The 57671-nt window shown below is 69.9% G+C and carries 47 protein-coding genes (1 of these 47 running past the window's edge); 24 read left to right on the top strand and 23 right to left on the bottom strand.

Features of this window, described 5'->3' with window-relative positions; all coding sequences use genetic code 11:
* The 4 genes from ABZ406_RS22440 to ABZ406_RS22425 form a co-directional block, all read right to left on the bottom strand.
* Window positions 1-65, bottom strand: the 5' end (the start) of a protein-coding gene (locus tag ABZ406_RS22440) for an AEC family transporter (RefSeq protein ID WP_357764798.1). Its footprint begins 859 nt before the window's first position; 65 of the gene's 924 nt are visible here — the first part of the coding sequence; it begins with the start codon at window positions 63-65; its stop codon lies off the left edge, out of view.
* Window positions 62-187 carry a hypothetical protein gene (locus tag ABZ406_RS22435; RefSeq protein WP_357764796.1) on the bottom strand — a complete coding sequence of 42 codons (126 nt, stop codon included), beginning with the start codon at window positions 185-187 and terminating at the stop codon, window positions 62-64. Before ABZ406_RS22435 ends, ABZ406_RS22440 begins: the two co-directional genes overlap by 4 nt.
* Before the next feature lie 11 nt (window positions 188-198).
* Window positions 199-1785, bottom strand: coding sequence for a hypothetical protein (locus ABZ406_RS22430; RefSeq protein ID WP_357764794.1), 1587 nt, complete (start codon window positions 1783-1785; stop codon window positions 199-201).
* A 91-nt stretch (window positions 1786-1876) separates the two neighbouring features.
* Complete coding sequence (locus tag ABZ406_RS22425) at window positions 1877-2872, bottom strand: DUF418 domain-containing protein (RefSeq protein ID WP_357764792.1); 996 nt, start codon at window positions 2870-2872, stop codon at window positions 1877-1879.
* A 146-nt stretch (window positions 2873-3018) separates the two neighbouring features.
* Between ABZ406_RS22425 and ABZ406_RS22420 the strand changes: the two genes are divergently transcribed.
* The 3 genes from ABZ406_RS22420 (at window position 3019) to ABZ406_RS22410 (ending at window position 6380) form a co-directional block, all read left to right on the top strand.
* Entirely contained in the window at window positions 3019-4164 is a 1146-nt protein-coding gene (locus tag ABZ406_RS22420) for a histidine kinase (RefSeq protein ID WP_357764790.1), read from the top strand.
* Window positions 4161-4799, top strand: a complete 639-nt coding sequence (locus ABZ406_RS22415) for a response regulator transcription factor (protein WP_357764788.1) — start codon at window positions 4161-4163, stop codon at window positions 4797-4799. Before ABZ406_RS22420 ends, ABZ406_RS22415 begins: the two co-directional genes overlap by 4 nt.
* A 552-nt stretch (window positions 4800-5351) precedes the next feature.
* Window positions 5352-6380 (top strand): FUSC family protein, encoded by a 1029-nt coding sequence (locus tag ABZ406_RS22410; RefSeq protein WP_357764785.1) that lies wholly within the window; start codon window positions 5352-5354, stop codon window positions 6378-6380.
* 102 nt (window positions 6381-6482) lie between these two features.
* On the opposite strand, the gene ABZ406_RS22405 is transcribed toward ABZ406_RS22410, so the two are convergent.
* From ABZ406_RS22405 to ABZ406_RS22390, 4 genes are all read right to left on the bottom strand, one after another.
* Window positions 6483-7313: a hypothetical protein gene (locus ABZ406_RS22405; RefSeq protein WP_357764783.1), complete on the bottom strand. Its 831-nt coding sequence runs from the start codon at window positions 7311-7313 to the stop codon at window positions 6483-6485.
* Between the two features lie 169 nt (window positions 7314-7482).
* A complete protein-coding gene (locus ABZ406_RS22400; RefSeq protein WP_357764780.1) occupies window positions 7483-8112 on the bottom strand; it encodes a TMEM175 family protein in 630 nt (209 codons plus the stop codon).
* Between the two features lie 195 nt (window positions 8113-8307).
* Window positions 8308-9483, bottom strand: a complete 1176-nt coding sequence (locus ABZ406_RS22395; protein WP_357764777.1) for a zinc-dependent alcohol dehydrogenase — start codon at window positions 9481-9483, stop codon at window positions 8308-8310.
* Window positions 9480-10430, bottom strand: a complete 951-nt coding sequence (locus tag ABZ406_RS22390; protein WP_357764774.1) for an SRPBCC family protein — start codon at window positions 10428-10430, stop codon at window positions 9480-9482. Before ABZ406_RS22390 ends, ABZ406_RS22395 begins: the two co-directional genes overlap by 4 nt.
* 375 nt (window positions 10431-10805) lie before the next feature.
* On the opposite strand from ABZ406_RS22390, the gene ABZ406_RS22385 reads away from it, so the two are divergent.
* On the top strand, window positions 10806-11651 hold the full coding sequence (locus ABZ406_RS22385; protein WP_357764771.1) for an aldo/keto reductase: 846 nt from the start codon (window positions 10806-10808) through the stop codon (window positions 11649-11651).
* A gap of 46 nt (window positions 11652-11697) precedes the next feature.
* On the opposite strand, the gene ABZ406_RS22380 is transcribed toward ABZ406_RS22385, so the two are convergent.
* Entirely contained in the window at window positions 11698-12657 is a 960-nt protein-coding gene (locus ABZ406_RS22380) for a hypothetical protein (protein ID WP_357764768.1), read from the bottom strand.
* 882 nt (window positions 12658-13539) lie between these two features.
* Here ABZ406_RS22380 and ABZ406_RS22375 point away from each other — a divergent pair.
* Window positions 13540-14673, top strand: coding sequence for an acyltransferase (locus ABZ406_RS22375; RefSeq protein WP_357764765.1), 1134 nt, complete (start codon window positions 13540-13542; stop codon window positions 14671-14673).
* Between the two features lie 65 nt (window positions 14674-14738).
* Here ABZ406_RS22375 and ABZ406_RS22370 read toward each other — a convergent pair whose 3' ends face one another.
* From ABZ406_RS22370 to galE, 3 genes are all read right to left on the bottom strand, one after another.
* On the bottom strand, window positions 14739-15311 hold the full coding sequence (locus ABZ406_RS22370) for a hypothetical protein (protein ID WP_357764762.1): 573 nt from the start codon (window positions 15309-15311) through the stop codon (window positions 14739-14741).
* Between the two features lie 184 nt (window positions 15312-15495).
* On the bottom strand, window positions 15496-16116 hold the full coding sequence (locus ABZ406_RS22365; RefSeq protein WP_357764759.1) for a hypothetical protein: 621 nt from the start codon (window positions 16114-16116) through the stop codon (window positions 15496-15498).
* 215 nt (window positions 16117-16331) lie between these two features.
* Complete coding sequence (galE, locus tag ABZ406_RS22360; protein WP_357764756.1) at window positions 16332-17360, bottom strand: UDP-glucose 4-epimerase GalE; 1029 nt, start codon at window positions 17358-17360, stop codon at window positions 16332-16334.
* A gap of 195 nt (window positions 17361-17555) precedes the next feature.
* On the opposite strand from galE, the gene ABZ406_RS22355 reads away from it, so the two are divergent.
* Genes ABZ406_RS22355 through ABZ406_RS22315 form a run of 9 tightly spaced genes read left to right on the top strand, consistent with a single transcriptional unit; the run spans window position 17556 to window position 27097 of the window.
* Complete coding sequence (locus tag ABZ406_RS22355; RefSeq protein WP_357764753.1) at window positions 17556-18734, top strand: inositol-3-phosphate synthase; 1179 nt, start codon at window positions 17556-17558, stop codon at window positions 18732-18734.
* A complete protein-coding gene (locus tag ABZ406_RS22350; protein ID WP_357764751.1) occupies window positions 18731-19657 on the top strand; it encodes an HD domain-containing protein in 927 nt (308 codons plus the stop codon). Before ABZ406_RS22355 ends, ABZ406_RS22350 begins: the two co-directional genes overlap by 4 nt.
* Complete coding sequence (locus tag ABZ406_RS22345; RefSeq protein ID WP_357764748.1) at window positions 19654-20802, top strand: methyltransferase domain-containing protein; 1149 nt, start codon at window positions 19654-19656, stop codon at window positions 20800-20802. Before ABZ406_RS22350 ends, ABZ406_RS22345 begins: the two co-directional genes overlap by 4 nt.
* A 3-nt stretch (window positions 20803-20805) precedes the next feature.
* The gene (locus tag ABZ406_RS22340; protein ID WP_357764746.1) at window positions 20806-21792 is read left to right on the top strand and encodes a Gfo/Idh/MocA family oxidoreductase; all 987 of its coding nucleotides are present in this window, start codon (window positions 20806-20808) and stop codon (window positions 21790-21792) included.
* A gap of 2 nt (window positions 21793-21794) precedes the next feature.
* Complete coding sequence (locus ABZ406_RS22335) at window positions 21795-22622, top strand: MBL fold metallo-hydrolase (protein WP_357764743.1); 828 nt, start codon at window positions 21795-21797, stop codon at window positions 22620-22622.
* Window positions 22619-24103, top strand: a complete 1485-nt coding sequence (locus tag ABZ406_RS22330; RefSeq protein WP_357764740.1) for a YcaO-like family protein — start codon at window positions 22619-22621, stop codon at window positions 24101-24103. Before ABZ406_RS22335 ends, ABZ406_RS22330 begins: the two co-directional genes overlap by 4 nt.
* Window positions 24100-24969: a sugar phosphate isomerase/epimerase family protein gene (locus ABZ406_RS22325; protein WP_357764737.1), complete on the top strand. Its 870-nt coding sequence runs from the start codon at window positions 24100-24102 to the stop codon at window positions 24967-24969. The genes ABZ406_RS22330 and ABZ406_RS22325 overlap by 4 nt, the downstream gene beginning before the upstream one ends.
* On the top strand, window positions 24966-26207 hold the full coding sequence (locus tag ABZ406_RS22320) for a glycosyltransferase family 4 protein (RefSeq protein ID WP_357764734.1): 1242 nt from the start codon (window positions 24966-24968) through the stop codon (window positions 26205-26207). Before ABZ406_RS22325 ends, ABZ406_RS22320 begins: the two co-directional genes overlap by 4 nt.
* Before the next feature lie 44 nt (window positions 26208-26251).
* On the top strand, window positions 26252-27097 hold the full coding sequence (locus ABZ406_RS22315) for a PIG-L family deacetylase (protein ID WP_357764731.1): 846 nt from the start codon (window positions 26252-26254) through the stop codon (window positions 27095-27097).
* A gap of 167 nt (window positions 27098-27264) precedes the next feature.
* Here ABZ406_RS22315 and ABZ406_RS22310 read toward each other — a convergent pair whose 3' ends face one another.
* Entirely contained in the window at window positions 27265-27468 is a 204-nt protein-coding gene (locus tag ABZ406_RS22310; protein ID WP_043326981.1) for a cold-shock protein, read from the bottom strand.
* Between the two features lie 370 nt (window positions 27469-27838).
* Window positions 27839-28357 (bottom strand): GNAT family N-acetyltransferase, encoded by a 519-nt coding sequence (locus ABZ406_RS22305; RefSeq protein ID WP_357764727.1) that lies wholly within the window; start codon window positions 28355-28357, stop codon window positions 27839-27841.
* Between the two features lie 448 nt (window positions 28358-28805).
* Between ABZ406_RS22305 and ABZ406_RS22300 the strand changes: the two genes are divergently transcribed.
* Window positions 28806-34733 (top strand): tetratricopeptide repeat protein, encoded by a 5928-nt coding sequence (locus ABZ406_RS22300; RefSeq protein WP_357764723.1) that lies wholly within the window; start codon window positions 28806-28808, stop codon window positions 34731-34733.
* 454 nt (window positions 34734-35187) lie between these two features.
* The gene (locus tag ABZ406_RS22295; RefSeq protein ID WP_357764720.1) at window positions 35188-36138 is read left to right on the top strand and encodes an SdrD B-like domain-containing protein; all 951 of its coding nucleotides are present in this window, start codon (window positions 35188-35190) and stop codon (window positions 36136-36138) included.
* A 265-nt stretch (window positions 36139-36403) separates the two neighbouring features.
* Here ABZ406_RS22295 and ABZ406_RS22290 read toward each other — a convergent pair whose 3' ends face one another.
* Together ABZ406_RS22290 and ABZ406_RS22285 are read right to left on the bottom strand one after the other, a co-directional pair.
* On the bottom strand, window positions 36404-38614 hold the full coding sequence (locus ABZ406_RS22290) for a hypothetical protein (protein WP_357764717.1): 2211 nt from the start codon (window positions 38612-38614) through the stop codon (window positions 36404-36406).
* Window positions 38615-38777: 163 nt separating this feature from the next.
* Window positions 38778-39608 carry a tautomerase family protein gene (locus ABZ406_RS22285; RefSeq protein ID WP_357764716.1) on the bottom strand — a complete coding sequence of 277 codons (831 nt, stop codon included), beginning with the start codon at window positions 39606-39608 and terminating at the stop codon, window positions 38778-38780.
* Window positions 39609-39736: 128 nt separating this feature from the next.
* Here ABZ406_RS22285 and ABZ406_RS22280 point away from each other — a divergent pair, with 128 nt between their 5' ends.
* Window positions 39737-40288, top strand: coding sequence for a hypothetical protein (locus ABZ406_RS22280; protein ID WP_357764713.1), 552 nt, complete (start codon window positions 39737-39739; stop codon window positions 40286-40288).
* 235 nt (window positions 40289-40523) lie between these two features.
* On the opposite strand, the gene ABZ406_RS22275 is transcribed toward ABZ406_RS22280, so the two are convergent.
* The 3 genes from ABZ406_RS22275 to ABZ406_RS22265 form a co-directional block, all read right to left on the bottom strand.
* On the bottom strand, window positions 40524-40685 hold the full coding sequence (locus ABZ406_RS22275; protein WP_357764710.1) for a hypothetical protein: 162 nt from the start codon (window positions 40683-40685) through the stop codon (window positions 40524-40526).
* 455 nt (window positions 40686-41140) lie between these two features.
* Window positions 41141-41998, bottom strand: a complete 858-nt coding sequence (locus tag ABZ406_RS22270) for a hypothetical protein (protein ID WP_357764707.1) — start codon at window positions 41996-41998, stop codon at window positions 41141-41143.
* Window positions 41995-42495 (bottom strand): SigE family RNA polymerase sigma factor, encoded by a 501-nt coding sequence (locus ABZ406_RS22265; protein WP_357764704.1) that lies wholly within the window; start codon window positions 42493-42495, stop codon window positions 41995-41997. Before ABZ406_RS22265 ends, ABZ406_RS22270 begins: the two co-directional genes overlap by 4 nt.
* A gap of 330 nt (window positions 42496-42825) precedes the next feature.
* On the opposite strand from ABZ406_RS22265, the gene ABZ406_RS22260 reads away from it, so the two are divergent.
* Window positions 42826-43386: a transglutaminase family protein gene (locus ABZ406_RS22260; RefSeq protein ID WP_357764701.1), complete on the top strand. Its 561-nt coding sequence runs from the start codon at window positions 42826-42828 to the stop codon at window positions 43384-43386.
* 46 nt (window positions 43387-43432) lie between these two features.
* On the opposite strand, the gene ABZ406_RS22255 is transcribed toward ABZ406_RS22260, so the two are convergent.
* Together ABZ406_RS22255 and ABZ406_RS22250 are read right to left on the bottom strand one after the other, a co-directional pair.
* On the bottom strand, window positions 43433-44188 hold the full coding sequence (locus tag ABZ406_RS22255; protein ID WP_357764698.1) for an SUMF1/EgtB/PvdO family nonheme iron enzyme: 756 nt from the start codon (window positions 44186-44188) through the stop codon (window positions 43433-43435).
* A gap of 47 nt (window positions 44189-44235) precedes the next feature.
* Window positions 44236-45354, bottom strand: a complete 1119-nt coding sequence (locus ABZ406_RS22250; protein ID WP_357764695.1) for a DUF4185 domain-containing protein — start codon at window positions 45352-45354, stop codon at window positions 44236-44238.
* Between the two features lie 224 nt (window positions 45355-45578).
* Between ABZ406_RS22250 and ABZ406_RS22245 the strand changes: the two genes are divergently transcribed.
* The 3 genes from ABZ406_RS22245 to ABZ406_RS22235 all read left to right on the top strand — a co-directional run bounded on the left by ABZ406_RS22245 (window position 45579) and on the right by ABZ406_RS22235 (window position 49918).
* Complete coding sequence (locus tag ABZ406_RS22245) at window positions 45579-47021, top strand: VCBS repeat-containing protein (RefSeq protein ID WP_357764693.1); 1443 nt, start codon at window positions 45579-45581, stop codon at window positions 47019-47021.
* A gap of 20 nt (window positions 47022-47041) precedes the next feature.
* Window positions 47042-49093 carry an N-acetylmuramoyl-L-alanine amidase gene (locus ABZ406_RS22240; RefSeq protein ID WP_357764690.1) on the top strand — a complete coding sequence of 684 codons (2052 nt, stop codon included), beginning with the start codon at window positions 47042-47044 and terminating at the stop codon, window positions 49091-49093.
* 156 nt (window positions 49094-49249) lie between these two features.
* Window positions 49250-49918, top strand: a complete 669-nt coding sequence (locus tag ABZ406_RS22235; RefSeq protein WP_357764687.1) for an HNH endonuclease family protein — start codon at window positions 49250-49252, stop codon at window positions 49916-49918.
* Between the two features lie 117 nt (window positions 49919-50035).
* Here ABZ406_RS22235 and ABZ406_RS22230 read toward each other — a convergent pair whose 3' ends face one another.
* Window positions 50036-50533: a hypothetical protein gene (locus ABZ406_RS22230; RefSeq protein ID WP_357764685.1), complete on the bottom strand. Its 498-nt coding sequence runs from the start codon at window positions 50531-50533 to the stop codon at window positions 50036-50038.
* A 257-nt stretch (window positions 50534-50790) separates the two neighbouring features.
* On the opposite strand from ABZ406_RS22230, the gene ABZ406_RS22225 reads away from it, so the two are divergent.
* Window positions 50791-51684: a hypothetical protein gene (locus ABZ406_RS22225; protein WP_357764682.1), complete on the top strand. Its 894-nt coding sequence runs from the start codon at window positions 50791-50793 to the stop codon at window positions 51682-51684.
* A 66-nt stretch (window positions 51685-51750) separates the two neighbouring features.
* On the opposite strand, the gene ABZ406_RS22220 is transcribed toward ABZ406_RS22225, so the two are convergent.
* Window positions 51751-54909, bottom strand: coding sequence for a BTAD domain-containing putative transcriptional regulator (locus ABZ406_RS22220; RefSeq protein WP_357764679.1), 3159 nt, complete (start codon window positions 54907-54909; stop codon window positions 51751-51753).
* Between the two features lie 731 nt (window positions 54910-55640).
* On the opposite strand from ABZ406_RS22220, the gene ABZ406_RS22215 reads away from it, so the two are divergent.
* Complete coding sequence (locus ABZ406_RS22215; RefSeq protein ID WP_357764678.1) at window positions 55641-56399, top strand: hypothetical protein; 759 nt, start codon at window positions 55641-55643, stop codon at window positions 56397-56399.
* 555 nt (window positions 56400-56954) lie between these two features.
* Window positions 56955-57671: M23 family metallopeptidase (locus tag ABZ406_RS22210; protein WP_357764675.1), on the top strand; the 717-nt coding region annotated here is incomplete at its 3' end.

Raw genomic sequence — 57671 nt, 5'->3', positions numbered from 1 at the left:
CGGCAGGCCGCATAGCCGATCGCGGTAAGGGCCCAGATTGGTACGAACGCCGACACCAGGCTCATACGGGCGTCGACGGCGGGTGGGCGTCGCGCCGATGCAGGGACCGGCGGGCGTCCGGTGTGTACGAGGCGGGAAGCTCGGCGACAGTCTCCACGGGGGCGAGGGTGTCATCGAACTGAGGCATGTCGCCGCCGGTCACTGCACGGTTTGGTGGGGCAGGCCGGCGTGGAACCGCAGCAGCCGGACCTTGTCGTCGTCCAGGACCGGGCGAGCATGCTCGATCAGTTCGTCGAGATCGGCGGCTTGCTTGCGGGACGGGCCGTGATAGGTCGTGGCCGCCTGCCGGTTGAGCCATGCGGTGAGATCCGACCGCACATTTCCCCGCAACCGGTCGTCGGGATCATCGATCAGCCGCAGATTGGTGATCAGCCGCTGCCAAGCGTTGCCCGCAGTCAGTAGCCGGTAGCCCGCGAACCGGACATGGGGCGCGTTGCTCAGACTGAGCAGGCCCTCCAGCATCCCCGGGGCAAGGGCGCCGAGGTCGTGGCGCAGGGCCACCACCACCTGGCGGGTCACCGCACCAGACTCGTCGCGGAGCAGCGGCAGCAGTTCGGCAGACCGGGTCACGCCGAGACGACGCAACGCCCGGACGGCTTCGACCCGACCACGGGATCGTGGATGCGCCAACCAGGGCCGGACCAGGCGGGCATCCGCGGCGTCACCGGTCTCGCCCAGCCCGGCGACCGCCCCCGGCACCGGGGGCTCCGAACCGCCACAAAGGAGACGGTAGGACAGTGCCGGATCGGCGCCGCTACGGCGGAGCGCGGCCTGAGCTATCGCCCGCACCAGCGGATGCCGATCGGACAACGCAGACTCAGCGGCAGCCAGCTCACCGACCGCGGTCACGGCCTGCAACGCCTCGGCCCGTACCAGAGCGGTTCTGCTGGCCAGCAAGGTCCGCACCTGAGCCGGGTCGCTCGTGGCCGCAACGGCAGCTTGGGCGCACATGGTCCGAATCGGTAGGTCGTCGTCTTTCATCGCGGCCGTCGTCAATCGGTGCACGCTCAACAGGCCCCCGGTCGTCGCGGCGCGGTACGCCGCTCGACGGGTCCGTCGATCCCGGGCCGTCAGCAGCGGCTCCAAGCCGTCCAACGGCAGGTCGCGCAGGGCAGCCTCGACGCGCTCGGCCAACCAGGCGCCCTCATTCCGGCCGCGCAGGGCGAACGCCATCTCGGCGAGCTGGGTCATCGACCCCCGCGACGGCGACCACGAATCCTCGATCGCCTCTCTCGCGCGCTGGCGCACCTGCGCCACCCAGTCGACGGTGCGAAGCGCGAGTACGGCAAGCGCCGCCGGGTGCCGGTGGTCGGCCAGGTGAGCCACCGCCGCCTCACGGATCCGCCCGTCATGGTGGCAGCCGGCTACGACCAGATGCAACAGCTCCACCTCACCGCCGGTCAGGTCCGTTGCGAGGAGCCGTGACCAGCGCGGCGCTGACCACCACTGGTCCCGCAGCGCCGCATCCACCGCCAACCACCACCGCGCCTCGGCGGAACCGAGCGCATCCACTGCCGCGGCGCGGGCAGCCGGCCCACCTTCGCGGGCGACCGCCATCAACCCCACAGCGAACTGCGTCGGACTGACGCTCCGATCGAGCCCGCCAGCCGCGGCCCGCACCCAATCGACGGCTGGCAGCTCAGGCAGATAGTCACGTTCCGGCACCTCGGCCGAGCCGGCAAGCAGCTTCGCAGCCAAGGCCGCGACACCCTTCCGCAGAGACATAGCGCCCACCGTCATCTCCGTCCCCACCGCCGGTCACCATGGTCGCAGCCATCCTGTCGCCAGCGAGCCGACGGAGCGAGCGCATTTCCGGTCAGGCGCGGCGGATCGGTACCCGCTGCCACCAGGTGAGGCATCTCCAGAGCCATTCGAGCGGGCCGTACCGAAAGGCGCGCAGCCAGAGCACGCTGAAGATCGCCTGCACGACCCCGATGGCCAGGCCCAGACCGACGACGGCGCCGTAGGGGGTCCGGGAGCTGATGTCGAGCAGCGCGTCACCGGCCACGATCAGGAACGACGCGGCGACGTAGTTGGTGAGCGCCACCCGACCGAGGGGCGAGAGCAGCGCGCCGAGCGGCCGTCGCAGGGCGGTTCGCATCAGCAGCAGGAACCCGACGGTGAAAAGGAAGGCGAAGGCGAGCCCGGCCGGCAGGACGCGGTAGTTGGCGGTGGGGCCGACTCCCGCCCGGAACTGCAACCAGCCCATCACCGCGGCGACCGGCACCGCGACGGCGAGGGCGACGGCCAGTTGACGGCCCCGCGACGGCAGCGTGTCCGGGATGCCGTACTCCGCGATCGCCAGGCCGAGCAGGAAGAGGCCCGGGATGATGAAGAGACCGTTGAAGGTCAGTGCGGCGGCGAGAGTCAACACGATGCCCAGCCCCAGCGCCCAGCGGCGGGACAGGTACGACGCCGGTAGGAGCACGAGCAGACCGAACGCGGCGTAGAACTTCAGCACCTCACCGGGCTGGATCAGGGTGTGCAGTGCGCCGAAGAGACCCAGCCAGAGCAGTCGGCGCAGCAGCACCAGCCGGGGGCGGTCGGTGCGCCGGGCCGCGGTGCGCAGGAAGAGCGAGAAGCTGATCCCGAAGAGCAGTGAGAAGATCGGAAACGGTCGCTGGACGAAGAGCAGTTCCCAGATGTACGCGCCGACGTGCTCGTCGGCCGGTCCGGAGACCCGGGGCAGGTGGGTCATCTGGACGATGTTGAACATGACGATGCCGAGGAGCGCGAGCCCGCGCAGCGCGTCAAGTTCGTCGATGCGGCGGGGCGCAGGCGGTTGCGTCACCGGGTCGGTCGAGTGTGCCATCGGGCAATGCCACCGCAGTCGTACCCGGTGGGGGCAGGCCCGGAGGTCGCTTTAGCCACCTACCTTCGTCGCGTCTCCCGGTCCCTTCGTCGGTACTCGTGTTGCTCGCCGCGCCGATGCGGGCCGGCCCGGCTAACCTGCAACGCATGAGCGCGGTGGACCGCCGGAAGGTGCCGCCGCTCGCCGTCGACGTGCTGCTGGTCGTCGTGGCGGCGGCGGCCGGTGTGGCCCGTGAGGTCGCTTTCCCGAGTGCCGGTTCGAGGCATCTTCCGGCCCCTGTCTGGGTCTACGCGGCGGTGCAGGTCGGTGCGTCGGCCGCCCTGCTGCTGCGTCGGCGCCGGCCGTACCCGATGGCACTGGTCCTCGCCGGCGTCAGCCTGCTGGTGCCGGCGTCGGCGGTGTTCTTCGCGCCGTACGCGGTGATCGTCTACGGTCGTGACCGCCGGCGGTCCTGGGCGGTGATCGCGGTGCTCGGGGTGTGCTGGCTGCTCGGTGCACGGCTCTGGACGGTCGACGACCCGTTCAGCGGGCCGGGCACGCTGGCGATCTCGGCCCTGCTCGGCCTGTATGTGAGTGCCCGCCGTCGGCTCGTCGCGGAGCTGCTCGACCGCGCCGAACGCGCTGAGCAGGAGCGGTTGCTCCTTGCCGAGCAGGCCCGCAGCGACGAGCGGCTCCGGATCGCCGGCGAGATGCACGACGTGGTGACCCACCGGATCAACCTGATGGTGCTGCACGCCGGGGCGCTGGGTGCCAGCACCACGGATCCGGCCGTTCGTAGCGCCGCCGAGGAGCTGCGGACGACGGGCTGCCAGGCGCTGGCCGAGCTGCGTGACCTGGTCGGCGTGCTGCGGCGCGGCGACGTACCGACGACCCGCGTCGTGGTGGCGGACCCGGCTGCGGAGGGCGACCTGATTGATCTGGTGACCGATTCGCGGGCGGTGGGTCTGCCGGTCCGTCTGGACGAGGAGGGGGACCCGTCGTTCCTGGCGCCGGCCATGCGGCGCACCCTCTTCCGGGTGGTGCAGGAGTCACTGACGAATGTGCACAAGCACGCGCCTGGATCGCAGGTGACCGTGTCGATCCGCTACCAGCCGGATCTGGTCCGCGCGACGGTGACCAACGCCCGGCCCGACCGTGTCCCCGACCCGGATCTCGCCGCCGCCGGCGGGGGGTCCGGTCTGGCCGGCCTGCGGAGTCGGGTCGACGTGCTGGGCGGCACCCTGGTCGCGGCGGCGACCCCGGAGGGCGGCTTCGCGGTGCGGGCCACCCTACCCGGATACGTGCCGCGATGATCCGCGTCGTGCTCGTCGACGACGAACGGATGGTCTGCGCCTACCTGCGGACGATTCTCGAAGCGGCCCCGGACATCGAGGTCGTCGGCGAGGCGTACGACGGCGCGGAGGCGGTGGAGGCGGTGACCCGGTACCGGCCGGACCTGGTTCTGATGGACCTGCGAATGCCGGGCGTCGACGGGCTCACTGCCATCGAGCACCTCGCGCGGTCCTCGGCGCCGCCGATGATCGTGGCGCTGACCACGTTCGACCTCGACGAGTACGTGCTGCGGGCCATGCGCGCGGGTGCCGTCGGGTTCCTGCTCAAGTCGACGGCGCCGGAGGATCTCGTCGCCCTGGTGCGGGTCGCCGCCGCCGGGCACACTGTGTTGTCCCCGACCGCGACCCAGCGGCTGGTGGCGAGCCGGCACGACGGAGAACGGGTCCGGGAACTGGTCGCCACGCTCACCGCCCGGGAGGTCGAGGTCCTCGGCTGTCTCGGTGCCGGCCGCTCCAACCAGCAGATCGCCCGACGACTGCGCCTCTCCGAAGCGACGGTCAAGGGGTACGTCTCCCGACTGTTGGAGAAGCTCGGCTGTGACAACCGCACCCAGGCCGGCTTGCTGGCGCACCGGGCCGGCATCCCGGCGAACTGAGCGCACCGGGCTCAGCCGGGCAGCGTGAACCGCGTAGGCAAGGAGTACGTCAGTAGGTGGTCTTACAGGCGCGGGCGACTGGGGTCGCACGGGGTTTACCACCACGGTGAGGTCGTCCGCACCGAAACTGGCCTCCACCGGCTTCCTGGGGCCAACCGTCGTCAAGACATGGAACGGCACCGTCTGAACCACCAACTTCGACAACGGCACGTTCTGGAGCGTCGCGGTGCGGCACGGTTGGGCAGGTCCGATCGAGGTCCGAGCGATCGATCTGGACGAACTCGCGTCGGACCGCAACGGCGCGTAGGACCACCTGATGCGTTTTGCTACCAACCGAAGATGTTGGACCAGTTTTGCTTGACGCTTACTTGTTGGGCCGTGCTTGGGGTAGTCACCTGAATGAGTGCTGCCCGGGAGTCCGCGCCCGATCCGCCCTCCGAGGTTGACGCCCTGACCGGACGGGTGCGGCGGACGGCAGGGCGCGTTCGCCAGCGTGGTCTTCGGGCGTGGCGGGTACGGCTGCGCCTGACGGACGTCATCCTGGTGATCACGGTGCAGGCGGCGCTGGCCGCAGCGTTGTCCTGGTTCATCGGACACAACCTGTTGGGCATCCCTGCGCCGGTCTTCGCTCCGTCCGCGGCGGTCGGAACGATCGTCGCCGCGATCGGCCAGCGGGTCCGACGAACCACCCAGACACTGATCGGCGTGGTGATCGGAATCCTCGTCGGGGACGGTCTGCTCTATATCGTAGGTCCGGGACCGGTGCAGGTCGGCCTGGCGGTGGGAATCGCGATCGCGTTCGCGTTGATCCTTTCCGGTGGCAGCGGCGCGACCGTGGCCCACGCGGGTGCCTCGGCTGTGGTGATCGCGACCCTGTCGCCGGCGGATCCCAACCTCGAGTGGCCCAGGATCCTGGATGCCCTCATCGGTGGGGCGGTGGGGTTGCTGGTGGTCACACTCCTGTTTCCGGTCAACCCGATGCGCATCCTCAACCGGGCGGCCACGCCGATCGTCCAGCTGGCCAGCGCAGAACTACGCACCATCGCTACCGCTCTGAACGAGCGTGACGCTGAGAAGGCGATCGCGTCCCTGCAGCGCCTGCGGAGCTCGGGACCTGATCTCGCGCGATTGTCGCAGGCACTCGACGGCGCGAAGGAGGTGGTGAGCCTGGCACCGGCGAGGTGGCAACGGCGAGATGACGTGGAACAGTTCGCCCACTTCGCCCAGCTTGGCGAGCGGCTGATCAGCGACGCGCAGGATCTGGCGCGTACCTCGGCGACCGCGTTGCAGTACGACGAGGTGGTTCCGCAGGAGCTGACCACCACTCTCCGGCAACTCGCCGACGCCACGGAGAGCCTTCGGGCCGAACGCGTCTCGGGACGCGATCCGCAGAGGGCGCGGGCGATAGCCCTTGAGGCCATGCGAGGCGCCCGCAAGGCCGGCGACGGTGCCACCGGCCGGTTCAGTCAGGCACTGGTCACCCAGACGCGCGTCGCGGCGAGTGACCTGCTCCGCGCCAGCGGTCTCGATCCGGAGACGGCCAACCGGTTGACACGGGAACATTACGGCGAAAGCGCCTGAGAGGGCAGTGGTGACACGACCGGTACTTCGCACTGCTTCCCGGAAGTCGCTGCGGGTATACCCCGAGATGATTCGTTCGATTGGAACACTGCGGACGTCGAGTCAGCTCTGCGGCTGTTGCCCCTGCGGTCCGGCCAACCATGTGGTGACCTGCCTCAGTGGCTGGCTGCTGTTGACGAACTCCCTCATCCGTTGCCACGCGGCTTGGGCCGGCGACGCGCCCAGCAAACCGCCGAGACCCGTGGTGGTGGCGCCGCCAGCCACTGTCCCGCTGTTCTGAGCCAGTTGCTGGGTGCTCTGTCCGAGCTGTTGACCGAGCTGCTGGGTGGTCTGCTGCAGCGTCTGCGACAGCGGCCCATTGGGCCCCAGTGTCTCCTGCGCCGTCTGCCCGACCTGATCCACGGCCGTGTCCACCGTCTTCACCAACGACTCGAGGATCTGAGGATTGCGCTCGATTGTGCGGAGGGCGCAGTCGAGAATGCCCCGTAGCTCCTCGAGCCGGACCTCGAGCATCGCCTCTGCCTCGACGCCCCTGATGTCGACCTTCACCGTGCCGAGATGCGCCTGGACGCCGACGTCGAGCTGGAGCAGGCTGCCCAGCCGTGCTCGCAGCGAGACGGAGGCGTCCAGATCGTCGACCTCGACGTAGATCTGCTCCACCTTGACGTGCGGGATCTGGAGGACGACGTCCGGGTCCGACATCGTTTTGCTGCTGCGCCCACCGGCCGGCTGAGGAAGGTCGTGCCCACCGCTGTGTGGAACGAGGGGGCGTTCACCGGGTACGGTGCCCGTTGGCTCGGCAGCGGCACAGGGGTTCTGGCTCCGCCCGGCGGATTGCGCGCCTTCCTCGTCGTCGCGTTGCCCATCGACGCGCTCACGCGGTTGCGCGGGTGACTTCCGTGCGCCCGTGTCCTGGCTCTCCGCTTCGCTCATCCCGCACTCCTCGGGCTTCGCCCAACGTCCGGACCTGGGGTGCACCATCGGTAGAGGGCTCCGGGCCTCGGCCCATCCCCTCGGACCCGGTCGCGGTCTACCCGCGCGTCGAGGCGTAAAACGGCTCTCGGTTGCGCGCCGCCCGGCAAGGGGGTAACCGCGCCCGCCCTCAGGTTGGTGGTGGAGAACGGTGGGTGATACCTCGGGTTACGCGCGAGTGGTACAGGCCGGCGCTGGTGATGGCGTAGAAGACGGGCAGAAGGACAAAGATGGCCAGGCCGATCAAGGGAGCAGCCAGGTAGCCGACCAATCCGGCGAGGACGTACAGCACGACGCCCGTGAGGGCACGGACTCGTTCGGCGCGGAAGAAGCTGTCCCTGACCTGTTCCTTCAGCAGGTCGGGGTTGTGGGCGAGGTAGTGGTAGAACGCCAGCCACGTCGCGCACAGCAACGCGCCGATCAACGCGTAGAAGGCGACGGCGACCCGCTGGTCCGTGTTGTTGTGCTCTTGCAGCGCATCCGACACGACGATGGTCGGGAACGGCAGCAGCGCCGTGCTGAACAGCACGAACAGGTTCATCCAGTGCAGGCCGCGGTCGACCTGCTTGATGCGGTTGAACGCCGCCTTGTGGTTGAGCCAGACGACGGCCACGTACGAGTAGGACGCGAGATACGCGACGTACGAGGGCCACTGTTGGAGGAGGCCTGACAGGAGGCGGCCAGGGGGAACGTCCGGTACGCGGAGGTCCAGGACCAGCAACGTGATGATGATGGCGAAGATGGCGTCGCTGAACGCCACCGCGCGGCTGGTGTCCGACCGGGTACCTAGGTCTGCCTCTGGCCCGCTCACCGGCTGCGCCTACCCGGGGTCGTGTGTGGCAAACGGTCGTACGACCTGGTGGGGGATGCTTGGCGTTCCGCAGCCTAGGCGCACCGGGACTGGACGTCGCATCCGGCCACCGGGGGCGTCGCGGTGGCCGGATGCGGGTGGTGGTCAGGGTTTGAGGACGACCTTCTCGCAGTTGTCCTGCTTGTTCTTGAAGATCTCGAAGCCGCGTTCTGCCTGGTCGAGCGGCAGGGTGTGGGTGATGACGCGGGTCGGGTCGATCTCCCCACGTTCGATGCGCTGCAGCAGCGGTTTCATGTAGCGCTGCACGTGGCATTGACCGGTACGCAGGGTCAGCGCCCGATTCATCCACGCTCCGGCCGGGAACTTGTCGAGGAAGCCGCCGTACACGCCGATCACCGACACGATGCCGCCGCTGCGGCACGACAGGATCGCCTGCCGCAGCGCGTGTGGGCGTTCGGTCTCTGAGCGGACCGCCTGCTTGATCCGGTCGTAGGCGTGCACGTGCGCGGCACCGTGGGTGGCCTCCATGCCAACCGCGTCGATGCACTTGTCCGGTCCCCGTCCACCGGTCAGTTCCAGCAGCCTGGACCGCACGTCCACATCTTCGAAGTTGATCGGCGTGTGGCCTGCCCGTTCGGCCATCTGCAGGCGGTACGGCTCCTTGTCGATGGCGATGACCTTCGCGGCGCCGAGTGCCCGGGCGCTGTCCATCGCGAACTGGCCGACTGGGCCGGCTCCCCACACCGCCACCACGTCGGTGCGCTGGATGTCGCACATCTCGGCACCCATGTAGCCGGTCGGCAGGATGTCGGAGAGGAACAGCACCTGCTCGTCGCTCAGGTCGGACTCGAACTTCAGGGGACCGACGTCGGCGAACGGCACCCGCGCGTACTGCGCCTGACCGCCGGCGAAGCCGCCGGTCAAATGCGAGTAGCCGAAGATCCCGGCGACCGGGTGGCCGAACATCTTTTCTGCGATCCCGGCGTTGGGGTTGGAGTTCTCGCAGCAGGAGTACAGCCCGGCGGCGCAGGCACCGCACGCCCCGCACGCGATTGGGAACGGCACGACGACCCGGTCCCCGACGCGCAGCCGACCCGGGTCGACGCCCCGGCCGACCTCGATGACCTCGCCCATGAACTCGTGGCCCATGACGTCGCCGTCCTGCATGGTGGGTATGTACCCGTCGACGAGGTGCAGGTCCGAGCCGCAGATCGCGGTGGAGGTGATCCGTACGATGGCATCGCGGTCGTTGAGGATCTTCGGGTCCGGTACGTCACGGACCTTGACCTTGTTGCGGCCCGCCCAGGTGTTCGCCCTCACGCGTCCGCCCCCTTCGCGAGCTCGGAATCCGACAGCGGTTGCGCCGGACGCTGCGGGAACTCCTTGCGGGCCCGCTTGCCCCACGGGGCACCCTCGGATCGGACCACCTGGCCGGTTTCCAGCACCTGCTTGAGCCGGCGCAGGTCGTCGTCGAGCTGCTGGTGCGGTTCCTCGCCGAAGTACTTGGCGACGGCCTTGCCGACCGCGCCGCCCGGAATGTCGTACGACATGACGACGTGCACCTCGGTGCTGACACCGTCCGGGGCGGGAACGAACCGGACCGTACCGGCGTTCGGCACGTCGGCGCTCCCGGTGGACCGCCAGGCGATCCTCTCGCCGGGCGTCTCGTCGACAATTTCGGCATCCCACTCGACGTTTGTGCCGAACGGAGCGCTGGCGGACCAGTGGCTCGTACGGTCGCCGGTGGTCCGGATCTGCTCAAGGTGAGCCATGAATGTGGGGAGATTGTCCAGGTCACGCCAGAACGCGTAGACCTTGGGCGGGGGTTTGCGGATGGTTGTCGTGGCTGTCAGCTCCATGGGTCCTCCGTCGTGTAAGCCTCGTACCGTTGGCGCTGAACTGATCCTCTGCAGGCGGGTGGCCTGCACGGCGGTCAGCAGGTCCACCACCGTGATCCCGACGATGGCGCCAGTGACACCGACGAGGCGACGCCGGCGGTGTCCGCCACGGTGGGCGATGGCCACGCCGAGTGAGGCGAGGTCCATCGCGTCGCCCACGACCCGGGTCCACGCCCAGATGCCCTTGCGTCGGCTCGTCAGGAGCCCGGCCGCGTGCACCAACTCCCGCGCCCCCACCAGCGGCACCATCGCCCGGGAGGTCGAGGAGTCGTCCACTCCGCTGATCCGGCGCACCGTGTCCGGTGCCGCCAGCTGTGCCACGCCCAGGCCGAGGCTCATCCAGCCGAGCCGGCGTCCTCGCCGTTGCACGCGGTCCTGTCTGGCCTTCACTGCCTCTCGGGTTGCCAGTTGAGTCACGGGGGTACCTCCGTATTCGGTCGCGCCGGCCGCGGATGGGATCACGACGGTCCTGACGCGACCCGTAGGCGCCCGGATACCCCTCGGAAATCACCTCAACCCGCACAGCGGCCGCAGAATGGGAGCGATCCCTGTTCCGGCGCTCAGAACGAGGTGGAAGTCCGGCCGTTGACCGTGTCCGTCTCGACCAGTCGCCGAACGCCGCTCAAGGGCGGACTGATCGGCGCGCTTGCCGATCAGGCAGGCAGGAAGGTCGCCCTACGAGACTGCTTCCGGTCGAAGCGGGTAACGCACTCACCCACCGCGCCGAGCCCCGGAAAGGCCGACATGACCTCCTCCTCCACCGCTTCGATAGAACTGCCGTCCGGTGAGAACATGCCCGTGCTCGGGCAGGGCACGTGGTACCTGGGCGAGCGTCCCGCGAGGCGACGGGATGAGCTGGCCGCCCTGCACGCTGGCCTGGACCTGGGTATGACCTTGATCGACACTGCGGAGATGTACGGCGATGGCGCCTCCGAGGAACTCGTCGGCGAGGCGATCAGCGGACGACGGGCCGACGTCTTTCTGGTCGACAAGGTGCTGCCGTCCAACGCCAGCCGGCAGGGAACCATGCAGGCCTGCCGCCGCAGCCTGCAACGACTCGGCGTCGACCTCATCGACCTCTACCTGCTGCACTGGCGCGGCCAACATCCACTCGCGGAGACGATCGAGGCGTTCGCCGAACTCGTCGACGCCGGTGACATCGGGCAGTGGGGCGTGAGCAACTTCGACCTCTCCGACATGAGCGAGCTACTCGACGCGGGCGGGGACGACTGCGCGACCAACCAGATCCTGTACAACCTCACCCGCCGTGGTCCCGAGTACGACCTGCTGCCGTGGCTACGCGAACACCGGATCCCGGTGATGGCGTACTCGCCGATTGAGCAGGGGCGACTGCTCGGCCACCACCAGGTCGCGGAGATCGCGGCCCGGCACGGGGTGACGCCCGCTCAGGTCGCGCTGGCCTGGGTGCTGAGGCAGGACATGGTTGCGGCCATTCCCCGATCGTCCAATGCGGAACACACCCGGGACAACGCCGAGGCGCGCGACCTGCAGCTGACCGAGGAGGACGTCGCGGCACTCGACACGGCCTTCCCGTCACCTACCGGCCCGCAACCGTTGGACATGCTGTAGGGGTGCCGACCCTTCGCGGTCGCGACCCCGTCCGTGTGGCGTCCGCTCAGCTCCCGTCGGAGGACCGCCCACTGCCCGTGTCGTCGCGCCAGCCGCTGGGTTGGGGATGGTAGCCGTAAGCGGCGGCCCGGACTGTTTCCTCGTTCTCCAGCCCCGAGCCGATCGCGCCGCCGACGGTGGCCAGTGAGCTGGTGATCCAGGCGAGCGCCAGATAGTCGCCGACTTTTACCGGCCGTTGCAGAACCTGTTCCAGCACGGATGTGTCGATCAGCAGCGCCGCGACGAGCGCTGTGCCCACGATCAGCACCACGTAGGACACCGCCGTGGCCAGCGTGAGAGTGAGTACCGTGCCGAGGTTGAACAGCCGCGCCAGCTCACTCGGTGTCTCGCGGTTCGGCTTCTCCCACAGGTCATGCGCAACGATGAGCCAGGCCACCAACGCGCTCAGCCCGAGCAGCATGATCACGGTGAGGCGGAGTCCGCCGAGGGCATCGCCCATTTGCCAGATGGTGTCCGTGGTGAGCGCAAACGCAGCCGTGCCGAACGCGCCGACCAGCAGCTTGGACAGGCCCAGGAGGGCGCGTCCGGGGCGGTTGGCTCGGACCATGCCGGTCAACAGGCGCGCGCGGCCGATCAGCCCCGAGGCGAGGTAACGCCGCTCAGCGGCGTCGGCGCCGCCGCTGACTCGACGGACGGCGGGCATCCGGCGGGCCGTCTCGGCTGGTGCCCGCCCGGCCGCCGGCACCCGTTGGTCGGAGGCGTCGGTCAGCAGCCGGCCCACGAGGTCCGGAACGGCTGCGCGGACCGAGCGCATCTGCTGCAGTCCCAGCGCGGGCAGGGAAATCATCCCGACGTGGCGCCGGCCGGAGGTCTGCGCCACCAGGGGCATCCGCTCGGCATGCAGCGGCAGGTCGGTCAGGCAGATTGCAACGTCCCACTGGTCGTCGGTGCGCCGCCGGGCGAGATCGTCGAGTAGTGCGTCCGCGCCACCGTCGCGGCGAGGCACCACCTCCCCCCAACCCTCCCGGATTGTCCACCGCACATCCGCGCTCACCTGCTCCGTGAGCCTCCCGGCCAGCTCGGCCGCGAGCCTCGCAGCCACCCGGGCCGGGTAGTCCGGTGGGGTTGCCACCAAGCCCACGACGATCTCCGGGCGATGCCGTTCGCTCTGGGTCATCGTCGCTCTCCTTACCGGTAGGCGGGCTGCGCCGCCGACGGCGAAACCAGGGGCGTCTCGCGTCGCGCAGCCCCGTGCGACGGACGTGGTGGCAGAGCCAGGCCGCGGGGAGAACGCGCCGACCAGTCCGTACAGCGCCACGCCGACGCCTGCGGCGAACCGGTCGGCCGGCCCACGCAGCCTAAGAGACCACTCCGGAGGGTGCAGCGGATTCGGTGGAAGGCGTCCCAGTGCCTCACAGACCTCAGCGAGGGGGCCAGGGCTCAGGCGGGTGCACGGCGCGGCGTCATTGACGGGTGGCGGATGCCTCCCAGTGAGGTGACTGGCGACATGCATGTGAAACGCTTTTGGAAGCAGTATGCGGGAAGTATGAAAGCGATGGAGTTGCGCTGCGAATCCGGTATAAGGGAATTGTCACATCATTTCGATTCGTTGCGGATACGCCGGATTCTTCGGGCCACCGCCTGCAGGTCGCGCCTCAGGGTCGCCACCTCGAGAGGGACGCATGTCGCGAGAAGTATTTGTTTCCGGGGTCACCGGGCAGAATGGCATCTGCCCGTCAGCGCCCCTGCTCGACTTCCATGCGCGACAGATGGGCATGAAAGTCAATGAATTGGACCTGACGCTCGTCGTCGAGCGCGTCCGGACGACGGTGATCGGTACGCGGCCCGGTCCACGTGGAGCGCTCACATGACGGTGGCTGCGAGGCCAATGCGAGTGCAGCGCCGCCTGTACGAGGTGGATCTGCTCCGGTTCGCCGCTGCGCTGATGATCGTCCTTCTGCACTACACCTTCAGCCGGGGTGAGACCGATTACGATTTCGCGCCGTCGCTCGGCGCGGTCACTCAGTACGGTTACCTTGGCGTCGAGTTGTTCTTCCTCATCAGCGGCATGGTCGTCCTCATGAGCGTGTGGGGACGCACCGCGCGCGAGTTCGTGGCGTCGCGGGTCTCCCGGCTGTATCCCGCCTTCTGGGTGGCCGTCACGCTCACGGCGGCGACGGTCGCCATTGCGGGGCCGCAGGGTCGGAACGACGTCACAGTGGCGCAGTACGTGGCGAACTTGTCGATGTTTCCTCAGCTCGCCGATATCGAGTACGTCGAGAGCGTGTACTGGACGTTGTGGTCCGAGTGGCGGTTCTACCTCATCCTGTTCGCCTTCTCGCTGGTGGGGATCACCGAGCGTCGTACCCACTGGCTGTTGTGGGGTTGGCTCGCCAGCAGCGTGGCCCTGGAGGCGTTTCCTGTTCCGCCGGGCGCCCATGCCGCGTTGGCGTTGATTGTGCAGCCCCAGTTCAGTCACTACTTCATCGCCGGCATGGCTCTGTACATGGTGCACCGTTTCGGCTTCACCGCGCGGCTGGGCCTCCTGCTGTCGGCGTGCTACGCGAACGCGGTGAGGGAGGCGGACAGTCGGGTCGACGAGTTGGTCGCCGACGGCATGACACCGACTCTTGTCGTTGCCGCCCTGGTCATTCTGGCGATCTTCGTCGTGATGACCCTCGCGGCGACAGGTGGGTTGCGGTGGATGCGGTGGCGGGGTCTGTCCCACCTCGGGGCCATGACGTATCCGCTCTATCTGATCCACTTCAGTCTTGGTGTGGTGGCCTTCAACGCCATGGTGCCGGCGGTTGATCCCTGGCTGGCGCTGCCGTTGGTGATCGCCGCGATGTGTGCTGCCTCCTGGCTGATCAGCGTGAAGGTGGAGGACAGGGTCCGTCCAACGCTTCACCTGGCGATCGGCCGGCTTCTGGGCGTACCGCCGGGCGTACCGTCGCATCGGATGGCGGAGCGGCCAGCCGGCCCTGCCCGCGCGTGGGATCAGGTGGGTGTCGGGCGCTTCTGACCGCCGACGCCGGGCAGGACGAGGACTCTGAGTCCCGGCACCGGGCCGGCGGCCGTTGATCGGCCTCAGGGGGACGCCGGGCACGAAGAGGCGTTCCTCGAACCGCAGTCACGAAACGCGGCTGGAGGAGCGGGCGAGTTCGTCCTCGACGAACGCGGGCTTGGCCAACGTGAACGCCGGGACGGCAACTCGGCGACCGGGGCTGCGGCCGCGGCGGGCAGGGCTGTGCTCACCCCCAGGATGCAGACGTAGACGGCGGTCAGCAGCGGTATCCGGTCAGGGAAGTAGCGCCGCACGATCGGCGGCAGCAGCACGTTGCCGATGCCCGTGCCGGTGAGCGCGACGACACTGCCGACGAGCAGCACGCCGTAGCCCGGGGCGGTTGCGCGTACGAGATGGCCGAGGGTCATGAGCAGCAGCGCGAGCACGATGCCGCCGTCGAGGCCGATGCCGCGGGCGACGCGCGGTGCGACGAACCCTGATACCGCCAGCAGGATCGGTGGCAACGTGCCGAGCAACCCGACGCCGATGGTCGATATCGGGATGTCCGCCCGGATGTCGCCGAGGATCGGCGACAGCACCGCGACCGTCTGGCGAAGGGTGAGCGCGACGAGCACGATTCCCAGCAGCGCGGCCACGCGTCCCGCCCACAAGGTAAGGGGTCTCTCCGCAGACATTGCCTTACCGTAGTGCTCCGGGCGGGGCCGTGATCATCACGGTCCGGCTGCTCACCCAGGCGCGGGTCGGAGTGCCAGTCGACGATCCACCGCCGAGGATCGGCAGCATCAGTACGCCGGCCCGCCCCTCGCCGGGTTTCCCGCGTCAGTAGGGCAGCTTGACCGCGTTCGATACCTCCTGGCCGGTCGCCTCGTCGAAGAAGTCGTCGACGCCGGTTGCGCCCTGCCGCTTCAGCAGGTCCTCAGCTTGGGAGTGCTGATCACCGTCCAGCGCATATACCCGGCCGTTGCGAACGTATCTGGTCTCTGCGTTCGTCGGGATCGTCAGGTCGAATGACGTCGACCGTCCGGTCATCTTCCGCCGGGGGTAGTAGTCGATATTTCCGTCGCCGTAGTTCACCTCGACGATGAACCAATACGTCAGCCCCGGCTCCGGCTCACCGGATGCGGTGGCCGTGACCGATACCGTGTGCGAGTTGCCGGGCGAGGCGCTGAGTTGATAGCGCAGATCCCCAGGTGTCGGGCTCGACGTGGTCGGTACGACGCTCGGAGGTGGTGCGGGGGCGGTCCTCTCGGCGTCGGGTTCTGCCGGTGCCGCGGCGAGGGCGACCTGGGCGACAGTGGCAAATCCGAAGAGGACCGTCGCCGCGAACGAGATGATCGTCCATTTGTTGCTGTGTTTGCGCACGTAGAAGAACGCGGCCACCAGGATCACGGTGATGAGTCCGCTGATGGCGGCGGTGATATAGATAGCAGCGCTGCTCACGCGGTGAGTGTGCCGTATGGAGGCAAGCCCCGCCCTGTCCGGATTACGACAGGGCGCGGGAACCGTGATTCCCCTTGTCCGAATTGCGGATCGACCGATTCCGCGTGGTTCGGTGCGGTGCAAGGGCCCGCGCCGGCCTCAGACGCGGAACGGAGAAAACGGTCGGACATTTCTGCCGGAGCGTCCGGCCATTCTCGGCCTTTGATGCCGTCCGGTCAGCCGGCCAGTTGCCGATGGCGTGCCGCCAGGTCTTCCAGCACCTGACCGCGCCGGTCGTGCCAGGCCAGGGAATCGGCGATTCCGCTAGACAGGTCGCGCTGCGCCCTCCACCCCAGCACCTCCCAGGCCCGGCGGCTACGGGTGAAGCCGCCAGCGGTGTCTCCGGGGCGCCGCGCTGCTTCGCGGACCAGAACTGGTCGGTCCACCACCGCGTTGAACGCCGCGATGAGTTCCAACACCGTCGTGCCGGTGCCGCTGCCCAGGTTGAGGGCGGTGTGCGGAGCGCCGCCGACGGCGAAGATGTCGTCGAACCGCTCCAGCGCCCGAAGGTGGGCGTCGGCCAGGTCCCAGACGTGGACGTAGTCACGCAGCCCCGAACCGTCTCGTGTCGGCCAGTCCAGACCGTTGACCGAGAACGGCACACCGGTCTGGTGCGCCTGCATCAGCCGGCCCAGCGCGTGTGAGGGCGTGGCGACCTGGAGCCCGGTGCGCAGCGCCGGATCGGCGCCGATGGGATTGAAGTAGCGCAGGGACAGCACCCGCAGTGGGCTGCTGGCCGCGATGTCGGCGAGCATCCGTTCCACCACCAGCTTGGTCTGCGCGTACGGGCTGGTGGCGTGCAGTGGCGACACCTCATCGACACCGAGATCCGCGTCCGGTCGGTAGATGGCCGCGGACGAGCTGAAGATCAACCGGTGTACGCCGTGCGCGAGCAGCCGGTCGACGAACTCCAGGGTGGCGCAGACGTTCGCCCGGTAGTAGTCCACCGGCCGGGCCACCGAGTCCGGCACCGCGATCAGGGCCGCGCAGTGGATGACCGCGTCGATGTCCGGATGCCGCGTCAACAGCCGGTCCACCGCGTCCGCGTCCGTGATGTCGCCGAGGTGGAAGGACCGCCCGCGGCAGAATTCGCGGCGACCGGTGACCAGGCTGTCCAGCACCACTGGTGTGTGGCCCGTGTCGATCAGAGCGGACGCGATCGTACTTCCGATGAATCCTGCCCCACCCGCGATCAGCACCTTCACGAGCAGACCTCCCCCGGCCGGGACCCGACAACGCGCCGTGTCCTGCTGCATTCTTTGCACATCGCAGGGCCATTGACCTGGGAAATTGACCGATAGATGCACCTCCGACACGTCGACGAAGACCGATGACTGATCAGCGACTGGCCGGGTAGGCGGCGGCTCGGGTCGGACGTGCGGGTCGAATCAGGAGGCAGCATGACGGAGCAGCGCATCGGGGTCGCGGTGGTCGGACTGGGTGGGGCGGTCGCCACCACGGCGATAGCCGGGGTGGAGTTGCTGCGATTGGGCATGACGGACATGTCCGGACTGCCCCTGGCGCACCGCACCGATCTGGTGCCCTACGAGTCGATGGTCTTCGGGGGTTGGGATCTGGCTCCGGACGACCTGGCCAAGGCGGCACACGTGCACCGGGTGGTGGAGCCGGCCCACCTGGACACCGTCGCGGGGCCGCTGGGGCAGATCCAGCCCTGGCCGGCCGTGGCGGACCCGGCGTACTGCCGCAACGCCACCGGCGCGAACGTGGTGCCGATCGGGCCACTGCGGGAGCGGGTGTCGCACCTACGCGGCGACCTGGACCGGTTCAGGTCGGCGCAGGACGCGCAACGGGTGGTGGTGGTCAACCTGGCCTCCACCGAGGCCCGACCGGATCCGGCGTCGCCGGTGCTGCAGAGCATCGACGGGTTCGAGGCTGGGCTGGACGCCGACGATCCGGTCATCACCCCTGGTCTGCTCTACGCCTACGCGGCGATCCGGGAGGGCTGCCCCTACGTCAACTTCACGCCCAGTCTGGGCGCCGACGTGCCCGCGCTGTTGGAGTTGGCCGAGCGGGAGGGCGTGCCGGTCGCCGGCAAGGACGGGAAGACCGGCCAGACGCTGATCAAGACGGTGCTCGCTCCGGCGTTCCGGTCCCGGGCGCTGACGGTGGAGGGCTGGTACTCGACGAACATCCTGGGCAACCGGGACGGGCAGATCCTCGACGACCCGTCGTCGTTGGCCAGCAAATTGGACACCAAGGGTTCGGTGCTCAACCAGATCCTCGGCTACGACGTGGACGACCACGTGGTCCGGATCGACTACTACCGGCCGCGCGGTGACGCCAAGGAGGCCTGGGACAACGTCGACCTGATCGGTTTCCTCGGGCAGCGGATGCAGCTCAAGGTGGACTTCCTCTGCCGGGACTCGATCCTCGCCGCGCCACTGGTGCTGGACCTGGCTCGACTGATGGCGGAGGCCGGCCGCCGGGGTGAGAGCGGTGCGCAGGAGCAGCTCGGCTACTTCTTCAAGGCCCCGATGACCCGGGACGGCCGGACCCCCGAACACGCGTTGCACGCGCAGGAGCGGACTCTGCTGAACTGGCTGGACGCGGCGGCATGACCATTGCGCTGGCGGCTCCGCCGGTCGACCGACTGGCCGCCGTGACACCCATACTGCGCCAGATCGGCGACCTCAAACGGGTCCGGGTGGCCCACGCCGAGGGCTCGGTGGCCGAACGGGCGTTCGCCCGAGCGTGGGCGGCCATCGTCGCCGGCGCCGACCCGGCGGTCGTCGCCGACCGCGAGTGCGCCGCCGCGCTCGCGGGGGCCCGCCTCGGTGGGATGGATGCGGCCACCCTCACCGCCTGCGGACTGGCGCCGACCGAGGTGGAGAACGTCCTGGCCCGCGCTGTCGACGAGCTTGCCGGTTCGCTGCACCCGGCCACCGGACGCCGGATGCGCGCGGCGCTGCCCCGACTGGTTGCCCAATCCCTGCCCGACGCGCCGGTCCCGTCGTTCGTGACGGCCCTGCGCCGACAGCCGCGCGCCGGCGCCACCGCCGCGGGCCGGCCACGCCTGGTGGTCGAGCCGGCGGAGAACCACGCCGAGCACTGCTGGGCCGTTGCCGTGTACGGTGCGCTGCTCGCTGACGACACCGGCGCGGACCCGGCGCAGGCGTTCCTGCTCGGTCTGGCCCACCACCTGCACAACGCCCGGCTACCCGACGCGGGCTTCGCCGGTGAACTGCTGCTTGGCGCATACCTGGAGCCGATGACCGACCGGCTCACCGAGTGGGAGTTGGCCGAACTGCCGGAGCAGCTCGCCACCCGGGTCAGCGCGGCGCTGGCGTTCCGGGTGGACGCCGACACGCCACTCGGACGGACCTTCCACAGCGCCGACGTGCTGGACCGGGTGCTCCAGGTGCACCACCACGCCCGCGCCGCCGCGTTCACCGTCGAGCAGGCCCTGGTGGACCTGGCTCTCGTGCACGACGGCCCGGTGGTGGACTACCAACGGGCGGTTCTGCGGGCGGCGGGGCTGTGACCGCCGTCCGCGCGGTGCCCCCCGCCACCGCGACCCGGTGGCGGGGCCCCGACGGCACGCCCCTGCACGCCGACACGTCGTGCACCCTCACCGACGGGGTGCGCCGCTGGCCGGTGGTGGACACCATCCCCTGGCTGCGTCCGGACCGCGACGACCTGCGGGAGCAGGCGGTGGCCGCCCTCGACGCGGGCGAACCGGACCGGGCCGCGGTGACGTTGCTCGCCGACTCCGACGAGTGGTGGGACGGCCCGACGCCGCCGGCGGACCAACTGCGGGCGGCGCTGCGCGCCAGCACCCTGCGCGACGCGGTGGAGCTGCTCGGGTTCGGCCGGGTCGGGGTCTACTTCCTGCACCGCTGGTCCGACCCGAGCTGGTTGGCTGCCCTGGCGCTCACCGCCGCACACCCGCCCCACGGTCGGCCGGTGGTCGATCTGGCCTGTGGCGCGGGGCACCTGCTGCGACACCTGGCTCTGCACGGCCACCGCGATCTGACCGGCGTCGACGTGGTCTTCGCCAAACTCTGGCTGGCCCGCCGGTTCGTGCTGCCGCCCGACGTTGCGGTGGCGCTGGTGTGCGCCGACCTGACCGCACCCTGGCCGCTACCACAGCAGGCGGCACCCCGCCACGTGGCCTGCCACGACGCCCTGTACTTCCTTCCGGACAAGGCTGCCGTGGTCGCCGCCGCGCTGGACTGCGCCGGGCCCGACGGGGCGGTGCTCCTCGGTCACCTGCACAACGCAGAGCATCCCGCCGGTACGACGGGGTTGCCGCTGCCACCGGGCGGGTGGACGGCCCTGCTGCCGGATGCCACCGCGTACGCCGAGGAGGAACTGACCGCGGCGACGGCGGCCGGGCAGCTGCCCGCCCCGGCTGACCCCGCCGCCCTGATCGGCACCGAGGCTGTCGGCCTGGCCCGCGACGCGGGCGACGCACCGGCCGATGCCGCCCTGTTGCGGCCCGCGCCGGCGAGCCGGCTGCGACCCAACCCGCTCTACAGCGACGGGGTCCGCCGCTGGCCCGACCCGCGGTGGGCCGCCGAGTACGGCGACCGGGCCGCCGCGTACCTGCCGGAGCGGTGGCCGACGGACCCGGGCCCGGACGCGGTGCGACGTCGCCTCCTCCTCGACCTGCCTGAGCGGTGGTGAGCGATGGAACCGGTCGGGTGGGGTGTGGTCGGTTGCGGCTGGGTTGCCCGTGACCACGTGGCCCCGGCTATCCGCGCGGCCGGGCACCGGCTCGTCGCCGCCTGCGACAGGGATCCGAGCGCCGCCCGTGGGCTCGCCCCGGACCGGGTGGCCACTACCGATCTGCACGAGTTGCTCGATCACCCGGAGGTCGAGGCGGTACACGTCGCGACCCCCAACCACACGCACGCGGACGTGGTGGCGGCGGTGGCCAAGGCCGGGCTCCCGGTGCTGTGCGAGAAGCCCCTGGCGGCGACGGTGCCCGACGCCCGTCGCCTGGTCGACGCCGCCGGCGGCGCCCTCGCCGGGGCCGCGTTCGACCAGCGGTTCCACCCCGCCCACCAGCGCATCGCCGCGATGGTCGCCGCCGGTGATCTGGGCACTGTGACAGCGATCCGGATCGTCTACGGCTGTTGGCTGCCCGAGCGGTGGAGTCCCGACGGCCGACCGCACGACAACTGGCGGATCGACAGGGCCCGCTCCGGCGGCGGGGCCCTGGTGGACCTGGCCCCGCACGGCGTCGACCTGGTCGGTGTGCTGCTCGGCGACGACCTGGTCGAGTTGACGGTGCGGACCCACCGGCGGGTGCATCCCTACCCGGTCGACGATGGAGCGTTGCTGGCCGGGGAGACCAGCGGTGGGGTGCTGGTTCAGGCCCACGTGTCGTTCAACACCGCCGATCCGCTCCCTCGACGCCGGCTGGAGGTGGTCGGCACCGACGCGCAACTCGTCGCTGTGGACACCCTGGGCCAGAGCGCCGGCGGGACACTCACCCGTCTCGACGCCGTGACCGGCACGGCCGCCGAGGTGCCGTTCGATGTCGACACGACCCCGTTCACCGGTCAGGCGCGCGCCTTCTCCACCGCCGTACGCGACGGCGGTTGGCAGTGGCCTCTGGACCGGGACCTGCGCCTGCACGAGTTGCTGCTGGCCGCCGCGGAGAGGAACTGACGGTGCCCCTTCGCCCGTACGCCTGCGCGAACTGCGGCCACTGGCAACGCTGGTTCGCGTCCCCGCCGTCCTGTCCGGTCTGCACGGACGTGCGCAACGCGCTGCCCGAGGACGGGTGGCAGTTCACCTCCGCCGACGAGATGGCGGTCGGACGACAGGCGCGCCGCGCCGTCGTCGCTCCCGGCGTGACCGGGTACTGGTGCGAGCCGCAGCTCGGGCTCGGCACCACCGGCTGGGTGATCGAGACCGACGCCGGTCTGGTCGGCTGGGAGGCGGCCGGCTGGTACCCCGCCGACGCCATCGCCGACCTGCGCGCCCGCGGTGGTCTGGTCGCGCTCGGGGCGAGCCACGTGCACGGGTACGGCGCTCTGTGGCAGCTTCAGGACGCGCTCGCCCCGCCGGTGCTCGCGATCGGTGTCGACGATCTCGTCTGGACGAAGGCGTTCCAGGTGACCTGGCCCACCGACGATCGGCATCTGCTCGCACCCGGCCTGGTGATGTACCGCAGCGGCGGTCACTTTCCCGGCCACAGCGTCCTGCACGACGAGCAGCGCGGGATCCTCTTCGTCGGTGACCTGATCAAGGTGGAGCTGGCCGGGGAGACCCCGGTCGGCCTGTCCTGCCACAAGGCGTTCCATGCCCAGATCCCGCTCTCGCACGCCGAGGTGCGGCAGGCCCGCGACCTGGTCGAGACGCTCGACTTCGACGCGGTGGCCACACCCTTCGAGTACGCGGCGCCGGTCTCACGGCGGCAGGTGCTCGCCCTGTTCGACCGGCAGCTGCGGGGGCAGCCGACGGCCGGACCCATACCGATCGAGGAGCTGACGTGACCCGAGCCGCCGAACCGCGTACTCCCACCATCTCGGCGACGTCGGTCGCCGACCGGCTCGCCGGTGCGCTGCCCGCCGGCGAGACGGGTGATTTCGACGTCTCCGGGCTGGACCGGATCGGTCTGCCGGTGGTCTCCGCCGACCACCTCGGCAACGGTTGGCCCCGGGCCGCGGCGATGGGGTACGGCGCCACCCTCGAGCAGGCGCGCACCGGCGCGTACGGGGAGCTGGCGGAGGCCCTGTTGCTGCACGGACAGCTCCGGGCCATGGTGCCCCGGCGGGCCTCGTACGCGCAGCTCCGTACCGAGCTGGGCGTCGGCGGTGTGGTGGATCCACGGTCGTTGGTGCTGCCCGCCGGCACCACCGTCGACGACGACCAGCCCCGATCCTGGCTGCCCACCGTACGGTGGCGCACCGGTGAGACGGTGCTGGTGCCGGCGGAGTTCTGCGGTTCCGCGACTGAGGACCTGCCCTGGCAGGACCCGGCCGAGCGGCTCATCACGGTGATCACCAACGGGTCGGGTGCGGGCGACACCATCGAACGCGCCGTCGCGCACGGCCTCCTGGAACTGCTGCAACGCGACGGCAACACCACCGCCTTCCGGGCCATGGACGCCGGCGTGGTGATCGACCTCGACGAGGTTCGGGACCCGGTGACCCGAGCCACAGTGGACCGGCTGCGGGCCGCCCGCGTCGACGTGGTCGCGAAGCTCGCCTCCACCGCCTTCGGGCTGGTCGACGTCCACGTCGTCGGCGTCGACAGCGAGCCGGAGACCCCACCGTTGGCGGTCACCGCGTGTGGGGAGGCCGCCCACCCGGACCGGGAGACCGCGCTGCGTAAGGCGCTGCTGGAGTACGTCTCGTCCCGTTCCCGCAAGGTGTTCTCCCATGGGCCGTTGGAGGCGCTGCGGCGGGTCGCGCCCGAGGCGTACTGGCGGCGGGAGTTCGCCCGACCGGCCGAGTCACAGGAGACCCGTGCGGTGACCGCGATGCGCGAGTGGACGCACCTCGACGGCGCGCAGCTCCGTGCCCTGCTGGAACCCGTGGTGCTGGCCCAGCGCAGCACAGTGCCCTTCACGGCGTTGCCGACCGTCGCGCCTGGAAGCCTCGATGACCCGAGCGCGCTGCTGGCCGACCTGCTGCACCGCCTCGCCGACTTCGACGTTCTGGTCGTCGTCGCGCCCGGCGACGGGGCGGTGGCGGTCAAGGTGATCGTGCCCGGCCTGGAGGCGGAGACCATGTCGTACGGGCGGATCGCGGCGCGGGGGGTCGAGCGCCTGATGGAGAGGGACTCGCCGCTGGTCGGGCTCGGGGCGCCTCCGCACGACGGTGCCGCACCGGTGGTCCTCGACCCGGCCGGCCGGGAGCGGCTGGGCGACGAGGCCTGGCTCGACCTGAGCCTGGTCGCCCGGACGATCGGCCCGCTCTATCCGCTCTACCGCGAGCCGAGCCGGCACGTCGTCGCCCGGAGTGAGGCATGAGCCTGCGGTACGCCTACAACACGAATGGGATGACGTCGCACCGGCTCGACGACGCACTCGCCCTGCTCGCCGACTGCGGCTACGACGGTGTCGCGCTCACCCTCGACGTGGCCCACCACGACCCGTACGCGCCCGACCTCGCCGGGCGCACCCGCCGGTTGGCCGGCCGTCTCGACGCGCTCGGCCTCGCCAGTGTGGTGGAGACCGGGGCGCGGTTCCTGCTCGACCCGCGGCGCAAGCACCACCCGACCCTGGTCTCGCCGGTGGAGGACGACCGGATGCGGCGGCGCGACTTCCTGCGTCTCTGCGTGGACGTCGCTGTTGATCTGGGCAGTGAGGCGGTGTCGTTCTGGGCCGGCGTGCCCGAGCCCGGCACCGACAGTGACCGCGGCTGGCGCTGGCTGGTCGACGGCGTCCGCGACGTCGTCGGGTACGCCGGCCGGCGCAGCATGACGTGCGCTCTGGAGCCGGAGCCGGGGATGCTGGTCGACGACTGCGACGACTGGGCCCGGCTCGCGGCCGAGGTGCCCGGCCTCACACTGGCCCTGGACACCGGTCACTGCCTCGTGTCCGGCCGGTACGACCCCGCCGCCGCGGTGCGTGCCTTCGCGACGAGTCTGGGCGCCTGCGCCATCGAGGACATGCCCCGCGGCCGGCACGAGCACCGCGCCCCCGGTGAGGGCGACCTGGACTTCCCCGCGGTGCTCGGCGCGCTGACCGAGGCAGGCTATCGCGGGCTGGTCAGCCTCGAACTCTCCCGGGACGCCCACCGGGCCGACACGCTGGTGCCTGCCGCACTGGCCGCGCTGCGTCACGCCGAGCAGCAGCCCCGCACCTCCACCGAGTTGAAGGTCGGTGTCCGATGAGGATCTGCTTCGTGTCGCGCCGCTACTGGCCGGCGGTCTCCGGGATGAGCGCGTACGCCGAGAACCTGCTGGAGCACCTGGTCCGTGCCGGTCACGAGCCGACCCTGGTGTCCCAGTACCGGGGTGACGCCGCGGGTCGCGCCGTGTACGGCGGTGGCCCCCCACCTCCGGACCGGGTGCCTGCCGGCGTCGAGGTGCACGCGCTGGAGGCGTACGGGGAACAGGCGGTGGGTCGTGGCGAGCCGGCGGACTTCGAGGCGGACGTCGCGGAGATGACCGACACCGTGCTACGGCTGCACGCCCGCCGACCCTTCGACGTGCTGCACGCGCAGTACGCGTACCCCAACGGGCTCGCGGTGCTCCGTGCGGCACGGGCGGCCGGGCTACCCGCCGTGGTGTCCGTGCAGGGCGGCGACGGTCACTGGGTCGGCACCTGCTGTGCCACACACCGCGACCTGGTGCGGGCCGTCTTCGCGCACGCGCCGGCACTGCTGATCGGGTCGCCGTCGTTCGCCGCCGAGGTCAGCCAGCGGCACGAGCTCGACCCGACCCGTTTCACAGTCGTTCCCGGCGCCACCGACGCCGAACGATTCGTGCCGGTCGCGTCTCCCGGTCGGGTCTCCGACCCGGCGGTGCTGCTCTACCACGGTCGCGTCGACGCGCGGAAGGGCGTGCTCGACCTGCTCGACGCGGTCGCCAAGCTCCGCGCGGAGACGGTTCCGGTGCGTCTGCTGCTCTCGGGCATCGGCCCCGACCTGGGCACTGTCGAGACCCGGATCACGGAGTTGGGCCTCGCCGACACCGTCGAACTGCTCGGCGCGGTGCCGTACGAGCGGGCCCACGAGGTGTACGCGCGGGGGGAGATCTTCGTCAGCCCCACCTATGCGGAGGGTTTCTCCAACACGATCCTGGAGGCGATGGCCAGCGGCCTGCCGGTCATCTCCACCGACGTGGTCGGCGTGCGCGACTGCGTGCGCCCGGAGGAGAACGGTCTGCTGGTGCCGGCCGGTGACCCGGCGGCTCTGGCCGGCGCCGTCCGCCGGCTGCTCGACGACCCGGCGCTGCGCCGTCGGCTCGCCGGGCAGGCCCGCAGTGACGTCGAGCAGCAGTGGAGTTGGCCGGTGATCGCGGGTCGGATCACCGCCGTCTACGACGGGCTGGCCGCGTCCGTACCGGAGATCCCTGACCCGCCGGTCGATTCGACCTGTCGCTTCCGCGCGGCACCGCACCTGCTGTGAGCACGGGTCGACAACCCCCCGCCGTCCCGAACAACGGGCCACCGGTGACGGCGCGTCCCGGGGTCGCGGTGGCGGTCAGCCCTCACCTGGACGACGCGGTGTTCTCCGTCGGCGGCACTCTCGCGGCACTGGCCTCGGCGGGTTGGACGGTACGGGTGGTCACCTGCTTTACCGCCAGCGTGCCGGACCTGTCACCGTTCGCCCTGGCCTGCCAGCTCGACAAGGGGATCACGGCCGACGTCGACTACATGGCGTTGCGCCGGGCGGAGGACGAAGCAGCCTGTGCGGTGCTCGGGGTGCAGCCGGTACACCTGCCACTGCCCGAGGCGCCGCACCGCGGTTATGCCGACCCCGCCGCGCTCTTCGCCGGTGTCCGCAGTGATGACCGGGCGGCGGCGGCTCTCGTACCTGCGCTGCGTGCGCACCTGGCGGACGCCGACGTGATCCTCGCGCCGCAGGCCCTCGGTGACCACGCCGACCATCGCATCGTCTGCGAGACGGTCGCCGCGCTCAGGCCGGACGGCCTGTGGTGGCGGGACGTGCCATATGTCAGCCGGCAACCATCCGCGTCGCCCTGGCGCGGCGTGCCCGACGGTGTCGAGGCGGGCGCCGACATCAGCGATCACCTGACCAGGAAGGTGACGGCTGCCGCCAGCTATCACAGCCAGCTGGGGTTCCAGTTCGGTCAGATCGGGGTGGCTGCGCTGCTGAGTAACCTCGCCGCAGAGGAGGCTGCCAGGTTGGGCCTGCCGGGCGCGGTCGAGGCGTTACGCGGGAGGGTGGACCGTCTCCGGTTGATCGGCGCGGTGTCACCGGGTGTCCGGGGGATGGACGTGGTCCCGTCGTCGGCCGTGCAGCGGGGGCCACCGCAGGACCGTCACTGCGACTGAGCGTCCCGGAACTGCCGAGCCCTGGGCAGGGCGACGTAGGTGGTGCGGCGCTCGTTTGCGCCAACCACCTGCTACAAGAGATGGCCGGACTTCTGCCGGTCAGACGATTCTGAAATGCCGAACGGCGGCCTGCTGAATCAGTCAGGCCGCCGTTCGCGAAGTGTGGATCAGAGCGGGCGGATGTTCTCCGCCTGCGGGCCCTTCTGGCCCTGGGTGACGTCGAACTCCACCTTCTGGTTCTCGTCGAGGCTGCGGAAGCCGCTCGCCGAGATCGCGGAGAAGTGGGCGAAGACGTCGGCGCCGCCGTCGTCCGGGCTGATGAAGCCGAAGCCCTTGTCGGCGTTGAACCACTTCACGGTACCTGTAGTCATGTCTGCTCCTCGCAGGCTGTCAGAGACCGCACTGTGCGGACCCTCACGCCGCTGCGTTGATAACCCGCGTCGAAACGACACGAAAAACGAACAGCGCCTTGATGGGTTTCAGATGCCCCACCAGGCGCTAAGAAACGTCTGCGGAAATCAAAACTGCAACTGGGCAACCATAGCACACTGTTCGTCGTCGGTCCTGCGGAGCTGGCGGCGGCGATGGTGCAGGTCTCGGCGGTCATGATGAGTCGGCAGGCGGCGAACAGGCCCGGTGATGCTGGCCGGTGTCCGAACGCTGTGCCGTGGCGAACGACAACGACGCTGGGGTCAACTCACCGCGGACGCAGCCTGACCCCAACACCTCAAACGTTCGTGTTCACCACACCGGCGACGGCGCCTGCACGTCGCGGACCATGCGGATCTCCCGTACGCCCACCTCGACCTGTGCCGTCCCATCAGCAACGAAGCCGTGCTTGCGGTAGAACGCCTGCGCGCGGGGGTTCGGGTCGGCCACCCACAGCGTCGCCGACTCCGCGGGGTCGATAACGGCCTGCAACAACGCCCGCCCAGCACCCCTACCGTGATCGGCGGCCTGCACATAGAGCACATACAGCTGCCTCGCCCACGCCGCCGCAGCATCCAGCGGGGGACCCGACATCGCGATCCCGACCAACTTGCCCTCCCGCTCGGCCACAGCCGCCCGGCTCCCGCGATATCGCTCGTCGGTCAAAGCAGCAGCCCAGAACTGTTCCCGAGTAGCCGGGAGACCCGGATCATCCAGCACCGCATCCGACATGAGGCCCCGATACGTCTCCTGCCAGCACCGAACGTGCACGCACGCCATCTGGGCGACGTCATCGACGCGGGCCGAGCGAACAGTCAGTGAGAGACCCACCGCCGAATCGTAGGCCGCGCCCAGATGCTCGCCGACCGGACTCGCGGCGACCACCCAGCCGTCAGCCCGGACGCCGTGTCACCAACACCACAACGTTTTTGGTCACGGCAGGAGCGAGGCGTGGGTCGCGTCTGTCGTTCATCCGTGCCTCGGTTCCTGACGTCAACCAACCCAGTGGCAATCGGTTGATCTCCAGAAGGCAGGACCACCGCACGTGGAACCTCGTCGACTCGCAGTACCCGTGCGCGCCCGCGCTGTGAAGCCGTAATCGGGCAACATGGGTCCGCATGTGCGGTGCCTGCGGCTCGACTTCGCCTATGCCGTCGGGCGCGAGGTCGGTCGATGCTGCGCGAGGACGATATTGGTCTCGTGGCGTGTCGCCCCGGCCACCCCGTCGCCGACCTTGAGGTCGATCCCGGCCCTGTGCACCCACCGTTAACCTGGCGGCATGGGTGGGCCGCCGTGGCTGGAGTTCGCCGACCATCTCGGATCGATCGTCGGGGCGGCAGCAGGCGTGCTGAGCGTCGCCCTCGTCCTGCGGCGAGCCCGGTCGTCGTCCACGACGTCCCGATCGGTCGCCGCACCGTCGCGCTGGCTGTGGGTCAGCGTCGTCTCGGGACTGCTCGCGGTCGTCGCCGCCGCGCTGCACCTGTTCGGCGACGGGAGACTCGGGCTCGCGGTGCCGATGTCCGTCGCGGCGCTGGTCCTCGGCGCCGCCTCCGCGACCATGTACCTGGTCGACCGACGCCGACCCCTGCTCGCCGACCAGCATCCGCTCCGAGCGCTCCTGGCCGCGCAGTGGGAGGACGCGGCGACGCACCGGTACCAGTTCTTCGCCGGCCATGCTCCGGCGCTGCCAAAGATCTACGTCGAGCAGCGGGCGATGACGCCGGGCGACCTCGCGGGTGAGGCACAACCCCAGGTGCTGACCGTCCCGCAACTGCTCGCCACCTTCGACGACGCTTTGGTGGTGGCGGAGCCGGGCATGGGCAAATCCACGATGGTGGCCCAGATCCAGCATCTCCAGTCGCGGTGGTGGCTCGACGCCACGCGCGGCACCCGGCTGAGCCGCGCTCCGTTCGGGCCGGTCGTCCCGGTCGCGGTGCCGGCCAGAGCGCTGGTCGACCGGCGACTTCCTGAGGCGCTGGCGGAGTCCTACCGGCTGCGGAGCAGCGTCGACGTCGACGCCACGCTGTTCAGTGCGCCCCCGCTGCCCGGCACGCGATGGCTGATCCTCATCGACGGGGTCGACGAGGTGCTCAGCGGCAACGACCGCTCGGATGTCGTCATCCGGATCGCGAGTTGGCTGCAGAGTCCCAGTCCGGCGCAACGGTTCCTGGTGGCCACCCGTCCGCTGCTCTTCGGTGAGTTGGCTGAGGTGAAGGGCCGCTCGGTGGCGGAGTTCGCGCTGCGCCGGTTCGATCCCACAGACCTGGAGACGTTCGCCAGTAGATGGTTCGCCGCCCGAGCCGCCGACGGTAACGGCGCAGCCGACGCGCAACGATACCTGCGCGCCGTGGCGGCAGCCCGCCTCGGCGCCGTCGTCGAGGTGCCGCTGCTGGCCACGATCGCCGCGCTGGTCTTCGAGCACGATCAGCACCGGCCGCTGCCCAGCAACCGTACCGAGCTGTATGCGGAGTTCGTTCGGCATCTGCTCGCCGGGCGGCCGGCAGTCGTCGAGCAGCGCGCCCGGATCCGCGCCGAGTTCGAGCGCTACGGCGCTTCGGGCCAGCGGTTCTGGGCGTGGCTCGACCGGAACCTGAAAGCCCTGGTGGAGAACCTCGCCGACGCGCAGTTGACCAACGACACGTTGTCGCTGGTCGAGCAGACCCGTTCCTGGGTGCGCGACCAGGCGCCGCGGGACACGCTCGACGCGATCCCCGACTGGGACCGGCACGTCCGCGCGATGTTAACCAGCACCTCCGTGCTCGTCGAACGCGGTCCCGGCCTCGCCTTCACTCACCGCAGTCTGGCGGAGTTCCTCGCCGCAGGAGAGCGGGCGAGGCACTTCGACGAAGCTGTGTGGCTGGCCGACGTGCGGGCCCCCAACCGCCGCAACCTGGCGCTGTTCGTGCTGGGCCGCCGACAGTACGTACCGGCCGACCCGCTCGTCGAGACATTGCTGAACAGCCAGGACGCCGACGTCGCCATCGCCGGCGAGATCCTCGCCGAGGGCATCGACGTTGCCGGCCCGTTGCGTCAGCGGGTCATCGACGCTCTGCTCGCCCAACTCCGGGCCGAGGATCCGACCGCACCCGAAGCGCTGCAGGCGCTGGTCGCGCTCTGCCGCGACGACGATGTCGCCGGCGCGCTGCAAGCGATCACCAGGGACGTCGCCGCACGGCCGTGGGTTCGTCTGCTGGTCGCCGACGCACTCGACGAGGCCACCGTGACCGAGGGCGGCGTCCAGCGGCTCGTCGTGGACCCGTCCCTACCGAGCAGCGTCCGCCGTTGGGTGCAACGAACCGCGCCGGAGCCAACCAGTTCCCGTTCCGCGCCCGACGCCGCCGCAGCATCACCGGTGCCGAGCCACCTCCAGGCGTTCGCGTACCGCAGAGCCCTCAACGAGGGCCACAGCGAGCCCGGCTACCGGCTCACTGTCGCGTTGGAACTCGCCGGCTCGGGTGACCCGCCGGGCATCACGGCGCTGCGCGGCTGCTGCGTCGACCCCAGGCTACGAGTCGACCTGCGGTTACAGGCGGCGCGGGCGTTGCTACGCCTCGCCGCCGCCGACCACCTCGACTGGCTCCGCGGCCTGGCCGCCAACGAACACCTCGATTCCGAATCCCGAGCGGCCGCGGCGACCGCGCTGCTCGAAGTCGACGACAACGACGCCGAGCGGCTGGTCCGTGAACTGGGCGCTCTGGACGACACGCTCGCCAGTCGGCTGCCAGCGATGCGCGTCGCGCTCAACCCGACAGCCCGGCCCGGTCGGAGCGGCTACGCCCGCGTCGACGAGGTGCTGCTCCGTGTTCCGGGCAGAACCCTGGCACCGGACGTCGCTTCCCAGGTCGAGCAGAAGACGGGGTCCGGCCAGGTCATCACCTTCTACTCCTACAAGGGCGGCACCGGCAGGACGATGGCGTTGGCGAACGTGGCCTGGATCCTCGCGAGCAACGGCTACCGCGTCGCCGCGCTCGACTGGGATCTGGAGTCGCCCGGCCTGCACCGGTACTACCGGCCGTTCCTACCCGACGAGTATCTGAGGTCGTCGCCCGGCCTGATCGACATGCTCCGCGACCACGCCTCGGCGATGACCGACGCGGGCCGTGATCCCGCCGACGTGGCCGAGGCGTCCATCGACATCAGCCCCTTCGCCACCAGACTCGACTGGACCTTCCCGGACAACGGCCTGATCGACTTCGTCCCGGCCGGACAGCAGAACGCCGGGTACTCGAGATCCGTCGCCACATTCGACTGGGACGCCTTCTACGAACGCGCCAATGGCTACGTCTTCTTCGAGGCGCTCCGCGAGGACCTGCGTCGGCGCTACGACTTCGTCCTGCTCGACAGTCGGACGGGCCTGGGCGACGCCGCCGGCATCGTCACCGTGCAACTACCCGACACGGTGGTCAACTGTTTCACGATGAGCCAGACGGGGATCGACGGCGCGGTCGCCGTCGCTCGTTCGATCCGCAATCAGCGCCCGGCCAACGCGGTGCGGATGGTGCCCGTGCCCATGCGCGTCGAGGCCGGCGAACTGGCGAAGCTCGAGGCCGGCCGCGACTACGCCCGCGCACGGTTCGACCCGATACTCACGTCGTCGGGACGAAGCGACCTCGACCGCTACTGGGCAGCGATGGAAATCCCGTACCAGCAGTTCTACGCCTACGAGGAGATCCTCGCGGTCTTCGGTGACAGACCCGGGTCGGTTGCCTCACTGCTCGCGGCGTACGAGCGGCTTACCAGCGAAATCACCGGCACCCGCATGGAGCTTCCGCCGATCGACGAGCGGGAGCGCGTCCGCTGGCTCGCGGACCTCGACCGACAGCGGATCGCGCCCACGCCGACCTCGTTGACGATCAGCTACGCGGCGCCGGACCAAATGTGGGCCGAGTGGATCGGCGCCCAACTCACGTCGGCGGGGCAGCCCAGCGTGCTGTTCGAGATCCGGGACTGGGTGGCGGCGATGGACGGCGCCGACCGGATGCTGGTGGTGCTGACACGTGCCTACCTGGACGCGGCCGAAGCCGCCGATGTCGCGCGTATTGCCGGTGAACGACTGACGCACGGGCCCGACCCGTTCCTGGTGGCGGTGCAGGTCGACCCGCTGCGGCCAACACATGCCTTCGCCGTCGTCCCGTCCGTCGATCTGGTCGACATGACCGAGGAACAGGCACGCGAGGCGCTGTTCGCCGCGCTGCAACCGCCGAATCCGGTCCGTCGAACCCCCGGCGCCTGGCCGCGGCTGCCCACCGTCGCGCCGCAGGTGTGGAACGTGCCGGCGCGCAACCCGAACTTCGTCGGACGCGACGCGGTGCTGCAAGCGCTGCACAGCCGACTGGCCGAGCACCGCACCACGGCGGTCATCGGCAGGGCCGGCACCGGCATGACGGAGGTGGCACGGGAGTACGCCCACCGCTTCGCGGCCGCGTACCGGCTCGTCTGGTGGGTAGACGCCGCAGACCCGCTGACGGTCCCCGATCAGCTCACACAGCTCCGTGCGAGCCTCGACCTGGGCGGCGCGGTCGATGTCCTCGACCACCTTGAGCGGACCGGCCACTGGCTCATCATCTTCGACAACGCCGACGACCCGGAGGCCCTGCGTGCGTTCCTGCCCCACGGCTCCGGCAGCGTCCTGATCACCTCGCGCAGCGAGGCCTGGACGGACGCCGTCGACGCCCTGCACGTTGACAGGCTCGAACGCGCCGAATCAATCGCGCTGCTGAGGCAGCGGGTGCCCGGAATCGCGCCCGGCGATGCCACGGCCATCGCCGAACGCTGCGAAGACCACCCACTCTTCCTGAGCCTCACCGGCGCGTTGCTTGCCACAACGGATACGACGGTGCCGGCATACCTGGAGAGCCTCGACCGCTCGGAAACCCCCGGCGCGTTCTCGGTAGAGCTGACGGCCCAGTTGCTTCGCCGGCAACGCCCGGCCGCCTACCGACTCCTGGAGATCCTCGCCTGCTCCGAGCAGGAGGGCGTTGCCATCCTGACGCTGTCATCACCCGCGGTGTTGCACGAACTCGACGAGTACGAACCGATCCTCGATGGCTCCACCGCAGCGCTGGTCCGTGACATCGCCCGGCTCGGGATGGTTCGCATCGACGCCGACACCGACACGGTCATCATGCATCGGCTCCTGCAGCGCACCATCCGGGAGACGATGCCCAAGGAGCGGCTTGCCGCCACCCGAAGCTTCGCTCGACGACTGTCTGCCGCCGCTGCCCAGGACCGGGCGCCGCACCTCTACGGCGATTTCGCTCGCGCCCTGGAGGTGGCGCGCGAGACGTGGGACGCCCGTCGGTCTTCCGTCGGCGCGAACGACCCGAGCACGCTCGACGCCGCCCACGACCTCGCGATCGCTCAGTTGCTTCTCGGCGACTTCACCGAGGCGACCGAGCGGGACTGGGACACCTACGGCCGCAGACTGCGCACCTACGGGCCACAGCACCCGGCGACGCTGCTCAGCGAGGACAACTACGGTCGGGACCTCCGCGAGATCGGCGACTACGAGGGCTCCCGGTACCAGTTGACCCGGACCCTGGAGACCGCCCGGGCGGTGCTCGGCGCCGAGCATCCGGTGAGCCTGCGCGTCAGCCGGAATCTCGCCGTGACGCTGCGCCGTCTCGGCAACGTCGCTGCCGCTCGCGACCTGCTCACGTTCGCCCACTACCGCTGGGCGGCGACGCGGGGTCCGCGGGACCCGGAGACCGCCGCCTGCGACGCCGAACTGGCCTGCGTCTGGGCGGCCAAGCAGGACAGCGACCGCGCGAGGCAACACGCGGTGGCGGCACTCGAGGCGTACCGCGACAAGTACGGCGAGGACCACCCGCTGACCCAGGTCGTCGCGAACACGCTGGGCGTGGTGCTGCTCGGCGCCGACGATCCTGGTGGGGCCCGCCAGGTCCTGGCGGAGTGCGTCCGGCGTCTGCGCGGTCGGCTCGACGAGCACCACCCCTACCTTCTGGTCGCTGAACTGAATCACGCCACCGCCCTGGGTGACGCCGGCGAGGCCAGGCGCCTCGACCAGCACGTCCACAGCCTGCTGGACGCCCGGTACGGACCCCACCATCCCCTGAGCAGGGCAGCCGCGACCAACGTCGCCCTCGGCGCGGGTGACGGGGACAGGCTGACCATCGACCTCGAACCGCTGGTTCTGCGCATACCGACCGGGTCCACGCCACATGCCGGCGATCCTGATCGGTGGTGATCGGGAGCCCCTGCAGGATGCCCTCGGGTTATCCGTGGGCGCTTTCCTGCCATCCGGGCCATCGCCAAGTGTCGACCTCAGACCAGGTTGCCGCGAGCCCGGTGGAGAGCGCGCCGCCGAATGCCACGGTCCCCTCATGGGATGCGTAGGCGATCCAGTCGTGATGCTCGTCGCTCCACAGACCCTCGGGCCCGAGACGTTGCTCCGACGGGCAACGCCCTGACCAGACCCTTCAGGCTGGGGACCTCGTCGGCAGATTCGAGGGCGCCAGCCATGGTGCTTTCGGTTGTCAGCCGGGCAGCATCCGCACATGCCGATGAAAGTGCACTCGATTCATCATGTTAACCGTGGGCACGGGACACGTTCCGATCACGTTCTCGATCTTGGGACAGCGGGGCGACTCGCGCAGCCGCTAGCATCGCGCTGATTCCCGTCCCCCAATACGGAGACCTCCATGCGCAAACTTGCCGCCGCCGCCCTCGTGGGCGTACTCGTGGCCGTCCTTCCGGCAACGGCGGCCCTGGCCGCCGACCCCAAGCCGGATATCGCGGTGACCTCGGCCGCCGACAAGGCCGCCTACGCCGAGGGCGAGACCTTCACCATCACGGTCACGGTGAAGAACAAGAGCTCCGTCGACGCCACGCACGTGCACTACACGGGCGGCGACAGCGAGGGCGTCGACGGTGTCGCCTACGGCGAGCTGCCGACCGGCTTCAACCTCGCCGCCGGCGCTACCAAGACCGTTCAGCTCACCGGCAAGACCAACCGTGTGGCGTGGCAGACCGGCCGTGGATACGTTGCCTTCGAGCTTGCCGCCGACAACGGCGAGGCCAACGACGCCGACAACACCACCAGCGTGCGGCTGCTGGTGCCGGGCGCCTTCGATGATCTCGGCGGCTACGTCTTTCAGGGTGAGTCCTATGACGCCCAGTGGACCCCCCAGACACCCGGAGTCCCGGCTGTCAAGGTCGTCGCCACCAGCGCCGACGGCAAGACGAAGTACGCCGAGGCCATCACGGACGCCAAGGGCCTGTTCCGTCTCGCCCACCTTCCCGTCGGCGACGTCCTGCTGACCTTCACCGCCCCGGCGGGCTGGAAGATCATGGCCGGCGAGAACGGCGAGGACGACCACACTCCGGCGCAGGTCAGCGCCGACGACAGCGACGAGCCGCGCATCTTCGTGGCGGCGAAGAAGGTCCCCGTGAACTCGCCGAGCGTCTCGCCGTCGGCGTCGGCGAGCGCCGGTCCGAGCTTGCCGGGCGCCGACGACAACAGCGCCGGCCCGGGCTTGCCGATCACCGGTGACAACACCATGCTGCTCATCGGTGCGGCGGCGGTCGCCGTCGCGGTCGGCATCGCGCTGGTGCTCGTTGCGCGGCGCCGCCGCGTACACCTGCAGGCCTGATCGGACGAAATCGCTCCGGCGGCCGAACATCCGCAGGCTGTAGCGTCTCCTGCTATGTCGAGCAAGGCGGAGGGCGTCGAGGCCCCAGCACCCCGTTGGAGCCTCGGCGCCGCAGCTCCGGCCGCGACAACGCCCTCAACGCGCGTCCGGAGCCGCCGAGGCAGTCGTCCGCACCGTCACCGCGACCATCGTCAACAACGGCAAACTGGCGGCGGCCGGTGTCCCTGCAGTGCACGACGCGGAGGAGCCGCTTGCGACCGCTTGCTCAGCGAAGCTGGTCGGCGAGGCTACGCACAGCCTCATCGAACGCCTTGTCGGATTCGTAGGGGCTGTGTCCTCTGATCGGGGGCGAGTAGTCGTCGCCGGTCGGAGCCGTGACGCCGTGTGGGTCGCGCAGCCGGCGGTCCACTGCCGCCGTTCGATCGAGGGCGTCGGGCGCCTCGTCGGGTCGCGGGGTCGGGAAAACGCGGCCGCCGATGGGATCGGTGTCTCGCCACAGGTTCACCCACCGCCAGTCGACCCGGTCGGCGATCTCGTGAATGATCTCGTCGCTGACGTAGGCGGGAAAGAGTCGGGCGTACAGCCGTCGAAGGGGCGAGCCGTGGGTGAGCAGGGCGATCCGGTTGGTGACCCGTGGTGGTAGTTGGAGCACTGTCGCGGCGAGCAGGACGGCGCCGTGGCTGTGTCCGGTGAGCACCACCGTGTTGCCGGAGTCGACGAGGTGGGTGATCCGGCAGGTCAGTTCGGGAACGGCGCGTTCGGCGTAGCAGGGTGGGGCGAACGGGTGCGCGGCTCTGGGCCAGAAGGTGCCCAGGTCCCAGAGCACGCCGACGTAACGGCGAAAGCCGGGGGTGCGGTAGGCGAAGATTCCGCCGGCGATCAGGCCGACGATGATGGCGGCGATCAGGTAGCTGCCGACCCCGATGCCGACGTTGACGGAATTGGCCGGCAGCCCGAGGTAGCGCTGGACCAGTTCGCCGGGAGGCGTCGGCAGCAGGCCAAGCGCAACCGCCGCTACGCCGACTCCGGCCAGGCAGGCGTAAAGCACCGCGAGCGGCACCAGCCGTTCGGTGAACCGGGCACGGGCGATGGTTGTGCGCACCTGCCGCAGCCGCAGCGTGGCATCGCTCGGCGCATCTGGGAAGTCACGAGCAACGATCGACGACGCGGCACGGGTCCGGCCCGGCCGTGACGCCAGCGTTACCACGCCGGCGACGGTCAGCGTTACCAGCACCGCCAGCGTAAAGCCGAGAAGCGCCCAGATGCAGGACCGCGGAGGGCTGGTAATCAGCGTCCCCGCGGTCGGCGCACCCCTGTTCAGGACATCGGACACCCGATAGACCATTTCAGCGGAGAACGCGAGCGCCAGACTGATCGCGGCGACGGAGGTCGCCAGGGCGCCGAACCCGAGCGAGGGCGCGACATCCGGCTGTCGATCCCGGTGCCAGAACAGCGCCGCTCCCAGGGCTGCCAGCAGCACCGCCTGGCCGGTGAACAGCCCGACGACTGCCAGGTTGTAGCCGGGCAGTCCGTTTCTCTCCGGCCAGGAGGCCGAACTGGTCAGAACGTGGATCCAGACCAGCACGGTCAGGCCGAGGGCGGTCGGGCGCAGCACGCTGACCAACCGGTCGAGCCGCCGTTCCGTGGGCGCGGTCAGGGGTGGAGTGCAGAGCAGAACCGCGCAGGTGATCAGCACGAGTCCGGCAACTGCCGCCAGCGTGACGGTGCCGATCGACAACCCTTGTGCGGCCCGGGCGCCGAGCAGGCTGAGGTCCAGCGTGGCGAACGCCGCCGCGACGTGAATCGAGCGCAGTCGACCGATGAGCGGCTCGTTGTCCCACCGGCCGACGGCGGTGAGCCGGTGCGCCGCAAGGGGTTGGTCGGCCGCACGGAAGATGTGGAACGGGAGTGCCGGGCGAGCGCTGATTGCCCACACCAGGCTGATGGCGGCGGCTGGCGCCAGCGCGAGCACCGCGAGGCGCAGTCCGGCCGGACGCTCCCCGAGCCAGGAGAGCCAACTGCGTCCGGCCAGGCACTCCGGAGAGGACATGCACTTCCACGCAATCACATCCAGCGTGGTCCCCACGATGCTCAGCACGTACATCCCGGTCAGGGTGAGTGCCAACAACCGACACAGGGCCTTGATCACCGGGTCCGATCGGGTTCCGGCCGGACGCATCCAGATAGCGAGGTTGATCAGCATGAAGGGCAGCAGGATCACCATCGCCAGCGTTCGCGCCGCGTTGCCAGCGGGCAGGTTGTTCCAGCGGTAGGCCTCGAGCGTCACCCCGTCCGCCTGGCCGCCCTCGTGGTTTCCCGGCCGAAGTCGGTAGAAGCCGCCCCTGTGGTCACCCGCCACCTGCTGCGCGTGCGGTCGATCCAGCAGGTCATCCGGGCTAGTGGCGGACACCCCGTGCACCCGCAGTTCCACCACGGCGTCATCCCCGGCGCGCCCGTCCGCCTCGCGCTGATCCATCCGGTACCGGCCCCTCGGCATGTGCACAGCTCACGCCGACCCGCTCGGCTGATCCGACGGCGCCCGCGCGGCGGAACGGGCGTACCCCACGAAGGGGGGGACAACCCTTGAGCTGTGGGTGGGCCCGCCCTGCGGCCGGCGCGATCGTCGGGCGGAACCTCGATCAGCCGGAAGTGCCGCTGGTTGCGGCGGCGGTGTCGGCGTAGAGTTGGGCGCTGGCGATGCGGCCGGCCGCTACCCCGAAGAGCCAAAGGTTCTGGAAGACGATTGTCTTGCCGGTTGCCTTGAGTGCGGCCGTGTTGGTGAGTCGGGCGATGACGTGGTCGTCGGTGGCGAGGACGTCGTCGACGACGGATTCGAACGATTTCCAGACGGCTCCGCCGCCCGGGATCTTGGCGAAGAAGTCGTCGAAGGCCGCCGGGCCGGTGAACTCGCCGCCGTAGGGCAGCGTCGTGGGCAGGGTGAGGACGACGTCGTCGCGCAGCATCGGGATGATGGGGCCACGATCGCGGTTGCGGAAGAGCTGAGTAACGGCGTACGTCATTTCGGCCCTGGTGTATGCGTTGCGGGTGCCTGAGGCCTTCGCCGCCGCTTCGAGCGACTCGGCGGCCTCGATGTCGGTGCCGATCACTCCGTCTGCGTAGGAGACGTTCTCCGGCGGGACTACGGTCATGATGACGGTAATGTCGGAAGAGCGGATGCCTGGACGTTCTTCGAGCAGGCGTACCAGCGTCTTGTAGAACCTGCGCTTGGCTTGCTCACCACGGTCCAGATTGTCGGTGATCGTGACCACGATCCAGTCATCGGAGCGTGGGCCGCCACGGAAGCCACGGCTGAAGATCATTTCGCCCGGGTCGTGTTGGTGGATGAGCTGGAAGTTGTCGTCGGGGTTGATGTTCAGCCCGGTGACCAGCGCGTCGTGCACGGTCTGGGAGACGGCGGCGAGATACTGGTCCGGCTTGCCGCGGGCCAGTGAGATGTCGACGAAGGGCATCTGCGCTCCTCTCGGTGCCCGGCGCCCGGTCGGCGTCCTGCTAATCATGTCGATCCGAGGCGCATGCCAGGCAGCGGTCCGAGAAAGTGAAGGTTCTGTCGAGTGCTGGTCGGTATTCGGACTGATCGGTGAACCGCGTCTGCTGGGCGGTCGCCGGAGTCGGTGCGGTCGCACAACGGGCCGAGTTGACCTTGTCGCGTTGCTTTGCGGCAGAGTGGGAATCAAGTTTGTACAACTCGTTCGGCATGAAGGCGGAAACGTACCGCGAGGCGATGTCGGAATATCTGCGGCGCATGCAGTTCGTCCTTGATCCGCTCGATCACGGCAGTCGGGGTCACGAGGATGTGCTCGAAATGCTCACCCGAATCGAGGTGGTGCTGAGCAGTGCGGGCGGCGGCTGGGGCTGCATGGCCACAGTGGCGATGTCGACCCCGGTCGACGACGAGGTGGTGCGCGTAACTCGGCTCTACCGCGAGCAACTCCGAGGAGGCTTCCTCGCGGTCGCGGAGCGGGCCAGGGCGTTGGGTGAGTCGGTACCGGAGCCGACTGTGGTGGCGAACGTCATGACTGCTGCGGTGTTGGGCACGCTGACTGTTGCCCGCGCGGACCAGGATGGCGACGAACTGGCCGTCCACCTGGAGGCGTTGCGGGACTTTGTGAACGGTTGGCGCAGCCGGTGAGACGCAGGACTGCCGGCCGCGCCGGCCCGGATCATATGGTGGCGCGGCGAGCGTGGCGGAGCAGTGCCTTTACCGCCTGGTCGACGTCGTGCTCGTCCGTGGCCCAGTCTGACACTGAGATGCGCATCAGGCGTTCCCCGCGATAGGTCGTTGCGCTGAAGAAGGCGCTGCCCTCGGCGCGGACACCGGTCATCACCCTGTCGGCCAGGGCGCCGTGGTCGCCGTCCGTTGACAACTATCGTACGAGGACCTGGTTGGACACGACGTCGTTGACGATGGTGGCGCGACCGCTGGCCGCGAGCGCCTCGGCGAAACGGCGGGCGAGGAGGACGGTTCGCTCGACGAGCTCGGCGACGCCGTCGTGTCCGAGTGATCGCAGGGTCGCGTACACCGACACGCCACGGGCTCGACGGGAAAAGTCCGGGCCCCGGTCCAGGGGGTCGCGGACGCCGCTGTCCTGTTCGAGGTAGGCGGCCCGGAGCTCATCGCGGCGCGATGAGCTGCGGGATTGCCGCGGATCGCGATACCGCTGTCGTACTCGTACTCCAGCCGCACCTGGTGGAGTCGGAGTCTTCGCTGGTAATGGGCTGTTTTGGCGCGGTATTGCTGTCGGCCTCGCCATCGTGACGATCGATGGATGGACACCGAATCCGATGACGGCCTTATTCCGCTCAGCCTCGGCGAGGTCCGACGTCTGCTGGCACACTTGATCACCACCATCAGACCGTTCGACCAACCGGAACCGCGGATCGGCGGCGACCGCTGCAACGACGGTGGCGACCACCGCGGCGCGATGCGCGGGGGTCGCTACCTCGAACACTCGCCCGGTGCGTGGTTCGGTCAGGGGTGCAGTCACCTCCAGGTCATAGCACGCAGCAGCGCGTCGAACTGAGATCTTCCGACCGCTGCGCCGGACACCTCCAGCGTGAAGCGCACGGCCTCGGTGTTGGAGGACCACCAGTTGGCGGTCAGGTTGCCGGCACGGTCGTACACGTCGATCCGGTGACCGTTCACCTCAAGGGTGTGATCGGGGTTCTCGACCCGGCCGTCAGGCTCTGGCTGCCAACGGACCGCCAGCACCCGCAGGTCCGGACTCCCGGCCCGGGTGAACCGGAGCGTGAGGGTGGCGTCACCGGAGCCGAGCCACAACGGCGACCGCTCGCTCCACCCGCCGGCCGCGAGGTCCGGCAGATCCGCGTCGGAGAAGACGAACGGCTGCCCCCACGGGCTGCGCCCGTCTGCCAAGAGTCGGGTGCCGACAGCCTGAGGCAGCTCGAACGTCCGTGCCGTCACCTCTGTGTCATCGGCACAGCCGGTGTACGCGCCGTCCAGGGACATCGTGATCTTGTCGTCGGTTACCACCAGATCGTCGTGGGTGGGGTCCCGCGCGACGCACTTGCCGAGCGTCGGCGCCGCGTACACCGTGATCCGGGTGCCAGCCCTGTCGATCCGCGCGCCGAGCCATGGCACGCCCGCCGCCACCGCCGGTTCCTTGGACGCGGCCGGCTGGGGGGACACGGGCGCTGGATCTGGTCGCGCAACCGCGAATCCGGCGATGATCACCAGGATGACGGCTGTCGCCGCCCCCCAGCCGGCCACGCGGCGGTAACGCACCCGGCGCCGGATCGCTGCGTGCGGTGCCGGCAGCAGCGCCGCCGGGACCGTGGCCACCGCCCGATCGAACAGGTCCATGACCTCCTCGTCGCTCATCGGTCCACTCCCTCGCTCAACAGTGCCCGCACCTGCGGGTCGTGGCGCAACGCCGCCAGGGCGCGCGATGTGTGTGACTTCACCGTGCCGAGCCGCAGACCCAGGACCCGGGCCGTGTCGGCCTCGGTGAAGTCGCCGTGGAACCGCAGCATCAGCACCGCCCGCTGCTGCCGCGGCAGTCGCGTGAGGGCGGCCGCGAGCAGGTGCCGCAGCTCGACCCCCTCGAGCTCGCCTGCGCCCGTCGACTGTTCCGGCAGTTGTCCCGTGGGGAGTTCCCCCCGCCAGCGCCGCCGCCACCAGCTCAGGTAGGTAGTGGCGAGCATCGCGCGAAAGTACGCGTCAGGCGCGCCGTCCCTGATGCGTGGCCACCGACCGTACCCGCGGGCCAACACGGTCTGGACCAGGTCCTCCGCCCGGTGCCAGTCGTGCGTGAGCAGCCACGCCGATCGCAGCAACCGCGGCCACGCCACGCTGACGTACGCCTCGAAATCCTCCACCGAACACCTCCTGGCCGGTCAACAACGTCGGGCCGGGAGATGGTTGTCATGGATCCTGACGTTTCCGCGCGCTCGGCCTCATATAGAGCAGCCAGGTGGCGGGGCCGTCGCGGTTGCGGGCAGGGTAGGCGAACCGCACGTTCGTCTGAACAAGCCCGCAGACGCCTTCACGGGCACGTCCGGTGATAAGGGTGACAGGCGAAGCGTGACTGCGGTGAGACAGCGCCGTTACCGTAACGCGATGGGTCATGGCGCGATGGAGCAGCCTTGAACCCGACTGGACAAGCGGCGGGGAGAGGTACAGCTATGCAATTGGTCGCGGGCGAACCGATGGAGTACCTGGGCGGTGACTCGGTCGTCGAGGTGGACCATCCGGCAGTGCGGGCGTTAGCTGGTGAACTGCGCGCGTCGCATCCGGACGACGTCGACTTCACGCGGGCCGCTTTCGCATGGGTTCGTGACCGGATCCGGCACTCCGTTGACGCCCAGGATCCGCGGATCACCGTCACCGCAGGCGACGTGCTCAGCGCCGGTGTCTGCCTCTGCTATGCCAAGTCGCACCTGCTGGTGGCCGTGGCCCGGGCCGCCGGCGTTCCGGCCGGGTTGTGTTACCAACAGCTGACCGACGGGGGAGAGCCCTTCCTGCACGGCCTCGTTGCCGTGTACCTCGCGGGCGGCTGGCATCGCCAGGACCCGCGCGGCAACCGCACCGGCATCGACGCCCAATTTCGGCTCGGGCGTGAGCAACTGGCGTACCCGATCACCGACGGATCGGCCGGTTTCAACTTTCCTGAAGTGCACGTGCGACCCTCGCTCAATGTGATCGCCGCCCTGCGCGGTGCTCGAGACGCTCTCGAATTGTGCCGCGCCGGGTTGCCCGCTACGCCCTGAGTTGGTACAGCGGATGCCGGTCATGGGTGATTCGCGGCAACACTCTTCAGCGGGGTGGCAGTGGTGCGGCCGGGCGTACGGCGGTGAAGTCGGCGTGTTCGTACCGGGTGGCGGAGAGCAGAAGCAGCCATTCGTCACAGCCCTGCCACGGGTACAGATCGGCGGCTCCGCCGCGTACGGTCCGAGGCCCGTCTCCGGTCCGCGGTCGTGCGGTCGACGGTGCGTCGTCGAATCCGGGGATCCACACGTCGGCGCAGAGCTCGTTCGCCGAGCCCATCGCCGCCAGCCCGAACGCGTTCTCGGCGGCGGCCGTCCGCGTCTCGTCGCCGAAGTCGTCGAGAAGTTGGTCCTCGTCGGGTTTCCCGTCACCGTGGAAGGTCAGCGTGGTGGTGCCGGCTCGGGCGGCGTATTCCCACTGCGCCTCGCTGGGCAGCTCGAACGGCAACACTCCGAGTAGGTCGTCCAGGTCGCCGTCGAGCCGTGCCGTGCCGGTGGTCGCCTCGGCGTAGTCGTCTTCGTACTCGGGCAGCCAGTGCTGGACCTGCGCCACGGTCAGCGGGTGCCGGGCGAGCAGGAACGACTCGACGTGCACCTCGCGTACCGGTTGTGCGTCCTTGGCGCCGGCGAGGAAGGGGTCGATGGTGTCCTCGACAGCACCGCTGCGCTCGATGGCCCGTACCGCGTCGAGTTCCGCGTCGGACAGCCCCATCCGGAACGTGCCGCCCGGAACCTCGCGGAACACGACTCCCGACGGGATGTGCCGCCACGCCGGTTGCCCGGCCACGATCTCCTCGGTCCACATGGCGGCGATCGCTAGCAGCGATCTCAATGCCCTGTGGCGTGCCCCTGTCAGACCGATCCGGCGAACTGGCTGACGTGGTAGGCGGTGCTGCGTCCGTCCGGAGTGCGGGTCCACTTGGACACCATCAGGTGCAGGTCGTTGGGGTTGCGGCTGGACCAGGGGTGGATGAACCCGCCGTAGAGGGCCGGTTCCTGCCAGGGCGTGACCTGGATCTTCTCGGCCGTCCAGGGTTGGTCCGGGCCGGTCGCGGTCCGGGTGACCAGGCAACCGGTCTGGCAGTTCAGGTATGACATCACCCAGGTGCCGTCACTCAGTCGCCGTACCGACGGCTCGCCGAATCGGCCGGTGAGGATGGGCGTGCAGGGCCGCCCCCACCCCCAGTTGGTGCCGTTCCAGCCCCATCCCTCGTACGACTCGGGGAAGAACAGCCGGTCCCAGCGGACACGACGAAGCATCATCGGGCCGTCCTGCCGGCCGGAGCGTACGGAGAAGACGTAGACGTATTCTCCGTCGCGCTGCATCGTCCACATCTGGAACGGGTCCTTGTTGTCGCTGGTGTTCGACCACTTCAGCGGCGTACGGATGAAGTCGTTGCCGTTGTCGGAGTAGGCGAGTCCGGCGTAGCGCGACTTCCACTGCGGCCCGGCCGGGCCGGCGGAGTTCCAGTTCTCGATGCTCATGTACGAGATGAGTTGCCGGCCGGTCTCCGGGAAGCTGATGCCGTCGTTGGGGATGACTGTCACCTCCCAGAGGCCGTCGAGGCCGATGCCGTTGTGACCGTTGTGCATCAGCTCGGGTGCCCGGCCGTTACCGGAGACCCGCGCTGCGCTGTCGAAGACCACGCCACCCGGCGCGCCAGGATGGATGGCCGAGCGCAGCATCACGGGTGAGCGCCAGTCGTTGGGCAGGGGCGGGCCCTCCGGCCACGGCGTGTTGAAGGTGTCCCCGAAGAGGTAACCGATCGACCCGTTCTCCAGCACGTAGGGGATGCCGAGGTCGGTGCCGGCCACCCGCCACCGGCTGTTGGTGTCGAGGTCCGCGCCGGTCAGCCGCTTCCTCCACGTCGCGGCCTGGGCGGGGCTGGCCGGGGTAAGAGCGACACCGGCGGCGCCGGCCGCACCGAGTGTGGCGACACGAGCGATGAGTGTACGACGACGGATACCCATGACTGCCCCTTCCGGCCGACCACCGAGAGTGGGTGATTCCCGGGGAGTTAACTCGCGGCGACCATTGATGTCAATAGCTGTCCGCACCACTCATCATACTGAAGGAATCCTTCAAACTTCATTGACACACATCAGTGCTTTGTCGAGACTCTGAGCAATCGGCACCGACGCCCGCGTCGGGGCGCGACGCCATCAGACCGGCCCCTGACCACGCGAGGAGCATCGTGCGACGGACTCTCCTGGCCCTGCTGGTCGCCGTCAGCACCGCTGCGGCGGCGGTCGCGGCGGCACCCGCCCACGCTGACCCGGTCGGCACGCTGGCCTGCCCCTCCGTCCCCGCCACCCGCGACCCGGCGGTGACCGTGGTGGTCTACCGGGTCGGGCGCGCCCACAACGCCAACGACAAGGTGCTGCTGTCCGCGTTCGAGGCCGGCTGGGTCGAGTCCCACATGAACAACCTGCCGTGTGGCGACAAATCGTCGCTCGGGGTGTTCCAGCAACGCTGGGACTACGGCTGGGGCACCCCGGAACAGATCATGGACCCGGTCTACGCCAGCACCCAGTACGTCACCCGTGCGATCGTCTGCGACCGCAACAACCCCGGCTTCAGCGCGGGACAGGTGGCCCAGTGCGTGCAACGCTCGGGCTTCCCCGACCGGTACGACCAGGTGGCCGCCACCGCGCGAGCCCAGCTCGGCGAGGCGGCCCGCACCCACGCCATCGCCGGCGGATCCGCCACCGACGTGACCGGCGACGGCCGCGACGACGTGGTGACGTTCACCCAGAACGCCCTCGCCGACGTCTACGTCAGCGCGTCCACCGGCAGCGCCTACACCGGCACCTCGGTGAAGTGGAACGACTTCTTCTCCATCGGTGGTGAGACGGCCTCCACCGGCGACGTCGACGGCAACGGCACCGACGACGTCGTCACCTTCGCCCACAGCAATACCGGTGACGTCTTCGTCGCGCTGTCCACCGGCACCTCGTTCGGTGGCAGCGGAAAGTGGCACGAGTGGTTCGCGCCGGGCGCGGAGATCGGCGCGGTCGGCGACGTGAACGGTGACGGTCGCGACGACATCGTGGCGTTCACCCACAACCCCGCCGGTGACGTGTACGTCGCCCTGTCGACCGGCACCGGATTCGGCCCCGGCCTCAAGTGGCACGAGTACTTCAGCCCGTTCGGCGAGTTCCCCGCGCTCGGTGACGTCAACGGCGACGGCAGGGACGACCTCATCACCTTCACGCAGGGCACCGCCTCCGCCAGCGACGTCATCGTCGCCCTGTCGAACGGCAGCTCGTTCGGCACGGCCCAGAAGTGGCACGACCTGTTCGCCGTCGGCGCCGAACAGCCGCGCGTCGGCGACGTCAACGGCGACGGCCGCGACGACATCGTGACGTTCACCTGCAACGCCGACGCCGACGTGTACGCCGCCGTCTCCACCGGCACGGGCTTCGCCGGCACCACCGTCAAGTGGAACGACTACTTCTGCCTCGCCGGTGAGTTCCCCTACCTGGGTGACGCCAACGGCGACGGTCGGGACGACATCATCGTCTTCACCAAGGGCGCCACCAACGACGTCTTCGTCGGACTCTCCACCGGCACCGGCTTCCTCGGCGCCACCAAGTGGCACGACTTCTTCGGTCTCAACGGCGAGACGACGCTGTGAACCGCGACAGGGAGCCCTCGATGCGACTGACCAGACGTACGTGCGCCCTCCTTCTGACCGCGGCACTCGCCGGCCAGGTCGTGACCACGCCGGCCATCGCGGCCGACCGCGTGGCGTCGAACCCGCTCGCCGCCGACTTCGCCCGCGCCGCCACCGAGTTCGACGTACCCCGGGACCTGCTGGTTGCCGTCGGCTACGGCGAGACCCGCCTGGACGGGCACGACGGCCTGCCCAGTCAGGCCAACGGATTCGGGGTCATGCACCTCGTCAGCAACCCCACCCAGCACAGCCTCGAACGGGCCGCGTCGCTCACCGGTGAACCGGTCGAACGGCTGCGCTCGGTCACGTCCGCCAACATCCGCGGCGGTGCCGCGGTACTCCGCGAGCTGGCCGACGCCGAAGGGCTGACCGCGCAGGCCCGCGGCCGGCTCTCCGCCTGGTACCCGGTCGCCGCGCGGTACAGCGCCGCCGGCACCGACGCGACGGCCCGGCTCTACGCGGACCACGTCTACGACCTGCTCCGAACCGGAATCTCGATCAGCACCGTCCGAGTCGCCCCGCAACCTCTGCGCCCGGAGCTCGGCCGCTACGCCTCCGTCGCCCCAGCCGGCACCGGTCCGTACGCCGCCGCTGCCGTACCCGAGTACGGCCCGGCGCGCTGGATCTCCGCCTACGGCGGCAACTACCAGGCCGGCCGGTCGTCCCGGATCACCACTGTGGTGGTGCACGTGACGCAGGGGTCGTACGCCGGCACGGTGAGCTGGTTCCAGAACCCCTCCGCCGGGGTGAGCGCGCACTACGTCGTGAAGTCGAGCAACGGTGAGATCACCCAGATGGTCCGTGAGGGTGACACCGCCTACCACGCGCGCTCAGCCAACCCGTACGCCGTCGGTATCGAACACGAGGGGTTCGTGGACAACCCGGCCTGGTTCACCGATGCCATGTACCGGTCGTCGGCGGCACTGACCCGCTACCTCTGCGAGAAGTACGGGCTACCGAAGAGCCGTACCGCCATCAAGGGCCACAACGAACTGCCCGGCAACGACCACACCGATCCCGGCCCGAACTGGAACTGGAACTACTACATCTCCCTGGTCAACGCCGGAGGCGGCACGGGAGGTCGCTACCTGGCCGGGTCACCGACGGACTTCACCGGAGACGGCCGCGACGACGTGGTCGCCTTCACCCAGGGCAGCCTCAACGACGTCTACGTGGCCACCTCCACCGGCAGCGCCTTCGCCGGCACCTCAACCAAGTGGAACGACTTCTTCGGCCTCACCGGTGAGACCCTCCTGACCGGCGACGTCAACGGCGACGGCAGGGACGACGTCCTCGCGTTCACCCACGGCACTCTCGCCGACGTGTACGTGGCCCTCTCCACCGGCACCGGCTTCGGCCCCGGCCAGAAATGGCACGACCTGTTCGCGCCGAACGCGGAGGTCGCGGCGGTGGGTGACGTCAACGGCGACGGTAAGGACGACATCATCACCTTCACCCACGACACCGCCGGCGACGTGTACGTCGCCCTCTCCACCGGCACCGGGTTCGGCCCGGGCGTCAAGTGGCACGAATACTTCTCGATCGCCGCCGAGTACCCCGCGCTCGGTGACGTCAACGGCGACGGCAAGGACGACATCATCACGTTCACCCAGGGCCCGGCCACGGCGTCGGACGTCATCGTCGCCCTGTCCACCGGGTCCTCGTTCGGGTCGCCGCAGACGTGGCACGACCTGTTCGCCGTCGGCGCCGAACAGCCGCGCGTCGGGGACATCAACGGCGACGGCCGCGACGACATCGTGACGTTCACCTGCAACGCCGACGCCGACGTGTACGCCGCCGTCTCGACCGGCACGGGCTTCGCCGGCACCACCGTCAAGTGGAACGACTACTTCTGCCTCGCCGGGGAGTTCCCCTACCTGGGCGACGCCAACGGCGACGGCCGGGACGACATCATCGTCTTCACCAAGGGCGCCACCAACGACGTCTTCGTCGGACTCTCCACCGGCACCGGCTTCCTCGGCACCACCAAGTGGCACGACTTCTTCGGCCTCACCGGCGAAACCACCCTCTGAGCCCGTGGCTGCGTGAGCCGACCCGGCTCGTGTCCGCGCGAGCTGCCGTGCGTTCCAAAGCTTCCTGGCTGCTTCCCATCCCTTTTACGAAGATGTACTTCGATGGCCACGATCGTCGGAGACGGTTGCCGTCCACCCAGCGCCGAGGAGGCCCCTATGCGGGTAACCCGAGTCCCAGCCCGTTTCTCACCCGTCACGCGCCATGCCGCGGTAGTCGTCCTCGCCGCCGTCGCCGCCCTGGTCGGCATCAGCGCGCAGCCCGCAGCCGCCGCACCTCCCGGGATCCCGTCGAAGGCGACGGCCCAGTCGCAGCTCGACGCCCTGACCGTCGCGACGCAGGGCTCGACGAGCGGCTACTCCCGTGACCTGTTCCCACACTGGATCACGATCAGCGGTAGCTGCAACACCCGTGAGCAGGTCCTCAAGCGCGACGGCACCTCCGTCGTCGTCGACAGCGCCTGCGCCGCCATTTCTGGCCGCTGGTACAGCCCCTACGACGGCGCGACCTGGACTGCCGCCTCCGACGTCGACATCGACCACGTCGTGCCTCTCGCGGAGGCGTGGCGCTCCGGGGCCAACTCGTGGACGACCAGCCGCCGGCAGAGCTTCGCCAACGACCTCACCCGCCCGCAGTTGATCGCGGTGACCGACAACGTCAACCAGGCCAAGGGCGACCAGGACCCGTCCACCTGGCAGCCGCCCCTGTCGTCGTACCGGTGTACCTACAGCAAGATGTGGATCACAGTGAAGTACAACTGGAGCCTCACCCTGCAGTCGTCGGAGAAGTCCGCCCTGCAGAGCATGCTCAACACCTGTAGCTCCTGACCACGATCTCGCTTGTGGTCCGCGGCCTCTGCAGGCCGCGGACCACAAACCGAAGACGTTCCGCCATTTCCAGACTTACCCGTCACCAACGCGTGGTCGGTACGCCTAGGGCATCCATCACGGTGCGAAGTACGGCGCCGAGGCTCCCTCGGTCGAGAAGGACCACCCGCCCGCCGGCGCGCTCTGCAGCCTGACGACGACGCTCGCGACGTACGCCGAGCTGACCGGGCTGAAATCGACGTCGCTGTACCAGGTCCTCCCGTTCGGGGCGCAGAAGTCCGACGCGGTGTCGGTGTAGGGCACCACCATGTTGTTCTGGTAGGTGACGACCATCTGGACCCGGACACACTCGCCGGACGCGTTGTTGATGTAGATGCGTCCGAGCAGCCGAGGCTCCCAGGTGCCGTTGACCAGATCCCACTCCAGCCGGCCGTCAGCCTTGGGATCTCCGGAGATGTTGCCCAGGTCGCCGTCACCGAAGTCGAAGTGCTGCTCGGTGATGGAGAACCGGTCGGTCCGCTGTACCGCGGCCTGCGCCGGGCTCGCCGCGATCAGCCCGAGTGCGCACACCACGGGCAGTACCAGGAGCCGGGTCGCTGTTCTGCCGAATCGCATGTCTTCCCCCTCGATCGCGCCGCGGCCTGTGCGCGGCGTTCGGCTTCGAGTCTCGGCACTGGCGTCAGGGTCACGTCACGATCCGCTCCGGGTGGCGGCTCGGGGCGGGCGCACCATGACGCCACCCTGAGGTCCGACCGGAGCATGGGTGATGCCCGACCCGAGTGGGCCGGGGAGACCGACCATCGCCCGACCCGCCGGGCCGGCGAATCGACCACAGCCTGACCCGGAAGGGTCGGCCACAGCGAAGGACAAATATGGGCACAAGGGACATCGGGCGGCGGACTGTGGCAGGCGCGGTCGCTGTCGTGCTGGGTTGGGCGGCCGGGGCGGCCGCACCCGACCGGCCCGCCCACGCGGGAGGGCAGGCCCCGGTGAGGATCGTGGAGGCCAGCGAGAGCGACGGGAGCGTGACCAAGGTCGTCACCGCTACCTGCCCGGGGGCGCGATCCGTCTTCGCGGCGGGCGCTCGGATCGTGAACGGAAACGGCGGGGTCGTGTTGACCGCGATGGAACCTGACGCCGACCTGACCGCGGTGACCGTCACCGCGACCGCCCGTACGGGGCACGCGAGCGCGTGGTCGGTGGTGGCCTACGCCACGTGCGACTCGTCGACGAGCCCACCGGTGCGGGCGACGGCCACTGTCGTTTCGGCGTCGACGGTGGAGGTGACCTGCCCGGGCAGCACCCGGTTGTTCGGCACCGGCTTCCGCTCCGAAGGACCGGTGGACCAGACGTACGTCGACGAGGTCAGCTTCGGCCCCGGGCTGCGGACGGTCCGGGTACACGCGGGCGGCGCCGACCCGGCGAGTCTCACCGCCGTCGGAATCTGCAAGGAGCCCACCCAACCGACCGGGCCGCCCGGCGTCCGCGTCGAAGCCGCCAGCGGGTACGACGGCACCTGGCCGAAGATCGTCGTCACCGCCGGCGCCGGTCCGGACGCCTACGTGTACGGCGTCGGCGCGCGCGTGACGGGTGCTGGACCGTTCTTCCTCAGCGCGCTCGTCCCCAGCGGGAACCTCCGACAGGCGGGCGCCGAGGCCGTTCGGGCGAGCCAGTTGCCGGGGGCGGCCGCCGCCCGGTCCGATGCCGGTGGGGACGGTGAAGGCTCGCTCACCGTAAACGGTTTGGAGTCGGCGGCCTTCCACTGACCGGTCGCCGCCCCCGGGCCGGCGACCCCGGTGCCGCTGTCCCGTCGCCGGCCGCGGCCCCGTCGGTCAACGCCCGCGATCGGGGGCCGGATCCCGCCGGCCGTTGCCTGAGGCCGGTGGCCCCTGGCGAACGGCGGCCTGTGGTTGTCGGCCCGGCCGGGCCGGAGCGAGGATGATCTCGTCAGGTGGGTGCACCCCGATGGCCCGCATCGCCTCGCGGTACCGAGCGAGCGCCCGGCGTGCTTCGCCGTGCTGGCCACCGGCGACCAGCGCCCGCACCAACGCCCGGTGCGCCGGCTGGTCGTACGGATCCCGTTCCAGAAGCCGCAACAGGTACGTCACCGCCGCTGCCGGGCCCGCCGTGGCCCGACTGACCTGGGCCAGCATACGCAGCAGACCGAGGTAAGCCGCCCGCGCCTCCTCGCGCAGCGGGCCGGACCAGTCGGCGTACGGCTCATCTTCGAACGCGTCGGCGCGGTACTGCCGGTCGGCGGACAGCAGCACCGTGCGCGCCTCCACCAACGCCCCTCGTTCCAGCAGACGCCGCGCGTGCGCCACGTGCGCCAGGAACTCCTCGACGTCCACCCGCAAGCGGCTGACGTCGAGCGCGATGCACGCCTGATCGGCGACGAGGAAGTGGTCTGGCGCGAAGGTCTTCGTCGGGTCGAACACCCCGCGGACGATCGAGAGCAGGACCGACAGCCGGTGGCCGGTGCGATCCGGGTCGTCGTCCGGCCACAGCAGCTCGCACAGCTCGCTTCGTGGCACCGGCCGGCCACGTCGAGCGACGAGGACACGCACCAGGTCACGCGCCTTGCGGGACTGCCACTGTGAGGCCGGCACCGGGTGACCGTCGAGATGCACCTCGAACCGGCCGAGCGCCCGGATCACCACCCGCAGGTAGACCGGCCCGCCACCCGCCGCCCACCCGCCGACACTGCCCGCCGTCCGATCCACCAGGGCGCCGGTGAGGGCGACCTGCTCGGCCGCGAGCAGACCGGCCAGCCGATCGTCGATGTCGGCCCCGGGCAACCGCCCAAGCAGGACGAGCAGTCGAGCCGCCTCGACCACCGCACCGGCCCGGGTCCAGATGACGTACCCCTCGCGCAGCGCCTCGCGGGCCCGCCCGAGGTCCTGCTCGGCCGCCGCCCGCAGCTCGAGCGCGTCGGCCAACCCGGCCAGATCGCCCTGGGCCCGTGCGATGCGGGCCGCCTCGCCGGCGAGCACGGTGGCCCGGTCGGGCGCGGCCATCCGGAGCGCGACCCAGCCCTGGGCCAGCAGCGCCGGTACGACGATTTCGTCCCCGACGTCCCGAGCGGCCCGGTCGGCGTGCCGCGCCGCGGCCGGCACGTCGTCGTCGAGTCGCACCAGCGCCAGCCCTGCGAGCGCGGACACCAGGACGTGCACGTTGCCGGTCTCCTCGGTGACCCGGACCGTCTCCTCGTAGGCGGCCCGCGCCTGTTCCCGCCAGCCGCGCCGACGGTACAGCTCACCCAGTCCGAGCAGCGCATGGATGAACCGGCGGGAGCCCTTCTGCTGGTAGAAGCCCAGCGCCGCCTCGTACCGCTGCACCGCCTCGTCGTAACGGCCGAGCATCGCCAGCGCTTCCGCCTCGTTGCTCGTCGCAATGGCGCGCAGGCTGGGCGCGCCGGCCAGCGCGGCATAGCGGGCCGACCGCTCGGCCATCGTCAGCGCCTCGGCGAACCGGCCGGTACGCAGGAGTTGGTGGGTGCGGTTGGTGTGGATCCGGGTGAGCAGCAGGACGTCACCGATGCGTTCCGCGATCGGCAACGCCAGGGCGAAGTGCTCCTGGCTGCCAGCGATGTCACCGGCCACACTGAGACACAGACCGACGCTGAGGTGTGTCGAGGCCAGTACGTCGTCCTGCCCGGCACTGGTCGCGACCGCCAGCGCCTGCCGTGCGCATGCGGTGGCGGCCGTGGTGTCGCCGGCCAGCAGGTGCGCGTGTGCGGTCCAGGCGAGCAGCAGCGCCTGGTCGGCGAGAGGGGCGGGCCGGGCGAGCGGCCTCTCGAGGATCTCCAGGGCCGCCCGGGCGTCACCCCGCTGGTACTGGATTCGACCCAGCCGCCAGGCCAGGCCGGCGTCCCAGGCCTTGTCGGCGACGGTGTCGTACTCGTGGGTGGCCGCGCCGAGGTCGCCGAGGGTACGCAACGCGTCGCCGAGCAGCAGGCGCAGCCGCCTGCTGCGATGCCCCTCCGGCAGCATGCGCACCAGCTCGGTCACCGCGAGCGAGTGACCCGCCGCGATCATCCGATCGCCGGACGCTTCGAGCACCCGGGCGGCCGCGGCATGGTCTGCGGCCCGCAGGTACTCCCGGGCCGCGGCGACCGGCGGCCCGTGCTCGTCGTACCAGCCCGCTGCGGTGGCGGCCGTGTCGCGGAGCTGCTCGGCGGTGGGCGCTCGGCGCCCGTGCCGGGCGGTCTCGACGACGATCGGCACGAGAAGTTCCTCGAGCGGCGGTGCGCCCGGCCCGGCGGTGGCCCAGGCCGGCCGGGTCAGCAGTCCGATGCGGCGTAGCTGGTCGATGATGCGCGGGGCGCCGCGATGGCCGAGCGCACGGCACAGCCCTTCACTCACCGGCGTCAGCGCACCGACCTGACGCAGCAGCCGGTTCGCGTCCGCCGGTAGCGCGGCCAGCACCTCGTCGACGACGTATCGCGCGATCGGCCCACTGGGCTCGCTGAGGATCGGGGCGAGCAGCCCGGTCGGCACCCCACCCAACCGCAGAGTCTCGGCGGCCAGATGCACGAGCGCCGGCCAGCCACCGGTCGCCGTGTGTATCCGGTCGGCAAGGTCCGGCGTGGAGAGGCTGTACTCCTCGGCGATCAGCTCGGCGATCCGTTCCGGCGAGAGCGCCAGGTCGGCCGGGCCCAGCTCGGTCCACAGGCCGCTGCCGAGCAGGCGGGTGGCCGGTGCCGACAGTGGCCACCGCGAGGCGAGGACGACTGTGACGTCGTCCGCCCACCGCCCGACATCCTTGAGCAGAAGGTGCAGCTGCTCGGCAGAGGTCGGCGGCAGGTCGTCGACCACGACCAGGCGGTCGCCGGACGCGACGGCGTCGGCGACGAGCTGGCGCACTGGTGCCTCGTCGCCCCGGCACCAGCGGGCGCCCTCTCGAGGGAACCAGCGGCGCAGCGCGGTGGTCTTGCCGTAACCGGCGGCGGCTACGACGCAATAGACTCCCCGCTGATGACCTGCCCGCAACGGATGCACCGCGTTCCTCCCGGCCGTGCCGCGCGACTCCGGCCGACGGCCCGCCGCTCGCCCGTGGATTAAGATTCACCGGCGACGTGCGGGGAGGCAAGACCCCGGTTGGTCGCGTACCCGATCCAGGATGCCCGCGAGTGCCGACGATGCGCGGTGAATTTCTGCTGGCCGCGGCGGCAGGTCGGTCTTGATCGACGGCGGTGGTTGGCCGAGGGCTCATCAGGACCTCGTGCAGCCGTTGCCAGGCGGCCACACCCATTCCGACAACGACGCCGAGGGTCAGCCGAGCAGCGGACCGCACGATCTCACCCATAGCGCTGTGACGCCTATCGCGAGCGGCAGTGCGGTGTCGGAAATCGGCGCCGCACCGCCGTCGGCACAGCACTTCCGGTGGTGACGTCGGCGTGCTTCGGTAAGCACATCACTACCGCGCGTCAATGGGAGTAGAGATGACGATTGGTTGGAACGGAATCTTGGCCAGTCTGACCGCTGGCGCCCTCACCGCAACGCTGGGCCTGCCCGGCGTCGCCCTGGCCGAGCCGAGGTACCGAACCGTCCCGGTCTGCGCACTACGACCACTGCCGTTACCAGCGGACATGACCGGCCGAGCTCTGGCGGTCGACCCGACTGGTCGGTACATCGCCGGTATCGGCCACCGAATCGACGACGACGATTCGCAGCCGCTACTGCTGCTCTGGGCCGGAACGCCGCACCGACCCAGGCCTGGGGTGTGGGACGAACCGCGCCTCACCGTCGTCGCCATGGGAGCGCTGAGGCAAGTCGAGAACATCAACCGGTACGGCGTTGTCATCGGCAGCGCCAACGTCGACAACGTCTACCGCCCCTGGCGCTACCGCGACGGGCGCTTGGAGTGGTTACCCGTCCTGCCGACGGTCTCCAACACCTTGGCGCTGGGCATCAACTCACGCGGCGACATCGTTGGCCTGGGCGCCGTTGAAGAGACCGAGTCGACTCTGCCGCTGCTCTGGCCCGTTGACCGGCCGGGCACCGTCGAGGTGATCGACGCCCCGTTTTACGCTAGCGCGAGGGAGATCCTCGACGACGGCACCATCATCGGCACCGCCGGCAACTTCGGCTGGGTACGCCATCCCGACTCAAGGACCGACCGGCTCACCGCCCCTGGGGCCCGGTGGTCGGGGATCTCCGCGGCCCGGGGGACCTGGGCAGTTGGTAGCACCGGCACCGGCACCAACAGTGAGGACGGGGACAGCGCCCTGGTGCGCTGGGACCTGCGGACCGGCGTGGCGTCCGCAGTGAACCCGGCGCTGGTATCAGCGCAGGACGTCAACAGCCGGGGCACGGTACTCGGCGACCGAGCCGTCGACCACGGCGACCGGCTCGTCGCCCTAGGCGGCGCCATCCCGAATGTCCAAGACCCCTTCGCCTGGGGGATCGCCGATAACGGCCTCGTCGTAGGCTCCATCAACGGTTCCCGACCACGCCCAGCGCGCTGGATCAACTGTTGAGATGGTCGGCACCACGTCTTGTGTGTCCCTCTCTCGGAGGCCATGGATGCGCCCGCTCCTTCCGAGCGGCTCCGCGGGGCCTGGCCCGACTCCAACGGTGCTGCCCTGGTTGGGTTTACGGCCGTGCGACCCTCGACGTGCAGTCGGACCTGACCGATGACGCATCCTCGACCACGAACCGGACACTGATGAGATCGCCGGCCTGGCGCTGCGTCGGGTTCGAAAGCTCAGCGACCTCACCCCGGTGACACGGCGGCGATGATCCGCCCGCTGGCGCAGCCCGGAATTCCTGCACGACCAGCAAGGCCTGGTCGGCGATCGCCATGACAGCACTACGGGCGTCAGGCCGAGGTGGTTCCTGTGCCCGTGCGTACCGGACAGCAGCGCTGATGCCCTGCTCAGCCTGACCGTGTCGAGGGCCTCGGTACGGGTTTCGTCGGTACAGCGCTGTGCAATCCGGCCTCGCCAGACTCAAGGGCACCTCGTTCCGGATGGAACGACGTGCGGGCCGCTCGCACCTGCCGAGACCCGCTTCCCCTTGACGAAACGGAAGTCATGACCACTGTCGTCACCCTGCACCGCCGGATCGGTGCCCTGCTCTTCGCCATCATCGCGGCGCTCACCGTCGTTCTTGTGGTCCCGAGCGTCAGCCACGCCGCAGGCCCTCGCCCTCTCTTCCAGCTTCCGGTCGGCTGTGGCGAGACCTGGCGTCTCGGCACCTATATCGGCCACGACGACTATCAAATCGACATGTTTCCCACCTCGGGAAGCGCGTGGGGCCGGCCCATCCTGGCCTCCTACGGTGGGACCGTCATCAAGGCCGGCATCGACGGTGAGCTGGGCACCATCACCCCGAGCAACCCGGGCGGTCAGCCGGGCCAGGGCGGCGGTCACTTCGTGAAGATCGACCACGGCAACGGCTGGCAGACCCTCTACCTGCACATGCTCGAGTGGCCGATGGTAAGTGTCGGTCAGCGGGTCACGATCGGCCAGCAGATCGGCAAGGTCGGCAGCACCGGACGGTCCGGCGCGGCGCACCTGCACTACGAGCAGGAGGCCGACGGCAGGGATGTCGAGTCCTGGTTCAACGGAGTGCCGTCCGGCATCACTCACGACAACTCCGAGTACAGCGTCTACCGCGACAGCAACAACTGCGCCAGTTCGGCTCTTCCGCCGTCGCAGGCGGGTCAGGCGGTGGTGCATGAGGGGTATACGAGTGTGTTCACGGTGAATGTGGCGGATGGGCATGTGCAGGAGTCGTATCTGCCTCGG

Source organism: Micromonospora sp. NPDC005710, from assembly GCF_040630995.1.
Taxonomy (GTDB): Bacteria; Actinomycetota; Actinomycetes; order Mycobacteriales; family Micromonosporaceae; genus Micromonospora.
This window is presented reverse-complemented; position numbering and strand designations above follow the sequence as displayed.

Coding starts and splice junctions, on each gene's coding strand:
- ABZ406_RS22435 (WP_357764796.1), bottom strand. CDS start 187: ATGCCTCAGTTCGATGACACCCTCGCCCCCGTGGAGACTGTCGCCGAG.
- ABZ406_RS22430 (WP_357764794.1), bottom strand. CDS start 1,785: ATGTCTCTGCGGAAGGGTGTCGCGGCCTTGGCTGCGAAGCTGCTTGCC.
- ABZ406_RS22425 (WP_357764792.1), bottom strand. CDS start 2,872: ATGGCACACTCGACCGACCCGGTGACGCAACCGCCTGCGCCCCGCCGC.
- ABZ406_RS22420 (WP_357764790.1), top strand. CDS start 3,019: ATGAGCGCGGTGGACCGCCGGAAGGTGCCGCCGCTCGCCGTCGACGTG.
- ABZ406_RS22415 (WP_357764788.1), top strand. CDS start 4,161: ATGATCCGCGTCGTGCTCGTCGACGACGAACGGATGGTCTGCGCCTAC.
- ABZ406_RS22405 (WP_357764783.1), bottom strand. CDS start 7,313: ATGAGCGAAGCGGAGAGCCAGGACACGGGCGCACGGAAGTCACCCGCG.
- ABZ406_RS22385 (WP_357764771.1), top strand. CDS start 10,806: ATGACCTCCTCCTCCACCGCTTCGATAGAACTGCCGTCCGGTGAGAAC.
- ABZ406_RS22375 (WP_357764765.1), top strand. CDS start 13,540: ATGCGAGTGCAGCGCCGCCTGTACGAGGTGGATCTGCTCCGGTTCGCC.
- ABZ406_RS22355 (WP_357764753.1), top strand. CDS start 17,556: ATGACGGAGCAGCGCATCGGGGTCGCGGTGGTCGGACTGGGTGGGGCG.
- ABZ406_RS22350 (WP_357764751.1), top strand. CDS start 18,731: ATGACCATTGCGCTGGCGGCTCCGCCGGTCGACCGACTGGCCGCCGTG.
- ABZ406_RS22340 (WP_357764746.1), top strand. CDS start 20,806: ATGGAACCGGTCGGGTGGGGTGTGGTCGGTTGCGGCTGGGTTGCCCGT.
- ABZ406_RS22325 (WP_357764737.1), top strand. CDS start 24,100: ATGAGCCTGCGGTACGCCTACAACACGAATGGGATGACGTCGCACCGG.
- ABZ406_RS22320 (WP_357764734.1), top strand. CDS start 24,966: ATGAGGATCTGCTTCGTGTCGCGCCGCTACTGGCCGGCGGTCTCCGGG.
- ABZ406_RS22310 (WP_043326981.1), bottom strand. CDS start 27,468: ATGACTACAGGTACCGTGAAGTGGTTCAACGCCGACAAGGGCTTCGGC.
- ABZ406_RS22300 (WP_357764723.1), top strand. CDS start 28,806: ATGGGTGGGCCGCCGTGGCTGGAGTTCGCCGACCATCTCGGATCGATC.
- ABZ406_RS22295 (WP_357764720.1), top strand. CDS start 35,188: ATGCGCAAACTTGCCGCCGCCGCCCTCGTGGGCGTACTCGTGGCCGTC.
- ABZ406_RS22290 (WP_357764717.1), bottom strand. CDS start 38,614: ATGGATCAGCGCGAGGCGGACGGGCGCGCCGGGGATGACGCCGTGGTG.
- ABZ406_RS22285 (WP_357764716.1), bottom strand. CDS start 39,608: ATGCCCTTCGTCGACATCTCACTGGCCCGCGGCAAGCCGGACCAGTAT.
- ABZ406_RS22270 (WP_357764707.1), bottom strand. CDS start 41,998: ATGAGCGACGAGGAGGTCATGGACCTGTTCGATCGGGCGGTGGCCACG.
- ABZ406_RS22260 (WP_357764701.1), top strand. CDS start 42,826: ATGGAGTACCTGGGCGGTGACTCGGTCGTCGAGGTGGACCATCCGGCA.
- ABZ406_RS22255 (WP_357764698.1), bottom strand. CDS start 44,188: ATGTGGACCGAGGAGATCGTGGCCGGGCAACCGGCGTGGCGGCACATC.
- ABZ406_RS22250 (WP_357764695.1), bottom strand. CDS start 45,354: ATGGGTATCCGTCGTCGTACACTCATCGCTCGTGTCGCCACACTCGGT.
- ABZ406_RS22240 (WP_357764690.1), top strand. CDS start 47,042: ATGCGACTGACCAGACGTACGTGCGCCCTCCTTCTGACCGCGGCACTC.
- ABZ406_RS22235 (WP_357764687.1), top strand. CDS start 49,250: ATGCGGGTAACCCGAGTCCCAGCCCGTTTCTCACCCGTCACGCGCCAT.
- ABZ406_RS22230 (WP_357764685.1), bottom strand. CDS start 50,533: ATGCGATTCGGCAGAACAGCGACCCGGCTCCTGGTACTGCCCGTGGTG.
- ABZ406_RS22225 (WP_357764682.1), top strand. CDS start 50,791: ATGGGCACAAGGGACATCGGGCGGCGGACTGTGGCAGGCGCGGTCGCT.